The organism is Burkholderiales bacterium (assembly GCA_036262035.1).
GTDB lineage: Bacteria > Pseudomonadota > Gammaproteobacteria > Burkholderiales > SG8-41 > JAQGMV01.
Window position 1 is genome coordinate 284,453 of the sequence record DATAJS010000010.1, and the last position, 56,953, is coordinate 341,405.

At 67.1% G+C, this 56,953-nt stretch carries 56 protein-coding genes (2 of these 56 cut by a window edge); 22 read left to right on the forward strand and 34 right to left on the reverse strand.

Features of this window, described 5'->3' with window-relative positions; genetic code table 11:
• Positions 1-3,087: the 3' portion of a CheR family methyltransferase gene (locus VHP37_09325; protein ID HEX2826532.1), read on the forward strand. Its footprint begins 966 nt before the window's first position; only the last 3,087 of its 4,053 coding nucleotides appear in the window; its start codon lies off the left edge, out of view; the stop codon is at positions 3,085-3,087.
• On the opposite strand, the gene VHP37_09330 is transcribed toward VHP37_09325, so the two are convergent.
• Positions 3,084-3,563: a hypothetical protein gene (locus VHP37_09330; protein ID HEX2826533.1), complete on the reverse strand. Its 480-nt coding sequence runs from the start codon at positions 3,561-3,563 to the stop codon at positions 3,084-3,086. The genes VHP37_09325 and VHP37_09330 overlap by 4 nt on opposite strands.
• Positions 3,564-3,633: 70 nt before the next feature.
• Between VHP37_09330 and VHP37_09335 the strand changes: the two genes are divergently transcribed.
• From VHP37_09335 to VHP37_09350, 4 genes are all read left to right on the forward strand, one after another.
• A complete protein-coding gene (locus VHP37_09335; protein ID HEX2826534.1) occupies positions 3,634-4,821 on the forward strand; it encodes an aminomethyltransferase family protein in 1,188 nt (395 codons plus the stop codon).
• A 135-nt stretch (positions 4,822-4,956) separates the two neighbouring features.
• Positions 4,957-6,537 (forward strand): NAD(P)/FAD-dependent oxidoreductase, encoded by a 1,581-nt coding sequence (locus VHP37_09340; protein HEX2826535.1) that lies wholly within the window; start codon positions 4,957-4,959, stop codon positions 6,535-6,537.
• Positions 6,534-7,907 (forward strand): NAD(P)/FAD-dependent oxidoreductase, encoded by a 1,374-nt coding sequence (locus VHP37_09345; protein ID HEX2826536.1) that lies wholly within the window; start codon positions 6,534-6,536, stop codon positions 7,905-7,907. Before VHP37_09340 ends, VHP37_09345 begins: the two co-directional genes overlap by 4 nt.
• Positions 7,908-7,909: 2 nt before the next feature.
• Positions 7,910-9,091: a M20 aminoacylase family protein gene (locus VHP37_09350; GenBank protein ID HEX2826537.1), complete on the forward strand. Its 1,182-nt coding sequence runs from the start codon at positions 7,910-7,912 to the stop codon at positions 9,089-9,091.
• An 86-nt stretch (positions 9,092-9,177) separates the two neighbouring features.
• On the opposite strand, the gene VHP37_09355 is transcribed toward VHP37_09350, so the two are convergent.
• The 9 genes from VHP37_09355 to VHP37_09395 form a co-directional block, all read right to left on the reverse strand.
• Positions 9,178-9,735, reverse strand: coding sequence for a DUF2889 domain-containing protein (locus tag VHP37_09355; protein ID HEX2826538.1), 558 nt, complete (start codon positions 9,733-9,735; stop codon positions 9,178-9,180).
• A 94-nt stretch (positions 9,736-9,829) separates the two neighbouring features.
• The gene (locus VHP37_09360) at positions 9,830-10,738 is read right to left on the reverse strand and encodes a hydroxymethylglutaryl-CoA lyase (GenBank protein ID HEX2826539.1); all 909 of its coding nucleotides are present in this window, start codon (positions 10,736-10,738) and stop codon (positions 9,830-9,832) included.
• Positions 10,739-10,742: 4 nt separating this feature from the next.
• A complete protein-coding gene (locus tag VHP37_09365) occupies positions 10,743-12,938 on the reverse strand; it encodes a fused MFS/spermidine synthase (GenBank protein HEX2826540.1) in 2,196 nt (731 codons plus the stop codon).
• Positions 12,939-12,940: 2 nt separating this feature from the next.
• The gene (locus VHP37_09370; GenBank protein ID HEX2826541.1) at positions 12,941-13,786 is read right to left on the reverse strand and encodes an enoyl-CoA hydratase/isomerase family protein; all 846 of its coding nucleotides are present in this window, start codon (positions 13,784-13,786) and stop codon (positions 12,941-12,943) included.
• A gap of 52 nt (positions 13,787-13,838) precedes the next feature.
• A complete protein-coding gene (locus VHP37_09375) occupies positions 13,839-15,437 on the reverse strand; it encodes a carboxyl transferase domain-containing protein (GenBank protein ID HEX2826542.1) in 1,599 nt (532 codons plus the stop codon).
• Positions 15,438-15,539: 102 nt separating this feature from the next.
• A complete protein-coding gene (locus tag VHP37_09380; protein HEX2826543.1) occupies positions 15,540-16,049 on the reverse strand; it encodes an O-acetyl-ADP-ribose deacetylase in 510 nt (169 codons plus the stop codon).
• An 81-nt stretch (positions 16,050-16,130) separates the two neighbouring features.
• Entirely contained in the window at positions 16,131-16,733 is a 603-nt protein-coding gene (locus tag VHP37_09385) for a 2-hydroxychromene-2-carboxylate isomerase (GenBank protein ID HEX2826544.1), read from the reverse strand.
• Between the two features lie 58 nt (positions 16,734-16,791).
• On the reverse strand, positions 16,792-17,961 hold the full coding sequence (locus VHP37_09390; protein HEX2826545.1) for an acetyl-CoA C-acyltransferase: 1,170 nt from the start codon (positions 17,959-17,961) through the stop codon (positions 16,792-16,794).
• Between the two features lie 69 nt (positions 17,962-18,030).
• Positions 18,031-19,197 carry an isovaleryl-CoA dehydrogenase gene (locus VHP37_09395; GenBank protein HEX2826546.1) on the reverse strand — a complete coding sequence of 389 codons (1,167 nt, stop codon included), beginning with the start codon at positions 19,195-19,197 and terminating at the stop codon, positions 18,031-18,033.
• A gap of 102 nt (positions 19,198-19,299) precedes the next feature.
• Between VHP37_09395 and phaC the strand changes: the two genes are divergently transcribed.
• The 12 genes from phaC to VHP37_09455 all read left to right on the forward strand — a co-directional run bounded on the left by phaC (position 19,300) and on the right by VHP37_09455 (position 33,281).
• Positions 19,300-21,312, forward strand: coding sequence for a class I poly(R)-hydroxyalkanoic acid synthase (phaC, locus tag VHP37_09400; protein ID HEX2826547.1), 2,013 nt, complete (start codon positions 19,300-19,302; stop codon positions 21,310-21,312).
• A gap of 10 nt (positions 21,313-21,322) precedes the next feature.
• Complete coding sequence (locus VHP37_09405) at positions 21,323-22,090, forward strand: SDR family NAD(P)-dependent oxidoreductase (GenBank protein HEX2826548.1); 768 nt, start codon at positions 21,323-21,325, stop codon at positions 22,088-22,090.
• A 201-nt stretch (positions 22,091-22,291) separates the two neighbouring features.
• Positions 22,292-22,696 (forward strand): hypothetical protein, encoded by a 405-nt coding sequence (locus VHP37_09410; protein ID HEX2826549.1) that lies wholly within the window; start codon positions 22,292-22,294, stop codon positions 22,694-22,696.
• A 142-nt stretch (positions 22,697-22,838) separates the two neighbouring features.
• The gene (locus VHP37_09415; protein ID HEX2826550.1) at positions 22,839-23,624 is read left to right on the forward strand and encodes an enoyl-CoA hydratase-related protein; all 786 of its coding nucleotides are present in this window, start codon (positions 22,839-22,841) and stop codon (positions 23,622-23,624) included.
• A gap of 221 nt (positions 23,625-23,845) precedes the next feature.
• A complete protein-coding gene (gene aceE, locus VHP37_09420) occupies positions 23,846-26,518 on the forward strand; it encodes a pyruvate dehydrogenase (acetyl-transferring), homodimeric type (GenBank protein ID HEX2826551.1) in 2,673 nt (890 codons plus the stop codon).
• Positions 26,519-26,600: 82 nt separating this feature from the next.
• On the forward strand, positions 26,601-27,944 hold the full coding sequence (gene aceF / locus VHP37_09425) for a dihydrolipoyllysine-residue acetyltransferase (protein ID HEX2826552.1): 1,344 nt from the start codon (positions 26,601-26,603) through the stop codon (positions 27,942-27,944).
• Positions 27,945-27,954: 10 nt separating this feature from the next.
• Positions 27,955-28,614: a nicotinate-nucleotide adenylyltransferase gene (gene nadD / locus VHP37_09430; protein HEX2826553.1), complete on the forward strand. Its 660-nt coding sequence runs from the start codon at positions 27,955-27,957 to the stop codon at positions 28,612-28,614.
• A gap of 7 nt (positions 28,615-28,621) precedes the next feature.
• On the forward strand, positions 28,622-28,993 hold the full coding sequence (gene rsfS / locus VHP37_09435; protein HEX2826554.1) for a ribosome silencing factor: 372 nt from the start codon (positions 28,622-28,624) through the stop codon (positions 28,991-28,993).
• On the forward strand, positions 28,990-29,460 hold the full coding sequence (rlmH, locus tag VHP37_09440) for a 23S rRNA (pseudouridine(1915)-N(3))-methyltransferase RlmH (GenBank protein HEX2826555.1): 471 nt from the start codon (positions 28,990-28,992) through the stop codon (positions 29,458-29,460). The genes rsfS and rlmH overlap by 4 nt, the downstream gene beginning before the upstream one ends.
• A gap of 58 nt (positions 29,461-29,518) precedes the next feature.
• Positions 29,519-30,154: a Maf family protein gene (locus VHP37_09445; protein HEX2826556.1), complete on the forward strand. Its 636-nt coding sequence runs from the start codon at positions 29,519-29,521 to the stop codon at positions 30,152-30,154.
• A gap of 95 nt (positions 30,155-30,249) precedes the next feature.
• Positions 30,250-31,716 carry a ribonuclease G gene (gene rng / locus VHP37_09450; GenBank protein HEX2826557.1) on the forward strand — a complete coding sequence of 489 codons (1,467 nt, stop codon included), beginning with the start codon at positions 30,250-30,252 and terminating at the stop codon, positions 31,714-31,716.
• A gap of 86 nt (positions 31,717-31,802) precedes the next feature.
• On the forward strand, positions 31,803-33,281 hold the full coding sequence (locus VHP37_09455) for a phospholipase D-like domain-containing protein (GenBank protein ID HEX2826558.1): 1,479 nt from the start codon (positions 31,803-31,805) through the stop codon (positions 33,279-33,281).
• Between the two features lie 17 nt (positions 33,282-33,298).
• Here VHP37_09455 and VHP37_09460 read toward each other — a convergent pair whose 3' ends face one another.
• From VHP37_09460 to VHP37_09475, 4 genes are read right to left on the reverse strand one after another with little or no spacing between them, the layout of a single operon-like run.
• Entirely contained in the window at positions 33,299-33,622 is a 324-nt protein-coding gene (locus tag VHP37_09460) for a DUF167 domain-containing protein (protein HEX2826559.1), read from the reverse strand.
• Positions 33,619-34,200, reverse strand: coding sequence for a YggT family protein (locus VHP37_09465; protein ID HEX2826560.1), 582 nt, complete (start codon positions 34,198-34,200; stop codon positions 33,619-33,621). Before VHP37_09465 ends, VHP37_09460 begins: the two co-directional genes overlap by 4 nt.
• A gap of 18 nt (positions 34,201-34,218) precedes the next feature.
• A complete protein-coding gene (proC, locus tag VHP37_09470; protein ID HEX2826561.1) occupies positions 34,219-35,028 on the reverse strand; it encodes a pyrroline-5-carboxylate reductase in 810 nt (269 codons plus the stop codon).
• A gap of 27 nt (positions 35,029-35,055) precedes the next feature.
• On the reverse strand, positions 35,056-35,763 hold the full coding sequence (locus VHP37_09475; protein ID HEX2826562.1) for a YggS family pyridoxal phosphate-dependent enzyme: 708 nt from the start codon (positions 35,761-35,763) through the stop codon (positions 35,056-35,058).
• 107 nt (positions 35,764-35,870) lie between these two features.
• Here VHP37_09475 and VHP37_09480 point away from each other — a divergent pair, with 107 nt between their 5' ends.
• Entirely contained in the window at positions 35,871-36,911 is a 1,041-nt protein-coding gene (locus VHP37_09480; GenBank protein HEX2826563.1) for a type IV pilus twitching motility protein PilT, read from the forward strand.
• A 37-nt stretch (positions 36,912-36,948) separates the two neighbouring features.
• A complete protein-coding gene (locus VHP37_09485) occupies positions 36,949-38,085 on the forward strand; it encodes a PilT/PilU family type 4a pilus ATPase (protein HEX2826564.1) in 1,137 nt (378 codons plus the stop codon).
• A gap of 100 nt (positions 38,086-38,185) precedes the next feature.
• On the opposite strand, the gene VHP37_09490 is transcribed toward VHP37_09485, so the two are convergent.
• From VHP37_09490 to VHP37_09500, 3 genes are all read right to left on the reverse strand, one after another.
• Positions 38,186-38,596 (reverse strand): hypothetical protein, encoded by a 411-nt coding sequence (locus VHP37_09490; protein ID HEX2826565.1) that lies wholly within the window; start codon positions 38,594-38,596, stop codon positions 38,186-38,188.
• Positions 38,597-38,733: 137 nt separating this feature from the next.
• Positions 38,734-39,891, reverse strand: coding sequence for a THUMP domain-containing protein (locus VHP37_09495; protein HEX2826566.1), 1,158 nt, complete (start codon positions 39,889-39,891; stop codon positions 38,734-38,736).
• A 16-nt stretch (positions 39,892-39,907) separates the two neighbouring features.
• Positions 39,908-40,258: an HIRAN domain-containing protein gene (locus tag VHP37_09500; GenBank protein ID HEX2826567.1), complete on the reverse strand. Its 351-nt coding sequence runs from the start codon at positions 40,256-40,258 to the stop codon at positions 39,908-39,910.
• Positions 40,259-40,416: 158 nt separating this feature from the next.
• Between VHP37_09500 and VHP37_09505 the strand changes: the two genes are divergently transcribed.
• On the forward strand, positions 40,417-41,382 hold the full coding sequence (locus VHP37_09505; protein HEX2826568.1) for a hypothetical protein: 966 nt from the start codon (positions 40,417-40,419) through the stop codon (positions 41,380-41,382).
• Positions 41,383-41,452: 70 nt separating this feature from the next.
• Here the strand turns inward: VHP37_09505 and hemJ are convergent, their stop codons facing one another.
• From hemJ to VHP37_09535, 6 genes are read right to left on the reverse strand one after another with little or no spacing between them, the layout of a single operon-like run.
• The gene (gene hemJ / locus VHP37_09510; GenBank protein HEX2826569.1) at positions 41,453-41,866 is read right to left on the reverse strand and encodes a protoporphyrinogen oxidase HemJ; all 414 of its coding nucleotides are present in this window, start codon (positions 41,864-41,866) and stop codon (positions 41,453-41,455) included.
• Between the two features lie 12 nt (positions 41,867-41,878).
• Positions 41,879-42,664 (reverse strand): ABC transporter permease, encoded by a 786-nt coding sequence (locus VHP37_09515; GenBank protein ID HEX2826570.1) that lies wholly within the window; start codon positions 42,662-42,664, stop codon positions 41,879-41,881.
• On the reverse strand, positions 42,661-43,581 hold the full coding sequence (locus VHP37_09520; GenBank protein HEX2826571.1) for an ATP-binding cassette domain-containing protein: 921 nt from the start codon (positions 43,579-43,581) through the stop codon (positions 42,661-42,663). The genes VHP37_09515 and VHP37_09520 overlap by 4 nt, the downstream gene beginning before the upstream one ends.
• Entirely contained in the window at positions 43,572-44,204 is a 633-nt protein-coding gene (locus VHP37_09525; GenBank protein ID HEX2826572.1) for an alpha/beta fold hydrolase, read from the reverse strand. The genes VHP37_09520 and VHP37_09525 overlap by 10 nt, the downstream gene beginning before the upstream one ends.
• A 49-nt stretch (positions 44,205-44,253) precedes the next feature.
• Complete coding sequence (locus VHP37_09530) at positions 44,254-44,562, reverse strand: NAD(P)H-dependent oxidoreductase subunit E (protein ID HEX2826573.1); 309 nt, start codon at positions 44,560-44,562, stop codon at positions 44,254-44,256.
• 40 nt (positions 44,563-44,602) lie between these two features.
• Positions 44,603-45,697, reverse strand: a complete 1,095-nt coding sequence (locus VHP37_09535; GenBank protein HEX2826574.1) for a VanZ family protein — start codon at positions 45,695-45,697, stop codon at positions 44,603-44,605.
• On the opposite strand from VHP37_09535, the gene VHP37_09540 reads away from it, so the two are divergent.
• On the forward strand, positions 45,696-46,655 hold the full coding sequence (locus VHP37_09540; GenBank protein HEX2826575.1) for a DHH family phosphoesterase: 960 nt from the start codon (positions 45,696-45,698) through the stop codon (positions 46,653-46,655). The genes VHP37_09535 and VHP37_09540 overlap by 2 nt on opposite strands.
• 1 nt (position 46,656) lies before the next feature.
• On the opposite strand, the gene VHP37_09545 is transcribed toward VHP37_09540, so the two are convergent.
• The 11 genes from VHP37_09545 to VHP37_09595 form a co-directional block, all read right to left on the reverse strand.
• Positions 46,657-47,157, reverse strand: coding sequence for a hypothetical protein (locus tag VHP37_09545; GenBank protein ID HEX2826576.1), 501 nt, complete (start codon positions 47,155-47,157; stop codon positions 46,657-46,659).
• Positions 47,154-48,611, reverse strand: a complete 1,458-nt coding sequence (locus VHP37_09550; GenBank protein ID HEX2826577.1) for a sodium:solute symporter family protein — start codon at positions 48,609-48,611, stop codon at positions 47,154-47,156. The genes VHP37_09545 and VHP37_09550 overlap by 4 nt, the downstream gene beginning before the upstream one ends.
• A gap of 21 nt (positions 48,612-48,632) precedes the next feature.
• Positions 48,633-50,165 (reverse strand): ubiquinone biosynthesis regulatory protein kinase UbiB, encoded by a 1,533-nt coding sequence (ubiB, locus tag VHP37_09555; GenBank protein ID HEX2826578.1) that lies wholly within the window; start codon positions 50,163-50,165, stop codon positions 48,633-48,635.
• A complete protein-coding gene (locus VHP37_09560; protein ID HEX2826579.1) occupies positions 50,166-50,744 on the reverse strand; it encodes a sterol-binding protein in 579 nt (192 codons plus the stop codon).
• Positions 50,745-50,797: 53 nt separating this feature from the next.
• Complete coding sequence (locus tag VHP37_09565; GenBank protein HEX2826580.1) at positions 50,798-51,724, reverse strand: TIM44-like domain-containing protein; 927 nt, start codon at positions 51,722-51,724, stop codon at positions 50,798-50,800.
• A gap of 123 nt (positions 51,725-51,847) precedes the next feature.
• A complete protein-coding gene (locus VHP37_09570) occupies positions 51,848-52,564 on the reverse strand; it encodes a hypothetical protein (protein HEX2826581.1) in 717 nt (238 codons plus the stop codon).
• A gap of 32 nt (positions 52,565-52,596) precedes the next feature.
• Positions 52,597-53,334, reverse strand: coding sequence for a hypothetical protein (locus VHP37_09575; protein ID HEX2826582.1), 738 nt, complete (start codon positions 53,332-53,334; stop codon positions 52,597-52,599).
• A gap of 62 nt (positions 53,335-53,396) precedes the next feature.
• A complete protein-coding gene (ubiE, locus tag VHP37_09580; GenBank protein ID HEX2826583.1) occupies positions 53,397-54,137 on the reverse strand; it encodes a bifunctional demethylmenaquinone methyltransferase/2-methoxy-6-polyprenyl-1,4-benzoquinol methylase UbiE in 741 nt (246 codons plus the stop codon).
• Positions 54,134-54,496: a DUF971 domain-containing protein gene (locus VHP37_09585; GenBank protein ID HEX2826584.1), complete on the reverse strand. Its 363-nt coding sequence runs from the start codon at positions 54,494-54,496 to the stop codon at positions 54,134-54,136. Before VHP37_09585 ends, ubiE begins: the two co-directional genes overlap by 4 nt.
• Before the next feature lie 83 nt (positions 54,497-54,579).
• Positions 54,580-54,987, reverse strand: coding sequence for an HIT family protein (locus VHP37_09590; protein HEX2826585.1), 408 nt, complete (start codon positions 54,985-54,987; stop codon positions 54,580-54,582).
• A 111-nt stretch (positions 54,988-55,098) separates the two neighbouring features.
• On the reverse strand, positions 55,099-56,280 hold the full coding sequence (locus tag VHP37_09595) for a porin (GenBank protein ID HEX2826586.1): 1,182 nt from the start codon (positions 56,278-56,280) through the stop codon (positions 55,099-55,101).
• 205 nt (positions 56,281-56,485) lie between these two features.
• Between VHP37_09595 and VHP37_09600 the strand changes: the two genes are divergently transcribed.
• Positions 56,486-56,953 carry the 5' portion of a histidine kinase gene (locus tag VHP37_09600; GenBank protein ID HEX2826587.1) on the forward strand. The gene runs 1,263 nt beyond the window's last position, so 468 of the gene's 1,731 nt are visible here — the first part of the coding sequence; the start codon lies at positions 56,486-56,488; the stop codon falls past the right edge of the window.

Here is a 56,953-nt window from a genome sequence, read left to right on the forward strand (position 1 = left end):
CCGGTGCGCATCTGGACGCTCGGCTGCTCGACCGGGGAGGAAGCGTATTCGCTCGCCATGGCGTTCGCCGAGTTCGCGGAAGGGCTCGGCCGGTCGATACCGGTACAGGTCTTCGCGACCGACCTCAATGCCGCGAGCATCGAGAAGGCGCGCGCCGGCCTGTACTCGCGCAGCAGCGTGGGCGAGGTCAGCGCCGAACGCCTGCGGCGGTTCTTCGTAGAGACCGAAGGCGGCTACCGCATCGCCAAGCCCATCCGCGACGCGTGCATCTTCGCGCGACACAACGTGCTCGACGATCCGCCGTTCTCGCGCATCGACCTCGTGAGCTGCCGCAACATGCTGATCTACCTCGGCACCGAGCTGCAGCAGAAGGTGATACCGATACTGCACTACTCGCTGCGGCCCACCGGCTTTCTCTGGCTGGGCACGTCGGAGACCATCGGTTCGTATCGCGACCTGTTCGACCTGCGCAACACGCGCTACAAGATCTACGCGAAGAAGCCGGCGGCGGGCCACATCCCGCTGGTGACTGCGCAGTCGCCGCGCACCCCGGCCGTCGTCGGGACGCCGACCTACCTGCCGCAGCTCGAGTCGAAGGCGGTCGACCCCCAGCGCGAGATCGACCGGCTGCTCGTCGCGCGCTTCGCGCCGCCGTCGGTGCTCGTGCGCGGCGATCTCGAGATCGTTCACTATCGCGGCAACACCTCGCCTTATCTCGCGCCCGCGCCCGGCCGCGCGACGCTGAACCTGCTGAAGATGCTGCGCGAAGGCCTCGTGCTCGGCGTGCGCTCGGCGATACAGCGCGCCAAGATGGAAGAGGCGCCGGTGCGGCAGGAAGGCCTCACCGTCGGCGTCAACGGCGCCGAGCGCAAGGTCAACGTCGAAGTGATCCCGGTGAAATCGGGCGTCGAGCGCGCCGACCTTTTCATGGTGATCTTCCAGGAGGCGCCGAGGCGCGAGGCGGCGCCGGCTGCCCCCGCCGCCGCCGACGACGCCACGCAGAACGAGATCGGGCAGCTGAAGCAGGAGCTCGCCGCGACCCGCGAGTACCTGCAGTCGGTCATCGAACAGCAGGAAGCCGCCAACGAGGAGCTCCAGAGCGCCAACGAGGAAGTGCAGTCCGCGAACGAGGAGCTGCAGAGCATCAACGAGGAGCTCGAGACTTCCAAGGAGGAAGTGCAGTCGAGCAACGAGGAGCTCGCCACGGTCAACGACGAGCTCCACGGCCGCAACGCCGAGCTCGCGCAGACCAACAACGACCTGATCAACCTGCTCTCGAGCGTGCAGATGGCGATCGTCATGCTCGGCCCCAACCTGCGCATCCGCCGTTTCACGCCGATGGCGGAGAAGCTGCTGAACCTGATCCCGACCGACGTCGGTCGCCCGGTGTCCGACATCAAGATCAACCTGGACGTCCCCGATCTCGAGCAGCTCATCGCCGAAGCCGTCGACAGCGTCGCGGTCCGCGAGCGCGAGGTGCAGGACCGGCAGGGCCGCTGGTACCTGCTGCGCGTGAGGCCGTATCGCACGCTGGAGAACAAGATCGACGGCGCGGTCGTCGTGCTCGTCGACGTCGATTCGCTCAAGCGCAGCCAGGAGATGCTGCGCCAGCAGACCGAGCTCCTCAACCAGGCGCACGAGCCGATCGTCATGTGGGAGCTCGACGGCTACATCAACTACTGGAACAAGGCGGCGGAAGAGACGTACGGCTTCACGAGCGAGGCGGCGGTCGGCCGCAGGGCGCACGAGCTGCTGATCGCCACGCCTCCCTACGACGCCTACCGCGACGCGCTGGCGGCGCAGGCGCACTGGAGCGGCGAGCTCGTGCACACGCGGCGCGACGGGCAGAAGATCATCGTGGAATCGCGCATGGTGGTCGTCACCGATACCGAAGGGCGCAAGCTCGTCGTGCAGGCCGACCGCACGATCACCGCGCGCAAGGAGTCCGAGCGCATCCTGCGCACCCTCGCCGACGATCTGGTCGCCGCGGACCGGCACAAGGACGAGTTTCTCGTGATGCTCGCGCACGAGCTGCGCAATCCGCTCGCCCCGTTGCGCAACGTCGTGGCGGTGCTCGAGTCGGACAAGGCGCAGCCGCAGCAGAAGGCGCGGGCGGTGCGCATCATGGACCGGCAGATCGCCAACATGGCGCGGCTGATCGACGACCTCCTCGACGTCTCGCGCATCGCGGTGTCGCAGATCGAGCTCAGACGCGGGTCGCTGGACATGGGCGCGCTCGTCAGGCGCGTCGCCGAGCAGAACGAATCGGTGATTGCCGACAAGCGCCAGACGCTCGACGTCGACCTGCCGGCAACGCCGTGCTTCGTCGACGGAGACGCGGTGAGGCTCGAGCAGGTCGTCGGCAATCTGGTGCAGAACGCCTCGAGGTACACGCCCGCCGGGGGGCGCATCTGGCTGAGCGTCAGGTGCGGGGATGCCGCCCACGGCGAGCAGGTGGTCCTGCGCGTGCGCGACAACGGTATCGGCATCGACGCCGACAAGCTGCCGTACGTGTTCGACCTCTTCATGCGCGCCGACCGCGCGATCGAGCACTCCGGCAGCCTGGGCGTCGGCCTCACTCTCGTGCGGCGGCTCGTCGAAATGCACGGCGGCACGGTCGAAGCGCACAGCGCCGGCCAGGGCGAGGGCAGCGAGTTCGTCGTGCGCCTGCCGAAGGTCCCCGCGGACGCGGCGGCCGTTCCGGCGCCGGTCGAGCAGGCCGTTCCCAAAATCCGGCCGCGGCGCGTGCTCGTGGTCGACGACAGCCTCGACAGCGCCGAAGCGACCGCGATGTCGCTGCGGATCGCCGGCCACGCGGCGGAGATCGCTACGAGCGGCGCGCAGGCGCTCGAGACGATCCGCAGCTTCAGGGCAGACGTCGTGCTGATCGACATCGGCATGCCGGACATGGACGGTTACGAGTTGGCGAGGCGCCTGAAGGCCGCCGCGAGCGACGGCGTGCGGCTGATCGCGCTCAGCGGCTACAGCCATCCCGAAGCGCGCAAACAGGCCGAGGTCGCGGGATTCGACGGCTACGTCGTGAAGCCCGCGAGCGTGGAAGACATCGAGAGCGAGATCGCGCGCTAGCGCGACGGCTGCCGCGGGGCGGCGTACTTGATCGCGAGCGCTTTCAGCACGTAGGTGTAGCCGCCGCCGACCACGCGGTAGGGATAGGGAAACGGACCCCACGCCGGACCCCATGGCGAGCCGTAGAAGGGATAGGGCCGCCAGCGGTAATGCCCGAAGTAGAACGGGTCGTAGAACGGGTCGTAGACCGTCGTCGGCTCGTGGTAGATGCGCTCCACGTCCTGCCGCACGATCGCGTCGGCGCCCAGCGCTTTCGCTTTCTCGCGAGCGTCGTTGAGGAGGTCCGCTTCCGACGCGCCTTCGGACTCGATCAGCGCGATCTCGACGTAGGGGCGATCGGGCTTTTGCAGCAGGATCTCCACCGACTGCGTCGGCGGATAGACCTTGCCCGGATCGAGCTGGACGACGCGCGTGTTGACGGCGCAGGCGCCGAGCGCGAGCACGGCGGCGCAGGCGAGGAGGCAAAGAGCTTTCATCCTGGATTGGACCGCCCGGCGGTGCGACTGTTTCGTTGATAATAGCGGCGTTCCGCCATTCCCGACCCGGATGCTGAAGACCACGCCTTTTCACGCGCGGACGTCCGCGCTGTGCCTCTCCCATGCCTGGCGGCGCTGGGCGGGCTACGTGGTCGCCAGCGTCTACGAGTTCAACCACGAGCGCGAGTATCACGCGATCCGCAGCTCGGCCGCCTTGTTCGACATCTCGCCGCTCTACAAGTACCGCGTGACCGGCCACGACGCCGCGCGCCTGCTCGACCGTGTGGCGACGCGCAACGTCGCGAAGTCGGGCATCGGGCAGGTGCTCTACACCTGCTTCTGCGACCACCACGGCAAGGTGCTCGACGACGGCACCCTCGCGCGCTTCGGCCCGAGCGAGTTCAGGATGACGAGCGCCGACCCCAACCTGCGCTGGCTCGCGGACAACGCGTTCGGGCTCGACGTCGCGATCGAGGATGTCTCGGAGCGGATCGCGGCGCTCGCGCTGCAGGGGCCGAGCGCGCGCAGGATTCTCGAAGCCGCGACCGGCGATGACGTCGCGGCGCTGCGCTATTTCCGCATCGCATCGTTCACCATCGCGGGCGTCGACGTGACGATCTCGCGCACCGGCTACACCGGCGACCTCGGCTACGAGATCTGGCTCGATGCGCGCGACAGCTTACGCGTGTGGGATGCGCTGATCGAAGCCGGCACGCCGTACGGCATCGTCCCGGCCGGCATGCTTGCGCTCGATGTCGCGCGCATCGAAGCCGGCCTCATGCTGCTCGACGTCGATTACGTCTCGGCGAGAAAAGCGCTGATCGCGCGCCAGACCTCGTCGCCGTACGAGCTCGACCTCGCGTGGACGGTCGATCTCACCAAGCCGCACTTCGTCGGGCGCGAAGCCCTGTCGCGCGAGAGCGAGCGCGGACCGGAATGGCGCTTCGTCGGCATCGAGGTCGACTGGGACTCGCTCGAAGCGCTGTATCTCGAAGTCGGCCTCGCGCCGCAGCTGCCGTCGACCGCGTGGCGTACCAGCGTGCCGATTTATCACGACGACGAGCAGGCCGGCTACGCCACCAGCGGCGGCTGGTCGCCGCTGCTCAAAAAATACATCGCGCTCGCACACCTCAAATCCGACTACGCCGAGGTGGGCCGGACGCTCGAGATCGAAATGACCGTCGAGCACCACCGCCGCCGCGCCCTCGCGCGCGTGGCGAAGAAGCCGTTCTTCGACCCGGAGAGGAAACGGAAATGACAACGGTCATCGCGAGGCGCCGAAGACGCCGACGCGATCTCGTGGCGCACGCAACGGACGCTCCCGGATTGCTTCGTCCCCCGGATGCTGTTCCGGGGCTTCGGCATCGCGCTGCTCGCAATGACGAGTGTCGCCATGGCTGAGAAATACGACGCGATCGTCGTCGGCGGCGGGCACAACGGGCTGGTGTGCGCGGCGTATCTCGCTCGCGCGGGCAAGCGCGTGCTCGTGCTCGAGAAGAACGAGATCGTCGGTGGCGCCGCGCGCAGCGAGGAGGTGTTCCCGGGGTTTCGTTTCTCCGTCTTCTCGTACGTCGTGAGCCTGTTGCGGCCCGAGATCATCCGCGACCTCGACCTGCCGCGGCACGGCCTGCACATCCTGCCGCTGGAGAGCACGGTCACCCCGCTCCCCAACGGCGACTACCTCGGCCAATGGGGCGATCACGACCAGAACCGCCGCGAGCTCGCACGGCACTCGTTGCGGGACGCCGAGGCGTACGACGAGTTCGGCCGCCTCATGTACCAGATGGCGCGCGCGGTGAAACCGTTCATCGGCATGACGCCGCCCGATCCGACCTCGCTCGCGTGGCGCGACGTGCATGGCCTGTGGAAGCTCGCCAGGGAGCTGCGGGGACTCGGCCGCGAGCGCTTCTACGCCCTCCACAAGCTCCTCACCATGAGCTCGGCGGACTATCTCGACGAATGGTTCGAGACCGAAGCGCTGAAAGCCACCAAGTCCGCGAGCGGCATCATCGGCACCTTCCTCGGTCCACGCTCTCCCGGCACTGCGTACGTGCTGCTCCATCACTACATGGGGGAGATCGACGGGGTGTTCCGCGCGTGGGGTTTCGCCAAAGGCGGCAACGGCTCGGTCAGCGCCGCGATCGCGGCCGCGGCGCGCGACGCCGGCGCCGAGATCCGCACCGAGGCGCCGGTCGCGCGCGTGCTCCTCGAGAACGGCCGGACCACCGGCGTCGTACTGGACAACGGCGACGAGCTGCGCGCGGAGATCGTCGTCTCCAACGCCGATCCGCGGCGCACCTTCCTGCAGCTCGTGGGCGAGCAGCACCTGCCGGGCGATTTCGCCGGCGCGATCCGCAACTTCAAGTTCCGCGGCTCGTCGGGCAAGGTCAATCTCGCGCTGTCCGAGCTTCCGAATTTCACGTGCCTGCCCGGCGTCGGCCCGCACCTGCGCGGCGCCATCTCGATCTCGCCCAGCGTCGATTACCTCGAGCGCGCATACGACGACGCCAAGTACGGCGAAGTGTCGAAGCAGCCGTACATGGACATCGTCATCCCGTCGATGATCGATCCTTCGATGGCGCCGCCGGGCCGCCACGTGATGTCGATCTTCGTGCAGTACGTGCCGTACAACGTGAAGGGGGGATGGACGGACGAGAAACGCGAAGCGTTCGGAGACACGGTGATCGATACGCTCGCGCAGTACGCGCCGAACATCAAATCGGCGATCCTGCACCGGCAGGTCATCACCCCCGCCGACATCGAGCGCGTCGTCGGCATCACCGAAGGCAACATCTTCCACGGCGAGCTCGCGCTCGAGCAGATGTTCTTCCTGCGGCCGGTGCCGGGCTGGGCGAAGTACCGGACGCCGATCGACGGGCTGTATCAGTGCGGCTCGGGCACCCATCCCGGCGGCGGCGTCATGGGCGCGTCGGGGCGCAACGCGGCGATCACGATCCTCAAGGGGGCGCGATGAAAGCGATCGTGCTCGGGAGCGACATCGAGGCGGTGGTGGCGGCGCGCGAGCTGGCGAAGGGCGGGATGGACGTCGTGCTGGTCGGCGAAAACAACGTTCCCTCCCCCTCAGGGGGAGGGTCAGGGTGGGGGTGGGGTTCGAGCGATGTCTGGGCATCCGCGATCCTCCCCGACGCCACCCGCCTCGACTTCACCGCCGACATCGCGCGCACCGCCGAAGCGATCGGCAGGATCTCCGCGCGCGACGCCGAGCGCTGGCCGCGCTTCTGCGAGCGCCTGCATGCGCTCGCGGTGGTGCTCGAGGACATCTACTCGAAACCGCCGCCCGATCCGCTCACGCACCAGACCGGCGGTCTCGTCGATCTGCTGCGGACGGGCCTGCGGCTGCGCAAGCTCGGCGCCGCCGGCACGAACGAGCTCCTGCGCCTCCTGCCGATGTCCGCGGCGGACCTGCTGGATGCATGGTTCGAGAACGACGCCGTCAAAGGCGTGCTCGGCGCGGTGGCGGTGAGGCACCTCGCGCAGGGACCGCGCTCGGGCGGCACTGCGTTCAACCTGCTGCACCACCACGTCGGCTGCGCGCCCGGAGTGTTCGGGCGACCGCCGCGCGAGCGCTACGACGTGCCGGAAGCGCCGAACCGGATCGAAGCGAATGCGATGCGGATCGAAGTGGCCGACGGCCGCGCGCGCGGCGTGGTGCTCGACGACGGGCGGACGCTCGACGCCGACGTCGTCGTGTCCGCGCTCGATCCGAAGCGCACGCTGCTCGGGCTGGTCGATGCGGCCTGCCTCGATCCCGAGCTCGTGCGCGCCCTGCGCAACATCCGCAGCCGCGGCGTGGCGGCGCGGCTGACGTTCACGCTGAATGCGCCGCCCGATTTCGAGACGCTCGTGATCGCGCCGTCGCTCGACTACATCGAGCGCGCGCACGACGACTCGAAATACGGCCGCGTCTCGGCGGCGCCGGTGATCGAAGCGACGCACGACGGCGAGCACCGCGTTCACGCTCACGTACAGTACGTGCCGTACGCGCTGCGCGAAGGCACGTGGGACGGCGCGCGTTTCGAAGCGCTCGCCGATGCGGCGATCGCGAAGATCGACGCGGCGTCGCGCGGCTTTGCCGATCGCGTCGTCGAATCGAGAGTGCTGACCCCGGCGCATCTCGAAGCGCAGTACGGCTGGCCGCAGGGACAGGCATACCATGCCGAGATCGCGCTCGACCAGGTGCTGTGGATGCGGCCGCTGCCGCAGCTCGCCCGTTATCGCACGCCGATCGGCAGCCTTTATCTGTGCGGTGTCGCGATGCACCCGGGCGGTGTCTTGCCGGGCGCTGCGGGCGCCCACGCCGCTTCGACCGTTCTCAAGGACTGACCATGGAAACCACCTTCACCACGCTGCGGGACCTCGAGCCCGCGCAGGCCGATCTGACCGAGCTGCGCCGTCGCATCCATTCGAATCCCGAGATCGGCCACAAGGAGCTCCAGACGGCTGCGCTCGTCGCGGAGAAGCTGAAGGCATGGGGTTACGACGTCACGACCGGCGTCGGCGGCACCGGCGTCGTCGGCACGCTCGAGGCGGGGACCGGCACGCGCCGCATCGGCATTCGCGCCGACATGGATGCGCTGCCGATCGCCGAAGAGACCGGATTGCCGTATGCGAGCAGGAACGCGGGACTCATGCACGCTTGCGGACACGACGGCCACACCACGATGCTGCTCGGCGCGGCGCAGGCGCTCGCGGCGACGCGGCGGTTTTCGGGCACGGTGAACCTCATCTTCCAGCCGGCGGAAGAGGCGGGCATCGACTGCGGCGCCAAGCGCATGCTCGCCGACCGATTGTTCGAGCGCTTTCCGTGCGATGCGGTGTTCGCCCTGCACAACCATCCCGGCAGCCCCGAGCGCGCGTTCCGCTATCACGCCGGTCCGTTCATGTCGGCCTCCGATCGCGTGACGATCACGGTGAAAGGCCGCGGCGGCCATGCGGCGCGCCCGCACCTCACGGTCGATCCGATCGTCGCCGCGTCGGGCATCGTCATGGCGCTGCAGACCGTGGTCGCGCGCAACGTCGATCCGACCAAGACCGCGGTCGTCACGATCGGCACGATCAACGGCGGCAAGGCGATGAACGTCATCGCGACCGACGTGACGCTGGGCCTTTCGGTGCGCTCGTTCGACGCCGACGTGAGGAAGCTCCTACAGCAGAGGATCACCGGGCTCGCGGAGTCGCAGGCGGCGAGCTACGGCGCGGTGGCAGAGGTCGATTACCAGCTCGGCCATCCGGTGCTCGTCAACTCGGAGCGCGAGACCGATCTCGCGCGTCGGGTCGCCGAAGAGATCGTGGGGCCGGAGAACGTGAGCGAGATCGACCGCATCACCGGCAGCGAGGATTTCGCGTACATGATCGAGCAGCGGCCGGGCTGCCTGATCCGCATCGGCAACGGCGTCGGCGACGTGCCGATGCTGCACACGTCGAGGTACGATTTCAACGACGCGAACCTGTGCGTCGGCGCGGCGTTTTGGGTGAGGCTGGCGGAGCGGTTTCTGGCGGAGAAGTGATGAGGTGAAGGTGACGAGATGAAGGTGATGAGGTGAAGGAGGTACAACCTTTATCTCAGCACCTCTATCTCATCACCCCTATCTCCTCACCTCTTCGCGTCCTGGGCCCACTGCGGCCACCGCTGCTTCACCGCCGGCGAGTCTTCCTTGTAGATGTGGCACGAGCCGATCTGATACGGCTTCTTGGTGATCGGCTTACCCGCGCTGCGCGCTTCGCGTGCGCGCCCGGTTGCCTGGAATGCGGTGGTGCCGAGCGGGCCGAGCAGCTCGGCCATGTGGGTGCAGCCTTCGATGCCCCCGACGCGCGCGCGGATCTCCTTGCGCCAGCCGGGGCCGATCTTCAGGCCGATGAGCCGCTTGAAGTTGACCGTGATGTCGCCGCAGATCGCATACGGGCCGGAGTCGGTGCACGCTTCGACGTCGTGCACGATCATGTCCAGATCGACGGTCAGCCGCAGCCACATGTCGTGCACCGGCTCGCCGGGCTTGCGGTCGCGGCCGCCGTTGCGGCGCGAATGCGGCACGGCCTTGGTGTCGACGAGGTGCGCTTCGACGTCCCACAGACCGTCTTCACGCTCGAAGCCCTGCACTTCGATGCGGCGGGTGTGGATGAGCTTGCGTGCAGCCGATTGAGGTAGCGGCATGATTTTCGTCATGCTGGCGTACGCCAGCATTCATTCTCAAAATCGAAATTCAACAGGAGTCCTGGCGTTCGCCAGGACGGCGTGACACACGGCGTCACGTCGAACGACGCGCGGACAGCGCTTTCGCGACTCTGGAGTTGGTCGGTTTGCCGAGGGCTGTGCAGATGAAGTCGCCGGCTTTGACGAGCTTGTCCATGTCGATGCCGGTCTCGACGCCGAGACCGTTCAGCATGTAGAGCACGTCTTCGGTCGCGACGTTGCCGGTCGCGCCTTTGGCATAGGGACAGCCGCCGAGGCCTGCGACCGAGCTGTCGAACGTGGCGATGCCGCATTCGAGCGCCGCGTAGACGTTGGCGACCGCCTGTCCGTAGGTGTCGTGGAAATGCCCCGCGAGCCGCTCGACCGGGATGTGCCTGGCCACCGCCTCGACCACCGCGCGCGTGCTGCCGGCGGTGCCGGTGCCGATGGTGTCGGCGATCGTGATCTCGTAGCATCCCATGGCATCGAGCTCGCGCGCGACGCGCACCACCGCTTCTGGCGAGACGTCGCCTTCGTACGGGCAGCCGAGGCACACCGAGATGTCGCCGCGGACTTTCAATCCCTGCTTCAGCGCTTCCTCCGCGACTTCGGTGAAGCGCGCGAGGCCTTCGTCGATCGAGCAGTTGGTGTTCTTCTTGGAGAAGCTCTCGGTCGCCGCGCCGAAGACGACGATCTCGTCCGCGCCCGCCGCGATCGCGGCATCCAGGCCTTTGCGGTTCGGCACGAGCACGGGATAAGCGACGCCGGGCTTTTTCCTGATGCCCGCCATCACCTGTGCGTTGTCGGCCATCTGCGGCACCCACTTCGGCGACACGAACGCGGTGGCTTCGATGACCGGGAGGCCGGCGTCGCTCAGGCGATCGATGAGCTCGATCTTCACCGACGCGGGTACGGGATGGGGCTCGTTCTGAAGTCCGTCGCGCGGACCGACCTCTACGATGCGGACTTTGGAGGGGAGAGTCATCCGCTCATTTTAGCGCGCCGAGCACGTTGGAGTAGTCGTCGGTCCACGGCCTGCCCGCGACCGTCGGCAGCGGCTTCCACGACTCTTTCTCCATGAGCGCATCGAACCGGTGCGGATCGCGCGATATCGCGACCCAGCGCGAGGGCAGCGCGGCGAGGCGCTCGTCGAACTGGATTTCGAGTTGTGGACCCGGCATGACGCCGGTGACGCCGGCATCGGCGGCGAGACGCGAAAGGATCGGCACGAAATCCATGAACTGGTTGGTGACCTGGAACACCACGATGCCGTTCGGCGCGAGCTTGGACAGATAGATCGCCAGCGCTTCGCGGGTGATCATGTGCACCGGCACCGAGTCGGAGCTGAAGGTGTCGACGACGATGAGATCGTACGACCCGTCGGCGTCGCCGGCGATCGACAGCCGGCCGTCGCCGATCCCGATCTTCGCATGCGGCGCGCACTCCGAGAGATAGGTGAAGTAGCGCGTATCCCGCGCGAGCTGCACGACCACCGGGTCGATCTCGTAGAAGGTGAACGCGCGGCCCGGGGCGCGATAGCACGCGAGCGTTCCCGCCCCCATGCCGAGCACCGCCACGCGCTTCACGTCCGCGCCCAGCACCCGGAAGATCTGCGCGATGCCGCTGTCGGCGTGGAAGTAGGTGATGGGCGTCGTGCGCTTCTTCGGGTCCAGCCACTGCGCGCCGTGGATGGTGATGCCGTGCATCAGCACGTTGAACTTGGCCGACTCGTCGCGCACCACGGTGTGCACGCCGAAGAAGCTGCGGTGGCGCTCGAGAATTTTCTCCGACGAGTGGATGTGCGGCGTCAGCAGCACCGTCACGAGCACGGCACCCGCGAAGAGCGCCGGCCGCCCGCTCGTCACGTACAGCAGCACGCCGACCGCCTGCAGATAGAGCACGACGGCGAACGCGCCGTGCGCGAAAGGCTGCACGCCCGTGGCGAGCAGCGCCGCCAGTATCGCCGCGAGCGCGACCAGCGCGACGCCTTCGATAACCGGCTTGCGCGGCGAGCGCACGACGTTGCGCAGCGCGCACGCGACGGCCAGCGCGATCGGGTATTCGAGGATCGAGTGGAAGACGAGCGGTGCGACGATCGCGTTGAACACGCCGCCCGCCGCGCCGCCGATCGACAGGCACAGGTAGAACTCGGTGAGCTGCGCGACGGCCGGCCGGCGCCGCGCGAGCTCGGCGTGGCACATCATCGCGGTGATCGCGAAAACCGCGAGGTGCAGCCCGAGCACGCTCTTCTGGTTGTTGAGCGGCCACGCGAGCACGAGCACGATCACCGCGATCGGCTGGATGCGCTCGACGAGGCGCAGGGACACCACCTGCCGCCGCGCGAACGCGATGACGAAGGTGAGCACGTAGATCGTCAGCGGGATCAGCCACAGCAGCGGCGCCGCCGCGATCTCCGACGTGATGTGCTGCGTCACCCCCAGCATGAGGCTCGACGGCGCGAAGGCGAGCAGCATCCAGCGGATGCGGTCGCGCCAGCCGGCGACAAAGCCGGGGTCAGACCCTGCCGCTCGCGCGGGGTCAGACGCCGAACGGGGTCCGACCCCGGTTTGCTCTCCGGCATGCCGCCGCGCCGCCAGCCCGCACACGACCAGCACCGCCGCGAACGCGCCGTAGGCCACCGACCACGCGAGCGACTGCGTGCCCAGGCCCAGGAGGGGCTCGAGCGCCAGCGGATAGCCGACGAGCGCCGCGAGGCTGCCGGCGTTGCTCGCGCTGTACAGGAAATACGGGTCGCGCGCGTCGACGTGGCGGGTGCGCGAGAACCACTGCTGGAGCAGCGGCGCGGTGGCGCTGACGGCGAAGTACGGCAGGCCCACGCTGGACGCGAGCAGCGCGAGCAGCGAGACGACCGGCGCGGTCCCGGCGGGCATGACGCCGGCGGCGTGCAGCGGCAGCGTCGCGACCGCTGCCGCGATCAGCACCGCGTGCACCGCGAGCTGCGCGCGCAAGCGGTAGCGGGTGAGCACGTGCGCGTAGAGATAACCCGCGAGGAGGACGACCTGGAAGAACATCGCCGCGGTCGTCCAGACCGCGGGCGAGCCGCCGTAGCGCGGCAGCACGAGCTTGGTGAAGAGCGGCTGTATCCAGAACGCGAGCAGCGCGCTGGCGAAGAGCGCCGCGGCGTAGAGCGGGAGGAGAGCGGCGGCTTCGCCGCCGCGTCGCACGCTCAGCGCTTCCTCGCGGTCTTCACCTTCTTTTTCGCGGCGCGCGGTTTTTGCCGCTGCGGCTCGGACCACGCGGGCCGGCGCTTCTCGAGAAACGCCGACAGGCCTTCCTGCGCTTCGGGCGTGGCGCGGATGTCGGCGATGCGCCGCGAAGTCTCGGCGACGAGCGCCTCGTCGATCGTCGCCGCCGCGGCGAAGGGGATGAGCTCTTTCACCGCCGCCATCGCTTGCGGCCCGCTCGAATAGAGCGCGCCGAGCAGCGCGCCGATCTTGCCGCCGACTTCCTCTTCCTCGGCGATGTCGTGCACCAGGTGCATGCGGAACGCTTCGGCCGAATCGAACTCTTCGCCGGTCAGCATGTAGCGATGCGCCATGCGGCTGCCGATCGCTCTGATGACGTACGGGCTGATCATCGAGGGGATGATGCCGAGCTTCACTTCGGTCAGCCGGAACGTCGCGGTGCGCGAGGCGACCGCGATGTCGCACGCCGCGACGAGCCCGCAACCGCCGCCGCGGACCGCGCCCTTGACGCAGGCGATCGTCGGTTTGGGCAGCGTGTACAGCGTGTGCAGCATCTCCGCCGATTGCTGCGCCGCTTCGAAGTTCTGCTTCTTGGAGAACTTCGCGGATGCTTTCATGTGCCCGATGTCCGCGCCGGCGCAGAAGCTCTGGCCCGCGCCGACCAGCACCACCGCGCGGACGGCCTCGTCCCTGCCGAGCTTTTTCAACGCCGCGGTCAGCGCGTCGACCATCTCGGGATCGAACGCGTTGTGGACTTCGGGGCGGTTGAGCATGACGGTCGCATTGCCGTGCTCGTCGGTGCGGGTGACGATTTTCTGATTGGCCATCGTGGGTGCTTTTGAGTGGCGCAGGCGCCCTCGCCTGCAGCGTGCACGGATTCTACATTCGGAACACGCCGAACTTCGTGACCTGTGTCTCGGCGCCGGACGCGACGGCGAGCCCGAAAGCGAGCGTCTCGCGCGTGCGCCTGGGGTCGATGATGCCGTCGTCCCACAGCCGCGCCGTGGCGTAGTAGGCGCTCGACTGTTGCTCGTACTGGGCGAGGATCGGCGCCTTGTAGGCGTCCTCGTCGCGCTCGCTCCATGCCGCGCCGCTTTTCTCGAGCTGCTCGCGCTTCACCTGCGCGAGCACGTTCGCCGCCTGCTCGCCGCCCATCACCGAGATGCGCGCGTTGGGCCAGGTCCACAGGAAGCGCGGGCCGTAGGCGCGGCCGCACATGCCGTAATTGCCCGCGCCGAAGCTGCCGCCGACGATCACCGTGAGCTTGGGCACGCGGGCGCACGCGACCGCGGTCACCATCTTCGCGCCGTCCTTGGCGATGCCGCCCGCTTCGTATTTCCTGCCGACCATGAAGCCGGTGATGTTCTGGAGGAACACGAGCGGGATGTCGCGCTGGCAGCACAGCTCGATGAAGTGCGTCCCTTTGAGCGCGGACTCGGAGAAGAGGATGCCGTTGTTCGCGACGATGCCGACGAGGCGTCCTTCGATGCGCGCGTAACCGCAGACCAGCGTCGCGCCGTAGCGCGGCTTGAACTCGTCGAGCTCGCTCGCGTCGACGATGCGCGCGACGATCTCCCTCACGTCGAACGGCGTGCGGGTGCTCGCGGGCAGCACGCCGTAGATCTCTTCAGCGGCGTAGAGCGGCGCCGTTCCCGACGAGGTCTGCGCCGGCGTGCGGTTGAGGTGAGACACGATGCGCCGCACGCGCTGCAGCGCGTCTTCGTCGTTATCCGCGCGGTCGTCCGCGACCCCCGAGGTCTTGGTGTGCACGTCCGCGCCGCCGAGCTCTTCGGCGCTGACCACTTCGCCGGTCGCGGCTTTCACCAGCGGCGGCCCGGCGAGAAAGATCGTGCCCTGGTTCTTCACGATGACCGCTTCGTCCGACATCGCCGGCACGTACGCGCCGCCCGCGGTGCACGAGCCCATGACGCACGCGATCTGCGGTATGCCCGCGGCCGACATGTTCGCCTGGTTGTAGAAGATGCGGCCGAAGTGCTCGCGGTCGGGAAACACTTCGTCCTGGCTCGGCAGATGCGCGCCGCCCGAGTCGACGAGATAGATGCACGGCAGCCGGTTCTCCGCCGCGATCTCCTGCGCGCGCAGGTGCTTCTTCACCGTCAGGGGGTAGTAGGTGCCGCCTTTCACCGTCGCGTCGTTCGCGACGATCATGCAGCGCACGTCGTTGACCGTGCCGACGCCGGTAATGAGACCGGCCGCGGGTACCGCTTCGTCGTACGCGTCCCACGCCGCGAGCGCCGAGAGCTCGAAGAACTCGCTGCCGCCGTCGATGAGGCGCGCGATGCGCTCGCGCGGGAGCAGCTTGCCGCGAGACGTGTGCCGCTCGCGCGCCGCCGCGCCGCCGCCTTCGCGCACGAGCGCGACGCGCGCCTCGAGCTCGGCCACGCGCTGCTTCATGCGCTCCGCGGATTGTTTGAATTCGGGTGAGTCTGTTTTCAGCTTCGAACGGATGGCCGGCATTCGACACTCGTCATCCCCGCGAAGGCGGGGATCCATTTTGACTGTATCAGGTTTGAAAATGGATTCCCGATCCCTTCCGCTATCGCGGGTCGGGAATGACGATCACGTTCCGAGCCTCCCGCGATAGAGGTCGAGCATCGCATCGTCGAAGCACGCGAAGGTGATCTGCTCGATCTCCGGGTGGCGTTCCAGCCCGGCCTTGCATTCGCGCACCGCGATCTCGACCGCTTTCTCGAACGGGTAGCCGTACACGCCGCAACTGATCGCGGGGAACGCGAGGGTCCGCAGCCCGTGCTTCGCCGCGAGCGCGAGGCTCTCGCGATAGCAGGAGGCGAGAAGCTCGGGCTCGCCGTGCGCGCCGCCATGCCATACCGGACCCACGGTGTGGATCACGTGCTTCGCGGGCAGGCGGTAGCCGCGCGTGATCTTCGCCTGGCCGGTCGGGCAGCCTTTGAGCGTGCGGCATTCGGCGAGCAGATCGGGCCCGGCCGCGCGATGGATCGCGCCGTCGACCCCGCCGCCGCCGAGCAGCGATTCGTTCGCGGCGTTGACGATCGCGTCGACGTCGAGGGTGACGATGTTTGTGCGGATCGCGCCAAGCTTGGGAGTCATGGTGTTAGAGGAAGGGAGGTCCAAGGAGGGAAACCTTAGGTTTCCCTCCTTGGCGTAATCGGCGAGCGCGAGCGCAGCGAGCTACCAACCGCCGGTGGAAAGCCATTTTTCGACCTGATCCAAACGATCCGAACCCCAGAACGGCTCGCCGTCGATGACGATGTACGGCGAGCCGAAGACGCCGAGCGACACCGCCGCATCGACCTCCTGCCGCAGGCGGTCCTTCACCGCGGGATCGTTGAGCGCTTCCTTCATCTCGGCCTTGTCCACGCCCGCGTGACCCGCGATCTCGACCGTGTTCTCGGGCGTCGAGATGTCGACGTCGTCGGCGAAGTACGCGACGTACAGCGCGAGCGCGAGGCGCTTGGCGAGCGCCGGATCGCGATTGTTGAGGTGGTAGAACGCGCGCGCCGGCGCGGTCGTGCCGATCGGGAACTTGCTCGGCAGCTTGAAAGGGACGTTGAAGAGCCTCGACGTGCGCTCCAGGTCGCGCTTCATGTAGGCGCTCTTCAGCGGGTAGCTCGCGAGCGGCTGCATGCCGGTCACCTTGAACACCGCGCCGAGCAGGATCGGCCGCCACGTCGCCGTGCGGCCGTGGCGCGCGGCGATGTCCTCGATCTTCGCCGAGGCGAAATAGCCGTATGGCGAAGAGAAGTCGAAGTAGAAATCGATCGGGTTGCTCATTGTTGGCTCCGTTTTTAGACCAGGATCAGACCCCAACCGTCAGAATCGGGGTCTGACCCTACAACCGTTCGACTGCGATCGCGGTCGCTTCACCGCCGCCGATGCACAGCGCGGCGACGCCGCGCTGCAATCCGTGCTCGTGCAGCGCGCCGAGCAGCGTCACCATGATGCGCGCGCCCGAAGCGCCGAGCGGATGGCCGAGCGCGCACGCGCCGCCGTGCACGTTGACGCGATCGTGCGTAAGACCCAGATCGTCGATCGCCGCCATCGCCACGCACGCGAACGCTTCGTTGATCTCGAAGAGGTCGGTGCTCTTCGCGTCCCAGCCGGTCCTCTCGAAGAGCTTGCGGATCGCGCCGACCGGGGCAGTGGTGAACCACGCGGGCGCCTGCGAGTGGGTGGCGTGGCCGACGATGCGCGCGAGCGGCGTGAGGCCGCGGCGCTCGGCTTCTTCGAGCGTCATGATGACCATCGCCGCGCCGCCGTCGGCGATCGAGCTCGAGTTGGCCGCGGTGACGGTGCCGTCTTTTTTGAAGGCGGGTTTCAGCTGCGGGATGCGCTCGAGGTTCGCCTTCAGCGGCTGCTCGTCGTCTTCGACCGTGGCTTTGCCCGCGGCCACGGGAACGATCTCGCGCTTGAAGCGGCCCGACCTGATCGCGTCCTGCGCGCGCGTCAGCGACTCGATCGCGTAGCGGTCCTGCGCTTCGCGCGTGTAGCCGTATTTCGCCGCGGTCTCCTCGGCGTACGTGCCCATGAGGCGCCCCGGATCGTACGCGTCCTCGAGACCGTCGAGGAACATGTGGTCTTTCACTTCGGCGTGGCCGAGGCGAAGGCCTCCGCGCGCTTTCGGCAGCAGATAGGGCGCGTTGGTCATGCTCTCCATGCCGCCGGTCACCATGATGCGGTTGGTGCCGAGCGCGATCAGGTCGTGCGCGAGCATCGCCGCTTTCATGCCCGAGCCGCAGACCTTGTTGATCGTCGTGCAGCCGGTCGATTCGGGCAGGCCCGCGCCGAGCGACGCCTGCCGCGCCGGCGCTTGCCCGAGCCCCGCGGGCAGCACGTTGCCCATGATCACTTCGTCGACGTCGGCCGGTGCGATGCCGGCGCGCTCGATCGCCGCGCGGATCGCCGCCGCGCCGAGCTCGGGTGCGGCGAGCGATTTCAGCGCACCCTGGAAGCCGCCCATCGGGGTGCGTGCGGCGGAAGCGATGACGATTGACTTATCCATGACTCTCGCTCGTTCTGTCGCGCAGGCGCTTCGCCTGCTTTTACGGCGCTGCAGGCGGGGGCGCCTGCGCTACCGGGTCTCCTCGAACAGCTCTCTGCCGATCAGCCATCGCCGGATCTCCGACGTGCCCGCCCCGATCTCGTAGAGCTTGGCGTCGCGCAGGAGCCGGCCGGTCGGGCTGTCGTTGACGTAGCCCATGCCGCCGAGCGCCTGTATCGCTTCGAGCGCCATCCACGTCGCGCGCTCGGCCGAATAGAGTATGGCACCCGCGGCGTCCTTGCGCGTGATGCGCCCCGCGTCGCACGCGCGCGCGACCGCGTACACGTAGGCGCGCGCCGCCGAGAGCGTGGTGTACATGTCGGCGAGCTTGCCCTGCATGAGCTGGAAAGAGCCGATCGGCTCGCCGAACTGTTTCCTCTCGTGCACGTACGGCAGCACCGCGTCCATGCACGCCTGCATGATGCCCAGCGGCCCGCCCGCGAGCACCGCGCGCTCGTAATCGAGCCCGCTCATCAGCACGTTGACGCCGCCGCCTTCCCGGCCGAGCACGTTCTCCGCGGGCACTTCGCAATCCTGGAACACGAGCTCGCAGGTGTTCGAGCCGCGCATGCCGAGCTTGTCGAGCTTTTGCGAGGTCGAGAACCCCCTGAAGCCTCGCTCGATCAGGAACGCGGTGATGCCTTTCGGCCCCGCATTCGGATCGCTCTTCGCGTAGACGACGAGCACGTCGGCGTCGGGGCCGTTGGTGATCCACATCTTGGTGCCGTTCAGCACGTAGCGCTCGCCGCGCTTTTCCGCACGCAAGCGCATGCTGACCACGTCCGATCCCGAGCCCGCTTCGCTCATCGCGAGCGCGCCGACGTGCTCGCCGGAGATGAGCTTCGGCAGGTAGCGCTTCTTCTGCTCGTCGCTCGCGTTGCGCCGGATCTGGTTCACGCAGAGGTTGGAATGCGCGCCGTAGGAGAGCCCGACCGCGGCGCTCGCGCGCGAGATCTCCTCCATCGCGACGATGTGCTCGGCGTAGCCCATGCCGGCGCCGCCCCATTGCTCTTCGACCGTGATGCCGAGCAGCCCGAGCCGCCCGAGCTGCGGCCACAGGTCCCGCGGGAATTCGTTGTCGCGATCGATGTCGGCGGCGCGCGGGGCGATCTCCGCGTCGGCGAAGCTGCGGACGGTTTCCCGCAGGATGTCCGCGGTTTCGCCCAGGTCGAGGTCCAGAGAGGCGTAATCGGTCATGCAGATGTCGGCTTTTGTGTTGTTGCTGCGCAATAACTCGCGTAAAATCAATGGATTCTGCATCATAGGCCCGCGCGTTACACCCCGTCAACGAAAGCACCTATGAACCAACCACGGAACGCAACGATGGGCGACCAGAGCCAGCAGGTTGAATTGAAGTTCGACCCCGCGGAGGTGGCGCGGCTGTACGCCGACATCGCCGCCAGGAGCGGCGAGCTCCTCGGCAAGTTCATGGAACGCCAGGCCGAAGGCCAGGTGCGCCCGATGGGCGACGAGCTCGGCATCAGCAAGGCGTTCTTCGAAGCCTGGGCGCGCATGCTGACCGATCCGCTGCGCCTGGCCGAGACGGGCATGAAGATCTGGCAGGACTACGTCACGCTGTGGCAGGGCTCGTTCATGCGCATGCTCGGGCAGCAGCCCGCGCCCGTCGCCGAGCCCGCGCGGGGCGACCGGCGCTTCAAGGACGAAGCGTGGCAGAACAACTTCCTGTACGACTACATCAAGCAGTCGTACCTCATCGCCGCCAAGCACCTGCATTCGACGCTCGCGGGCGTTCAGGGCCTCGACGAGCAGACCGCGAAGAAGGTCGATTTCTATACGCGGCAGTACATCGACGCGCTCTCGCCGACCAACTTCGTCGGCACCAATCCCGAAGTGATGCGCGAGACCCTCGCCAGCGGCGGCCAGAACCTCGTGCGCGGCTTCGCCAACCTGCTCGAGGACCTCTCGCGCGGCAACGGCGAGCGGCTGAAGCTGCGCATGACCGACGAGGAAGCGTTCAAGGTCGGCGGCAACATCGCGACGACGCAGGGCAAGGTCGTGTTCCAGAACGACCTGATGCAGCTCATCCAGTACTCGCCGACGACCGAGACGGTGTACAAGCGGCCGCTGCTCATCGTGCCGCCGTGGATCAACAAGTACTACATCCTCGATCTGCGCGAGAAGAACTCGTTCGTCAAGTGGGCGGTCGGCGAAGGCCATACCGTCTTAATCGTCTCGTGGGTCAATCCCGATGCGCGCTTCGCCGGCAAGACGTTCGAGAACTATCTCAACGAGGGCCCGCTCGCCGCGCTCGACGCGATCGGGCGGGCGACCGGCGAGGACGAGATCGACATCGTCGGCTTCTGCCTCGGCGGCACGCTGGTCGCGACCACGCTCGGCTATCTGGCCGCGCAGGCGGACAAGCGCGTTAAGAGCGCGACTTTCTTCGCGACGCTGATCGACTTCACGCGTCCCGGCGAGCTCGAAGTGTTCGTCGACGAAGAGCAGGTCGCTTCGCTCGAGAAGAAGATGGAAGAGCGCGGCTATCTCGAAGGCTCCGAGATGGCGACGACCTTCAACATGCTGCGCGCCAACGACCTCATCTGGTCGTTCGTCGTGAACAACTATCTGCTCGGCCGCGATCCTTTCCCGTTCGACCTCCTGTACTGGAACTCGGACTCGACGCGCATGCCGGCGGCGATGCACAGCTTCTACCTGCGCAACATGTACCTCGAGAACAAGCTCGCGCGGGGCGGCATCGTGATGAACGAGACGCCGATCGACATGAAGGCGGTCGACGTGCCGACCTACTTCATCTCGACGGTCGAAGACCATATCGCGCCGTGGAAGTCGACCTACATCGGCGCGCGGCTCTTCAGGGGGTCGGTGCGCTTCGTGCTCGGCGGCTCGGGACACATCGCGGGCATCATCAACCCGCCCGCGGCGAACAAGTACGGATACTGGACCAACGACGGCTCGCTGCCCGAAGACCCGGAGGCGTGGCTCGCCGGCGCGTGCCAGCAGCCGGGCTCGTGGTGGACCGACTGGAGCCGGTGGATCGCCAGCCACGCCGGCCCGAAAGTGCCGGCGCGCGTCCCCGGCGATCACGAGCTGCCGGTGCTCGAAGACGCGCCGGGCTCGTATGTGACGCTGCGCGCCGACGCGCCCGGCGCCTCGTGTTTGCCCCTGGCGGTCGCGGCAGAGCCGGGGCCGGTCGCGGCCAAGCCTGACGGCGGGGAAGCGCCGGCGCCGCGCCAGCGCCGGCAGCGCCGCCCGGACGCTGCCGAAAAGCCCGCTGCCAAAGCGGTGAAGACGGCGCTGCGCGCGCCGCGCGCCAAATCGAAAAAAGCCTAAGGAGAAGAATATGGAGCTCAACGGCAAGGTCGTCCTGGTGACCGGCGGAGGCTCGGGTCTGGGCGCCGCCAGCGCGCGGCGTTTCGCCAGGGCCGGGGCGCGCATCGTGCTCGCGGACGTGAACGCCACGGGCGGCGAGGCGGTGGCGAAGGAGCTGGGCGCCGCGGCGGTCTTCGTGAAGACCGACGTCTGCGACGAGGCCGAGGCGCGCGCCACGGTCGACACCGCGAAGCAGCGCTTCGGCGCGCTGCACGGCGCGATCAACTGCGCCGGCATCGCGCCGGCCGAGCGCGTGCTCGGCAGGACCGGCCCGCACGGGCTCGCCATGTTCCAGCGCGTCATCAACGTCAACCTGATCGGCACGTTCAACGTCATCCGCCTCGCCGCCGAAGCGATGGCGCAGAACGAGCCCGGCGCCGACGGCGAGCGCGGCGTCATCGTGAACACCGCGTCGGTTGCGGCTTACGAGGGCCAGATCGGGCAGGCGGCGTACAGCGCGTCCAAGGCAGGGGTCGCCGGCATGACGCTGCCCATCGCGCGCGAGCTTGCGCGCTTCGGCATCCGCGTCCTGACCATCGCTCCCGGCATCATGGAGACGCCGATGGTCGCCGCGATGACCGCCGAAGTGCAGGCGTCGCTGGGGGCGCAGGTGCCTTTCCCGTCGCGTCTGGGCAAGCCCGACGAGTACGCCGCCCTCGCCGAGCACATTTTTTCGAACGTGATGCTGAACGGCGAGGTGATACGCCTTGACGGGGCCATCCGGATGGGTCCCAAATAGGAGAATCGAAATCGGGGTCTGTCCCCAATTTCTCGTATCGCGAAAATCGGGGTCAGACCCCGATCAAAGCGCCGCGGCCAAGCACCGCGGGGCGCATAAATAGACGCTGATAAACAGCCTTTTCGGCGGATGGTCGCCGTCAGGTTTCCGGTTAAATCGCCGTAATCCTGATTGAACATCCATCCAGCCCTGGGGAAGCTCGTGAAGCTCTGTAAGTGGCACACCCTCGTTTTCCGTTGCCCCTCGTGCGGGCACGAGGCCGACTACGCGGCCGAGATCGTCGAAGGCCCGAATAAAGGCAGCGCCTGGAACCCGTCGTACTGGTGCGAGAAGTGCAGCACTGCGCTGCGCGCCAAGGACAAGTGGCTCTTCGGCGCCGCTTTCGGTCCGCTCATGGCGATGGTCGGCACGTTCGCGATGCAGGCGGTGCCGCCGGCGTTCCAGCTCGCCGACGCTTTCGTCTTCGGTTTCGCCGCGATCTGCTGCGGCATCGTCGGCTGGCCGCTGTCGCGCCTGCTGTCGCGCCACCTCGTTTACTGGGAGCCGGTCGATCCGGCGAAGCAGCGGCTGGCGGAGATTCGCCGGTTGAGGGAAGACGACGAATAAGGCGAAGGTCGTGAACGCGTGAACGGGTAAAACCAGCAAAGGCCTCCAGTCGGAGGCCTTTTTTGTTTGGTGGTTATTCGCCGAGCCGCTGGGCTACCCTACGTTCTTACCCGTTCACTCGTTCACCTGTTCACGCCTTGATATGAGCTACAGCCACGTCACACTCGAAACTCCCGAACAAGGGATATACCTCCTCACTGTAAGCAGACCGAAATTTCTCAACGCTCTCAACAAGGCGACCCTGACCGACATCGCTGCGGCGCTCGAAGCGGTGAGGTCGGACGCGAGCGCGCGCGCGCTGCTGATCACCGGCGCAGGCGAGAAAGCATTCGTCGCCGGCGCGGACATCGCGGAGATGCAGGCGTATACCGTCGACGAGGCGCGCGCTTTTTCCGCGCAGGGAACCGCGGTCATGCAGGCGATCGAGGCGCTGCCGGTACCCGTGATCGCGCTGGTCAACGGCTATGCGCTCGGCGGCGGCTGCGAGCTCGCGATGAGCTGCGACTGGATCCTCGCGGCCGATAACGCGGTGTTCGGCCAGCCCGAGGTGAAGCTCGGCATCCCGCCGGGTTTCGGCGGCACTCAGCGCCTGACCCGGCTCGTCGGCCGGGCGATGGCGATCGAGCTCCTCGCCACCGCGCGTCAGGTAAAGGCTGACGAAGCCCGCGCCATCGGGCTCGCGAATCACGTCTATGCCGCTGCCGAGCTCCGGACGCGCGGGCTCGAGATGGCGCGGGCGATCGCGGCCAACGGCCCCATTGCGGTGCGTATCGCCAAGCAGTGCGCGCAGCGCGGCGCCGATCTCGATCTCGCCAACGCGTGCGTGCTCGAGACCAACTCGTTCGCATTGAGCTTTGCGACCGAAGATCAGAAGGAAGGCATGGCCGCATTCCTCGCGAAGCGCGCGGCGCAATTCGCCGGACGCTGAACGCGGCCGTTGCCGTCTGTCGAGCGCACGCGCGCTCATCCATTTTCCTAATGCGAGCGTCAAAATCGATTCGCGCTTTCGGGCGACGATCGAGGTGGCGCGCCGCAGCATGCGTTAGCGGCCTGGCATTTGCCTACCGGGAGGTATAATTTCTGCTCCCCGAACCGCACTCGCTACAGGCGCCGTGCGCGCGTTGAACGCTCCCCAAAGAAGGTGACGCCATGGACATGAAGGACATCCTGCCCGACGTAGACCCGCAGGAAACCCGGGAATGGCTGGAGGCGCTCGAGTCGGTGCTCGATCGCGAAGGTCCCGACCGTGCGCACTATCTGCTGGAACGTCTCGTAGAAAAGGCGCGGCGCTCCGGCGCTTACATTCCTTTCAACGCGACCACCGCCTACATCAACACGATCCCGCCTTCGCGCGAAGAGCGCTCGCCCGGCGACGCCGAGCTCGAGCACAGGATCCGCTCGCTCGTGCGCTGGAACGCGATGGCGATGGTCGTGCGAGCGAACAAGGAATCGTCCGAACTCGGCGGACACATCGCGAGCTTCGCGTCGGCCGCGACGCTGTATGACGTCGGGTTCAACCATTTCTTCCGTGCCGCGAACGAGAACTTCGGCGGCGACCTCGTGTACTTCCAGGGTCATTCGGCGCCCGGCATCTACTCGCGCGCTTTCCTGGAAGGGCGTATCACGCAGGACCAGCTCGACCACTTCCGGCAGGAAGTCGGCGGGAAGGGGCTGCCTTCCTATCCGCATCCGTGGCTCATGCCCGACTTCTGGCAGTTCCCGACGGTGTCCATGGGACTCGGGCCGCTGATGGCGATCTACCAGGCGCGTTTCATGCGCTACCTCAAGGACCGCAGCATCGTCGATACCTCCGGCCGCAAGGTCTGGGCGTTCATGGGCGACGGCGAGATGGACGAGCCCGAGTCCCTGGGGGCGATCTCGCTCGCCGGCCGCGAGCAGCTCGACAACCTCGTCTTCGTCATCAACTGCAACCTCCAGCGCCTGGACGGTCCGGTGCGCGGCAACGGCAAGATCATCCAGGAGCTCGAGGCGGGCTTTCGCGGCGCGGGCTGGAACGTGATCAAGGTGATCTGGGGCTCGTACTGGGACCCGCTGCTCGCGCGCGACAAGGACGGTCTGCTCCTCAAGCGCATGGAAGAGTGCGTCGACGGCGAGTACCAGGCGTTCAAGGCGAACGACGGTGCGTTCGTGCGCGAGCATTTCTTCGGCAAGTATCCGGAGCTTCGCGACATGGTCGCGAATATGTCGGACGACGACATCTGGCGCCTGAATCGCGGCGGCCACGATCCTCACAAGGTGTACGCGGCGTATGCGGCGGCGACCAAGCACAAGGGCCAGCCCACGCTGATCCTCGCCAAGACGATCAAGGGCTACGGCATGGGTGAATCGGGCGAAGCCCAGAACATCACCCACCAGCAGAAGAAGATGGGCACGAGCTCGATCCGGGCTTTCCGCGACCGCTTCAGCCTGCCGATTCCCGACGACAAGGTGGACGACGTTCCGTTCTACAAGCCGCCGGAAGATTCGCCCGAGATGAAGTACATGAGGAGCCGCATCGAAGCGATGGGCGGCTCGCTGCCGTCGCGCCGGCGCAAGGCGGCGCCGCTCGAAGTGCCCGCGCTCTCGGCGTTCGAAGCGCAGTTGAAAGGCACCGACAAAGGCCGCGAGATCTCGACGACGATGGCGTTCGTGCGCATCCTCAACACGATCATCCGCGACAAGAAGATCGGCAAGCTCGTGGTGCCCATCGTGCCGGACGAGTCGCGCACCTTCGGCATGGAAGGCATGTTCCGCCAGCTCGGCATCTACTCGCACGTCGGCCAGCTCTATCGCCCCCAGGACGCCGAGCAGCTCATGTACTACAAGGAAGACAAGAGCGGCCAGGTCCTCGAGGAAGGCATCAACGAGGCCGGCGCGATGTCGTCCTGGATCGCCGCCGCGACGTCGTACAGCACGAACGGGCAGGCGATGATCCCGTTCTACATCTACTACTCGATGTTCGGCTTCCAGCGCGTCGGCGACCTCGCATGGGCGGCCGGGGACATGCGCGCGCGCGGCTTCCTGCTCGGCGGCACCGCGGGACGCACGACGCTCAACGGCGAAGGACTGCAGCACGAGGATGGCCACAGCCACATCCTCGCGTCCACCATCCCGAACTGCATCTCGTACGATCCGACGTTCGCGTACGAAGTGGCCGTCATCGTGCAGGACGGACTGCGGCGGATGTATCAGGAACAGGAGGATGTGTACTACTACATCACCCTGATGAACGAGAACTACGAGCATCCGGCGCTGCCCGAAGGCGTGGAGAAAGGCATCCTCAAGGGGATGTACCTGCTCTCCGAAGGCAAGGCGAAGAAAGGACAGCCCAAGGTTCAGCTCCTCGGCAGCGGCACGATCCTGCGCGAAGTGCTCGCGGGCGCGAAGCTGCTCGAAGAGCAAGGCATCGCCGCCGACATCTGGAGCGCGACGAGCTTCAACCTGCTGCGCCGCGACGGACTGGAAGTCGAGCGCTGGAACATGCTGCACCCGGAAGCCGAGCGCCGCGCTTCCTATGTCGAGCAGTGCCTCAAGGATCGGCCGGGACCGGTCATCGCGGCGAGCGACTACATGAAAGTCTTCGTCGATCAGATCAGGCCTTTCGTACCGACCAAGAACTTCGTCGCGCTCGGCACCGACGGCTTCGGCCGCTCGGATACGCGCAAGGCCCTGCGCGGCTTCTTCGAAGTCGATCGGCACTACGTCGCGGTCGCGGCGATGAAAGCGCTCGCCGACGAGGAAGCGCTGCCGCGCAAGAAGGTCGCGGAGGCGATCAGGAAGTACGGCATCGATCCGGAGAAACCGGATCCGACGACGGTCTAGTGAACGCGTGAAGGGTGAAGGAAGACCTTTCCATCTCCGCACCCTTCACCCTTGACCCTTCACCCTTCACCAGCGAAGAACAATGAGCGAAACCATCGAAGTCAAAGTGCCCGATATCGGCGACTACAAGGACGTGCCGATCATCGAGGTTTTCGTCAAACCCGGGGACGAGGTGAAAGCCGAGGAGTCGCTGATCACCGTCGAGTCCGACAAGGCGACGATGGAAGTGCCCAGCCCGAGCGCGGGCACGGTGAAAGAGCTCAAGGTCAAGGTCGGCGACAAGGTGTCGCAAGGCTCGCTCGTGCTGTTGCTGGAGTCCGCCGGTGCGGCGAAGGCTGCGCCGGAGCAGAAAGCAGCGGAGCAGAAAGCAGCGGCCCAACCAGCGCCGGCGCCGAAAGCGGAAGCGCCCCGGCAGGAAGCCGCGCCTGCGCCGAAGGAGCAACCGGCCGCCGCGCCTGCGCCGCAGCGCGCACCTGCGGCGCCTGCCGCCGCGGTCGACGAAGCCGGCTTTGCGAAAGCGCACGCGAGCCCCGCGATCCGCCGGCTTGCGCGCGAGTTCGGCGTCGACCTCGCGCGCGTCAAGGGCAGCGGCCCGAAAGAGCGCATCACCCGGGAAGACGTGCAGGGGTACGTCAAGCAGCAGCTCGCGCAGCCGTCCGGCGCGCCGGGCGCCGCGGGCGGCATCGGCATCAACCTCATACCGCTGCCGCAGGTCGACTTCTCCAAGTTCGGCGAGATCAAAGTCGAGGCGCTGTCGCGCATCAAGAAGCTCTCGGGCGCGAACCTGCACCGCAACTGGGTCACGATCCCGCACATCACACAGAACGACGAAGCGGACATCACCGAGCTCGAGGCTTTCCGCAAAGCGCAGGCCGACGATGCGAAGAAGGAAGGCGTGCGGCTCACCCTGCTCGCGTTCCTCATCAAGGCTTCGGTTGCGGCGCTCAGGAAATTCCCCGAGTTCAACGCTTCGCTCACGCCCGACGGCGAGAGCCTCGTGCTGAAGCAGTACTACAACATCGGCGTCGCGGTCGACACGCCGAACGGGCTCGTCGTGCCGGTGCTGCGCGACGCGGACAAGAAAGGCCTGTTCCAGCTCGCGCGCGAGCTCGGCGAGGTGTCCGAGCGCATGCGCACGGGCAAGATCGCGCCCACCGACATGCAGGGCGGCTGTTTCTCGATCTCGAGCCTGGGCGGCATCGGCGGCGGGCACTTCACGCCGATCATCAACGCCCCCGAGGTCGCGATCCTCGGCGTCGGCAGGTCGGCGATGAAGCCGCACTGGACGGGCAAGGAGTTCGCGCCGCGTCTCATGCTGCCGTTGTCGCTGTCCTACGATCACCGCGTCATCGACGGCGCGCTGGGCGCCCGGTTCATCACGTACCTGACCAGCGTGCTCGCTGACATCCGGCGGCTCGTGCTGTAAGCCCACGTCGATGCAATCGGCGGGACCCATCGGGGTCTTCGGCGGCACCTTCGACCCGATCCATTACGGCCACCTGCGCCTCGCGCAGGAGATCCTCGAGACCGCGAAGCTCGGCGAAGTGCGCTTCGTCCCGAGCGGCACGCCGCCGCATCGCACGCGGCCCGGCGCCGACCCGGCGGACCGCGTGGAGATGGTGAAGCTCGCGATCGCCGGCAACGAACGCTTCGCCTGCGACGACCGGGAGACTCGCCGCGCCGGCAAGGGCTATACGGTCGACACCCTGTCGGAGATCCGGCACGAGATCGGCAAGCAGCGCCCGCTCGCGATGCTGGTCGGCGCGGACGCCTTTCTCGATCTCGCGACGTGGCATCGGTGGCGCGAGCTGTTCGCTCTCGCGCACATCATCGTCGCGTATCGGCCCGGGTATCCGATCGACACGTGGCAGGCGCGCATGCCCGAGCCGCTGGCGCACGAGTATGCGGTACGCTACATGCAACAACCGCTGGCCGTGCACCTGGCGGCAGCGGGCGGAATCGCCGCGGTGTCGATGACGGGCCTCGACATCTCCGCGACGTTCGTGCGCACCGCCGTGCAGCAGGGGACGAGCCCGCGTTACCTTACGCCCGACGCGGTTCTCGACTATATTCGAGCGCACGGCTTATACCGCTAAGGATTTGATGACACTGACCAAATTGACGAAGACCGCGGTCGCGGCGCTGGAGGACATCAAGGGCCGCGACATCGTGTCGCTCGACGTGAGGAAGCTCACCGCGCTGTTCGACAAGGTCGTCATCGCGACCGCCGACAACAACCGTCAGGCCGCGGCGATGGCGAGAAATCTGCAGGAGAAGGTCAAGGCCGCGGGCGGCCGCGTCCACGGCGTCGAGGGCGAGCAGGGCGGCGAGTGGGTGCTCGTCGATCTCGGCGACGTGATCGTGCACATCATGCAGCCCGCGGTGCGCCAGCATTACAACCTCGAAGAGCTCTGGACGCCCCCGAAGCCGGCGCGCAAGCGCGCGGCCAAGTCCGTCACCACCGCCGAGACTTGAAACTGCTCATCGTCGCCGTCGGTCATCGCATGCCGGCGTGGGTCGACGCGGGATTTCAGGAATACGTGAAGCGCATGCCGCGTGAGGCGGCGATTGCGCTGATCGAGGTCAAGGCCGAGCCCCGAAGCGAGGAGACGAGCTCGACGCGCATCATGGACGCCGAGGCGAAGCGCATTTCGGCGGCGATCCCTAAAGGTGCGATCAAGGTCGTGCTCGACGAGCGCGGCAGGATGATGACCACCCGCGACGTCGCTGCGCGCTTTTCCGGGTGGCAGATGGAAGGGCGCGACGTCGCATTCGTCATCGGCGGCGCCGACGGCCTGGCCCCCTCGGTCAAGCGCGATGCGGACGTCATGTGGTCGCTGTCCGCGCTGACGCTGCCGCACGGCCTGGTGCGGGTGGTCCTCGCCGAGCAGCTCTACCGGACGTTCAGCCTCCTCAGGAACCACCCCTACCACCGCGAATGAGCGCTCCCACGGTCAATAGTGAATGGAATTTGGGCGGCGCCCTGCTTATGATGCGTCCATGGCACCCGCGATGAAATCGATGAAGCAGACGATCTATCTCGCGTCGCGCAGCCCGCGCCGGCGCGAGCTCCTGAAGCAGATCGGCGTCGCGTTCCAGCTCTTCCAGCTCCGCGAGGAGCCCGGCCGCGATCCCGACGTCGACGAGACGCCCGCCAGGGACGAGTCGGCCAGCGCATACGCGCTGCGCATCGCCCGCACCAAGGCCGAGGTCGCCTCGCATTACATGCAGCGCCGTGCGCTGTCGCAGCGCTGGCCCGTCCTCGCGGCCGATACCACGGTCGTCTGCGCCGGCCGCATCATCGGCAAGCCCGCGACCAACGACGAGGCGGCGCGCATGCTCAAGGAGCTCGCGGGCACCCAGCACGAGGTCGTCACCGCGATCGCTCTGGCGTTCAACGACCGCGTCGAGACCGCGGTGTCCGAATCGAAAGTGTGGTTTCGCGATCTCGCGCAGGACGAGATCCGTCGCTACGTCGCGGCCGGAGAATCGCTCGACAAGGCGGGGGGATACGCGGTGCAGGGCCGTGCCGCGGCTTTCATCACGCGCATCGAAGGCAGCTATTCGGGCATAGTCGGCCTGCCGCTCGCGGAGACCGCGAGCCTGCTGGCGAAGGCGGGGATAGAGACGCTGTGAGACTGAACGACAGCGGAGGAGTGGACGGCGAGCTGCGCGGCGAGCGGGCGGCGGCGCCCGCGTTCACCCGCGCCGACACGCCGTCGCGCTTCGCGATGCCGGAAGAGATCCTCATCAACGTGACGCCGCAGGAGACGCGCGTCGCGGTGATCGAGCACGGCGTCACCCACGAGCTGCACATCGAGCGCATTTCGGCGCGCGGTCTCGTCGGCAATATCTACATGGGCCGCGTCGTCCGCGTGCTGCCGGGCATGCAGTCGGCGTTCATCGACGTGGGCGGCGAGCGTGCGGCGTTCCTCCACGTCGCCGACATCTGGGGCAGCCGCGGCAACGGCCATCACGGCGGCGCCGGCGGCGTGCCGATCGAGCGGCTGCTCGCCGAAGGCCAGAGCCTCGTCGTGCAGGTGGTGAAAGATCCGATCGGCACCAAAGGCGCTCGCCTGTCGACGCAGATCAGCATCGCCGGACGCTTCCTCGTGTACCTGCCGCAGGAATCGCACATCGGCATCTCTCAGCGCATCGACGACGAGGAGGAGCGGCAGCACCTGCGGGAGAAGCTCCAGCACATCCTGCCGCCGGACGAGAAAGGCGGCTTCATCATCCGCACGATGGCGGAGACGGCGTCCGACAACGAGCTCGCCTCCGACGTCGAGTACTTGCGCAAGCTGTGGCACGGCATACAGGAACGCGCGCAGACCGCGCCTACGCTCACGGTGTTGTATCAAGACCTCAACCTGTCGCTGCGCGTGCTGCGCGACTTCGTGCACGAGGACACCGCGCGCATCCTGATCGATTCGCGCGAGACGTTCCAGGCGATGCAGAAGTTCGCGCAGGAGTTCACGCCGAACGTCTGCGAGCGCCTCGATCATTACCAGGGCGAGCGGCCGCTGTTCGACCTCTACGGCGTCGAGGACGAGATCGAGAAGGCGCTCGCGCGCCGCGTCGATCTGAAGTCGGGCGGCTACCTCATCATCGACCAGACCGAGGCGTTGACGACGGTCGACGTGAACACCGGCGGTTTCGTCGGCGGGCGCAGCTTCGACGACACCATCTTCAAGACCAACCTCGAAGCGGCGCAGGTCATCGCGCGCCAGCTGCGCATGCGCAACCTCGGCGGCATCATCATCATCGACTTCATCGACATGGATTCGGAGGAGCACCGGCACGCCGTGCTCACCGAGTTCCGCAAGGCGCTCGCGCGCGACCGCACGCGCATGACGGTGAACGGCTTCACGCAGCTCGGTCTGGTCGAGATGACCAGGAAGCGCACGCGCGAATCGCTCGCGCACGTGCTGTGCGAGCCGTGCCCGGTATGCGAAGGCCGCGGCGAGCTCAAGACCGCGCAGACGGTCTGTTATCAAATCCTGCGCGAGCTGCTGCGCGAAGCGCGGCAGTTCAACGCCCGCGAGTACCGCATCCTCGCCTCGCAGCAGGTGATCGACATGTTCCTGGACGAGGAATCGCAGAGCCTCGCGATGCTTTCGGACTTCATCGGCAAGCCGGTTTCGCTGCAGGTGGAAAGCGCGTACAACCAGGAACAGTTCGATATCGTCCTGATGTAGAGAGGAGAGAGGAGAGAAGAGATAGGAGAAGGACTGTGGCAAGCTCCTCTCCTGTCTCCTTTATCCTCTCTCCTTTCCGCCCCGCATTGAACCACCCAGCCTCCACCACGCACCACAAGCGCGCCGCGACCACACCGCTGCGCATCCTCGCCGAGCAGGCTTTTTCGCGCGCGGCGGGCGCCCCGCTCGTCGGCGGCAACAGCGTGCGCGTGCTGAAGGACGCGGAGGAGAACTTCCCGGCGTGGCTCGACGCGATCGCCGGCGCGAAGCGCTCGGTGTTCTTCGAGCACTACATGATCGCCGACGATCACGTCGGGCGCGATTTCGCCGCCGCGCTCGTCGAGCGCGCGCGGGCCGGCGTCAAGGTGCGCGTGATCTACGACTGGTTCGGCAGCTTCGGGCTCGGCATGTCGAAGCTCGCCCGGCAGATCGTGCAGGCGGGCGGTGAGGTGCGCTGCTTCAACGCGCCGCGGCTCGACAGTCCGTTCGGCTGGCTCACGCGCGATCATCGCAAGCTCGTCTGCGTCGACGGCGAAGTCGCGTTCGTGAGCGGCCTGTGCGTGACGCGAAAGTGGGTGGGCGACCCGGCGCGCGGCATCGACCCCTGGCGAGACACCGGCGTGGAGCTGCGCGGGCCCGCGGTCGCCGACCTCGAGGATGCGTTCGCGCAGGTGTGGGCGGCGACCGGCGATCCGCTCGCGCCCGACGACCTGACCCGGCCGTCACGGATCGAAGCCGCCGGCGACGTGACGCTGCGCGTGCTCGCGACCGCCCCCAACATCGCGGGCCTGTACCGGCTGGACCAGCTCATCGCCGCGATGGCGACGCGCACGCTGTGGCTGACCGACGCCTATTTCGTGGGCGTCGCGCCGTATGTCCAGGCGCTGCGCGCGGCGGCGCTCGACGGCGTCGACGTGCGCCTGCTCGTCCCCGGCTCGAGCGACGTGCCGTGGGTGTCGCGCGTGTCGCGCGCGGGCTACCGCTCGCTGCTCGAGGCCGGCATACGCGTCTACGAATGGAACGGCCCGATGCTGCACGCCAAGACGGCGGTGGCCGACGGCCGCTGGGCGCGCGTCGGCTCGACCAATCTCAACCTCGCGAGCTGGATCGGGAACTACGAGCTCGACCTGGCGGTCGAGGACGCCCGGATCGCCGAGCACATGGCCGAGATGTACGAGCTCGACCTCGAGCATGCGACCGAGATCGTGCTCGACCAGCGCAGCCGGCCCCGTGCGGCCGGGCGGCCTGCGCATCGCGGCCGCAGCCGGCGCGGCGCCCGGGGCAGCGCCGCGCGCGCGGCCGCCGGCGCGCTGCGGATCTCGCATACCGTCGGGGCGGCGATCACCAACCGGCGCGTGCTCGGCCGGACCGAGGCGGGCGTGATGATGGGCGTCGGAGCGGGGCTGCTCTCCCTCACCGCGGTCGGCATCCTGTGGCCGCTCGTCCTCGCGGTGCCGATCGTGCTCATCGGCGGCTGGATGGGCATCGCGCTCGTCATCCGCGCGCTCGAGCTCTACACCCACCGCGAACCGGACGAGGATCGTCCTCCGGACGATGCCCGGTAAACGCCTCGGAGGGAAACCTACGGCTCCCCTCCGAGACCTCCCTTCCCTCGAAACTCTGCGAGGACCTCGATTCCGACGGCGCGGATTTCGATCGTCTTTCGCCGTCCCTGCGCGCCGCGCCTGATCGTCACCCTGCTCGGCGGCACCTGCAGCGTCTCGGCGATGAACGCCACGATCGCTGCATTCGCCTTGTTCTCGATGGCCGGCGCGGCGATGCGAATCTTCAGTGCGCCGCCGTGCTCGCCCGCGATACCGCTGGACCGGGCGCCGGGTTGGGCGTGTACGAGGAGCGTCAGAGTCCGGCTGGACGCGTCGTAACGCGCCCATCCCGGGAGGGTCACGGCGCGAGCAGCTTCGACGCCGCGCTCGAGAGGTAAGCCACCGGCAGCATCAGCAGGAGCTGGCAGACGATGATGACGAAGAGCGGGGAGAGATCGACGTTCGCCACCGGCGGGATCAGGCGCTGGAAGGGCCGCACGAAAGGCCGCGTCAGCGCGTTGATCATGGGCGCGATCGGGCTGTAGGGGTTCACCCACGACAGCACCGCCTGGATGATGAGCGCGACGATCAGGATGTACAGGCTCATCCGCACCAGGGCGATGACGGCGAGCAAAGCCATGCCGAGGATCGCCTGGCCGCCGACGAGGCTGACGTCGTAGCCGCGGATCGAGAGCACGAGGAAGACCTCGGCGAACTGGACCAGCCACGCGAGGAAGAGGGTCGCCAGGTCGAGGCCGCCCCAGCCGGGAACGATGCGGCGTGCCGGCCGCACCGCCCAGTTGGTGAGCGCATTGAGGAAATCGGTGATCTGGTTGCGCTGCGCGGCGCGCGCCCACTGCAGCAGGAAGCGCAACAGGAACGCGATGGTGAGGAAATCGAGGACGGTTTCGATCAGGAAGATCAGGGCTTGCGCGACCATCGGTTTTCGCTTTTTCGGTTAGTCGGCGCCGAGCGCATCCCCGAGCTCGCGCGAGCGTTCGGCCGCCGCGCGCGCGGCGCGCACGATCGCGGCCTTGAGACCGTCGGCGTCGAATTGCGCGATCGCGCGCTCGGTGGTGCCGCCCTTGGAGGTCACCTTGGCGCGCAAGGTGGCGACGTCGTCCGGACTTTCGGAAGCGAGTTTGACCGCGCCCGCGAAAGTCTGGAAGGCAAGCTCGCGCGCGGTCGCGGGGGAAAAGCCGAGCTCCACCGCGGCCTGCTGCAGCGCTTCGACGAAATAGAACACGTAGGCGGGGCCGCTGCCCGAGATCGCGGTGACCGCGTCGATCTCGCCTTCGTCCTTCACCCAGACCGTTCGCCCCGCCGCGCCCAGGACCGCTTCCGCCTGCTTGCGGTCTTCGGGCCCGACGCCGGACGCGGCGTAGAGGCCGGTCATGCCCGCGAGCACCAGCGCGGGGGTGTTGGGCATGGCGCGGACGAGCCTCGCGTGGCCGCCCAGCCAGCGCGCGAGGTCCGATGCGCGCACTCCGGCGGCGATCGAGATCACCAGCGCATCGCCGATCGCGCCGGCGAGGCCACGGGCGACTTCGCGCAACTGCTGCGGCTTGACCGCCAGCACGATGCAATCGGAACCCGCCGCGGTGCCGGGGTCGGCGGCGGTGCTTATCCCGAAATCGCGCTCGAGCCGGGCCCGCGCGGCCGCGTCGATCTCGACGGCGCCGATGGAGTCGGGCGTCCAGCCCTGCTTGAGCAGGCCGCCGATGAGCGCGGAGGCCATGTTGCCGCCGCCGATGAAGGTGATTCGCATGCGAGAGTGGGGAAGGTAGCGCGGCGCCTATTCTACCGTCGGCTTTTCGCCCGCTTTCTGCCGCACCCCGAAGATTGCCGTTCCGACCCGGACGATGGTCGCCCCTTCGGCGATCGCCGCCTCGAGGTCGTCCGACATCCCCATGGAGAGGGTGTCGAGCGCGTGTCCCTCGGCGCACAGCGCCTCTTTCAGCCGCCGCAGTGCCGCGAAGCGGCTGCGCTGCAGCGCAAGGTCGTCGGTGGGCTCGGGGATCGCCATCAGGCCGCGCAGCCGCAGCCGCGGCAGCCCGGCAATGGCACGCGCGAGCGCCCGCTCTTCACCCGGGACGATGCCGCTCTTGCTGGATTCTCCGCTGACGTTTACCTGTATACACACATCGAGAGGCGGAAGGTTCGACGGCCGCGCGGCATTCAGGCGCACCGCGATCTTCTCGCGCTCGATGCTGTGGACCCAGCTAAAGCAATCCGCGATCTGCGCCGTTTTATTGCTCTGGATCGGCCCGATGAAATGCCACTCGGCCGCTCGGCGTATCTGCGTGATTTTTTTAACGGCTTCCTGAACGTAGCTCTCGCCGAAAGCCGTCTGGCCCGCTTCAATGGCGTCTTCGATATATGATGCCGGGAACGTTTTGCTCACCGCGAGCAGCGATACTTCCGAAGGCCGCCTTCCCGCGGCGATGGCCGCGCGCTCGATACGGCCCTTAACGGCTTGCAAGGTGTGAGCGATTGTTGTCATACTTCAAACGGTTGCCGACGCCGAGCGTACACATCGTAAATTCAAAGCGTTACCTCCGATTCTTCACGTCTCAAGGGCTTGAGGCCTGCGCGGCGGGGAAATTATAAATGGACATCTCCGAACTGCTCGCTTTCACGGTCAAGAACAAGGCTTCCGACCTCCACCTCTCCGCGGGCCTCCCGCCCATGATCCGCGTCCACGGCGATGTGCGGCGCATCAACCTGCCGCCGCTCGAGCACACCGAAGTGCACGCCATGGTGTACGACATCATGAACGACGGGCAGCGCAAGTTCTACGAAGAAAACCTGGAGTGCGACTTCTCGTTCGCGATCCCCAACCTCGCGCGCTTCCGCGTCAACGCGTTCGTGCAGCAGCGCGGCGCGGGGGCGGTGTTCCGGATCATCCCGTCGACGGTGTTGTCGCTGGAGGACCTGAAAGCGCCCAAGATCTTCCAGGAAATCTCCGACCAGCCGCGGGGCCTGGTGCTCGTCACCGGCCCGACCGGCTCGGGCAAGTCGACCACGCTCGCCGCGATGGTCAACTACATCAACGAAGTCGAGCACGGACACATCCTCACCGTCGAGGATCCGATCGAGTTCGTGCACGAAGCCAAGAAGTGCCTGATCAATCAGCGCGAAGTCGGCCCGCATACGCTGTCTTTCGCCAACGCACTGCGCGCCGCCCTGCGTGAAGACCCGGACGTGATCCTGGTCGGCGAGATGCGCGACCTCGAGACGATCCGGCTTGCGATGACCGCGGCCGAGACCGGCCACCTGGTGTTCGGCACCCTGCACACGAGCTCGGCGGCCAAGACCATCGACCGGATCATCGACGTTTTCCCGGCCGAAGAGAAAGAGATGGTACGCGCCATGCTTTCGGAATCGCTGCGCGCGGTCATCTCGCAGGCGCTGATCAAGACCAAGGACGGGCAGGGGCGCGTCGCCGCGCACGAGATCATGATCGGCACGCCGGCGATCCGTAACCTGATCCGCGAGGCCAAGGTCGCGCAGATGTATTCGGCGATTCAGACGGGACAGCAGTTCGGCATGCAGACGCTCGACCAGTGCATGGTCGAGCTGGTCAAGCGCAACGTGATCTCGGTCGACGAGGCGCGCGCGCGCGCGGCAAACAAGGACGTGTTCCGTTAACGCCTCGGTGTAAGCAACCGGCAGTCAGGGAGAGAAAGTGGAAAGAGATCAGGCACTCAAGTTCATGCAGGACTTGTTGCGCGCCATGGTGGCCAAGAAGGCCTCGGATCTCTTCATCACGGCGGGCTTCCCGCCCGCGATCAAGGTCGACGGGCGCATCACCCCGGTCGCGAACCAGCCGCTCACGCCGCAGCACACCGCCGAGATCGCGCGCGCGATGATGAACGACAAGCAGGCGGCGGAGTTCGAGTCGACCAAGGAGTGCAACTTCGCGGTGAGCCCCGGCGGCATCGGGCGCTTTCGCGTGAGCGCGCTGATGCAGCAGGGCCGGGTCGCCATGGTCCTGCGCACCATCAACACGACGATTCCGAGATTCGAGGATCTCAACCTGCCGGCGGTGCTGAAGGACATCGTGATGATGAAGCGGGGCCTGGTCATCATGATCGGCGGCACGGGGCAGGGCAAATCGACCTCGCTCGCGGCGATGGTCGGCTATCGCAACGAGAACAGCTACGGTCACATCATCACGATCGAGGACCCGGTCGAATACGTGCACGAGCACAAGAACTGCGTCGTCACCCAGCGCGATGTGGGCGTCGACACCGACTCGTGGTTCGCCGCGCTGAAGAACGCGCTGCGTCAGGCGCCCGACGTGATCCTGATCGGCGAGATCCGCGACCGCGAGACCATGGAGCACGCGATCGAGTTCTCCGAGACCGGCCACCTGTGCATGGCGACCCTGCACGCCAACAGCTCGAACCAGGCGCTCGACCGGATCATCAATTTCTTCCCCGAGGAGCGGAAACAACAGCTCCTCATGGACCTCTCGCTCAACATCCGCGCGTTCATCTCGCAACGCCTCATTCCGCACAAGGACGGCAAGGGACGCGTGGCGGCGGTCGAGATCATGCTGAACACCCCGCTCATCTCCGATCTCATCTTCAAGGGCGAGGTCCATGAGATCAAGCAGATCATGGCGAAGTCGCGCGAGCTCGGCATGCAGACGTTCGACCAGCACCTCTTCGATCTCTACGACGGCGGCCAGATCGGCTACGAGGACGCGCTGCGCAACGCCGACTCGGTGAACGAGCTGCGGCTGATGATCAAACTGAATTCTCAAGAGGCGAAGAAGAAAGACGTCCTCGGCGGGATTTCCCACCTGAACATCGTCTGACGTCATTCCCGACCGCGCGAGCGGGGTCGGGAATCCATTTTCAAGTCTCGAGCCTCAAATGGATTCCCGCTTCCGCGGGAGTGACGTCCTCCTCGGTCCCTCACTCCCTCGCGTCCCCGCTCTCCGTCCCCTTCGGCTTGTAGTGCAGCCGCACCGTCAGCGCGGCCACGTCGATCTTGCCCAGCTTGAGCAGCCGCGCCTCGATCGCCGCGAGCGAGCGGTTGTGCAACTGCGCGAGCTCCGCCGGCGTCTTGCCCCCGTCGAAGCCGGCGGCGAGGCGCTCTTCTTCTTCGCTGCTCCAGCGCAGGAAGTTGTTGGCGGGGAGGCTGCCGCGGCGCTCGGCGGCCGCGCGCTCGCGGGGAGAGCCTTCCATCACGCGCACCGCTTCGACGAGCGCGCGTACCGTATCGGGATGCTGGTAAGGACTGTCCGCGCCGAACAGCTCGCCGGTCGCGGGATGAACGCCGTTCGCCAGGGCGTTCAGGATCTTCAATGCCTGCTCGCGTTCCATGTGCCCTCCGTCTGTCGTTTAGCGTGTCGTCGACGCTTCCTCGATGAAGCGTAGGAAACAGCAACGGAGGGATTACGTCACAGTTGACGGCGCGCGCTTAGCTCTCACGGCTGTACGCGAAGGCGCCATCCGGCGCGTTACGTGCCGGTTTTCTTCTTTCGCATGCTGCCCGCCACGAGCTTGAACTCGAACAGCCGGCATTCGAGCGCTCCGTTGTACAGCGGTGTGCGCTTCGAGGCCGCGAGCCCGATGAGCTTGGGCAGCCGCATGTCCGCGGTGAAGATGTAGGCGGTCCAGCCGGAGAATTTTTTCTTGAGCGCATCGCCGAGCTTCGGATAGAGCTCGGCGACCTTGTCCTGGTCCGACAGGCGAACGCCGTACGGCGGATTGGTCACGATGACGCCCGCCTCCGCGGGCGCCGGCATCTCGGTCACGTCCGCCTGCTTGAGCGGCACCGCGTCGCTCGCGCCGAGCGCTTCGAGATTCTCGCGCGCGACCTTGAGCGCGTCGCCGTAGCGGTCGCTGCCGTAGATGCGAAGATCGCGCGCCGGACGCGCTCGCGCGCGCGCCTCGTCGCGCATGCGCTTCCAGATTGGCGCCTCGAACATCGACAGCTTCTCGAAACCGAACTCGCGGTCGAGCCCCGGTGCGCGATCCATCGCGATCAGCGCCGCCTCGCAGAGAAACGTGCCGCTGCCGCACATCGGATCGAGCAGCGCGGTGCCCGGCTGCCATCCCGAGAGCTCGAGGATTCCCGCGGCGAGATTTTCTCGCAGCGGCGCTTCGCCCGTGGTCTTGCGATAGCCGCGCTTGAAGAGCGCTTCGCCGGACGTGTCCAGATAGACCGTGTAATCGCTCGCGGTGAGGAAGGCGTGGATGCGCGCATCCGGCGCGCGCGTGTCGACGCTCGGGCGTGCGCCGCTCTTCGCACGGAACGCGTCGCACACCGCGTCTTTTACGCGCAGCGTGACGAAGTCGAGACTCTTCACCGGCGCGCGTATGCCGGCGACGTCGACGCGTATCGTGTGATCGACGGTGAACCAGTCGTGCCACGGGAGCGCGCGCACCGCTTCGTAGATGTCTTTCTCCGAGCGATACGAGCCGTGTCCCACCTGCCACATCACGCGGCTGGCGACGCGGCTTTCGAGGTTGACGCGATAGCACAGATCGAACGGGCCTTCGAAGCGCGCGCCGCCGTCGACGCTCGCGACCTCGGCGGCGCCGAGCGCCGTCAGCTCGTCGCGAAGGACGCTTTCCAGCCCGCGCGGACATGTCACGAAAAATTGTTGCACCAACCGTTCACCCGTTCACTCATTGGAGCGGCACCGAGATCTCGTACGAGATCAGGTGCCTTCCGTTCGCCGCCTTGTCCAGCCCGGTCACGCGTGCCGCCACGCGCGCGCCGTGATCCATCTGCCGCGCCAGATCGCCGTTGTCCTTGCGCGGCACGTACCCGAGCATGCGCCCCTGCCATTCGATGCGGACTGCGTTCGCATCGTGGGGATTCGACGGCTCGCGGACCAGGGTGAGGGCGTCGCCGCGCCTGATGCGGTCCCACACCTCTTTCCCGTCGTAGTACACGAAACCGGCAAGCGGCGCATTCTGCACGACGATGCGCGCGGAAGCGCCGTCCGCGGCGCCGGGCACGGAAATAAAAGCCAAGGCCAGCGCCGCGAGCCGCGCTGTTCGCATCGGTTTCGAGACTTTTTTACCTAAAACGTGCATTTTAGGTAATCGGATCGAATTGCCATGGAAAGGGGCCGGCGTTAGCATCCGCCGGTTCGTCCGTAGTCCGCTTCACCTACCAAGGGGGTACTACCATGAGCAAGAGACTTTCTGCCCTGCTGGCGGTCGGCAGCGCCATGACCGCCCTGTTTCTGTATGCCGCGCCGGCCCAAGCCCAAGCCACGCGCACCTGGGTCTCCGGTGTAGGCGATGACGTGAACCCCTGCAGTCGGACGGCCCCGTGCAAGACGTTCGCCGGCGCGATCTCGAAGACGGCGTTGAACGGCGAGATCAACTGTCTGGACCCCGCCGGCTACGGGACCGTGACCATCACCAAGTCGATCACCATCGACTGCAAGAACACTCACGGCAGCATTCTCAATGCCAGTGTTAACGGCATCAACATTCCATTCGACAACTTCACTGCGGTCGGCGAGACACGCAAGTCGGTGCGCATCCGTGGTTTGGCGCTGAATGGAGCGGATACCGGGACCAACGGCATTCGCATCACGGGCAATAATACAGCGGGCACCGAAGTCTTCGTCGAGGACACTGTCATGGACGGAAATTTCGGAGGTACGGCGCGCGGCATTTCAGATGAGCGCAGCGGCGGAGGAAAGCTCTACGTCACAAATACCACCATCAGAAACATGGGCGGCAGGGGCATTTCGGTCTTTCCGACATTGGGAGCAGCGGCTACGGGCGTCGTCCAAGTGATCATCAGCGACTCGCGTATCCAAAGTACACTGGCGGGCGTGCTTCTGTCGTTTAAGACGAGCGCCATCGTCTCGCGCTCGGTTATTTCCGGTAACGACTTCGGCGTTTTCGTCGAAGGCGACGGTACCGCTAACAGCGGTTCGGTGAACGTTTCCGACTCGGTGATCACGCACAACGGCGTGGGTATCCAAGCTAATTCGGGCGTGGCGCGTCTTTCGAGCAGCGACATTGTCTACAATGCGACCGGCTTCTCGGGTGCTACCACATCCCACGGTAACAACAGGATTTTGGGCAACACCGCCGTGGGCACCACACCCACTATCGCGTCTCCTGCTTTGCAGTAATCGCGGGACGCCTCGTTGACTCGCGCGGCGGATCCGTCTGCCGCGCGAATCCAGCCCCCGACAACCATGCTCAGAACGGCTTTATCATGACGAGCACGACGATCGCTATCAATAATAGCACCGGCGCCTCGTTGAACCAGCGGAACCAGACGTGGCTCCGGAGATTCCGGTCCTCCCGAAAGTCTTTCAGCAGCTTTCCGCACCACAGGTGATACGCGATCAGCAGCGCGACCAGCGCGAGCTTCGCGTGCAGCCATCCGCCGCTGATCCCGTAGTACAGCCATAGCGTCAGCCCGCTCGCGATCGTCAGTGCCGCTCCGGGCGTCATGATGCCGTAGTAGAGCTTGCGCTCCATCACTTTGAAGCGCTCGCTGCCGGTCGTGTCGGTCGTCATCGCGTGATAGACGAATAGCCGCGGGAGGTAGAAGAGCCCCGCGAACCACGTGACCATGAACACGACGTGAAACGCTTTCACCCAGAGCACACGTATTCCTCTCTATTTGAGCAGCCGGCGCCGCGCGAGCACGAGCGCGGCGTAGCAGGCGGCCAGCGCATACGCGAGCAGCACGCCGACGTGAAGAACAGCCGACGCGGGCGCCTCCGCGTTCATGAGCGGCCGCACCAGCGCGACCGCGTGGGTGAGCGGGAGCACCTGCGCCACGGTCTGCAGCCACGCCGGGAGCTGCTGCAGCGGAAAGAATACGCCCGAAGCGAGCATCATCGGCGTCACTGCGAGCGTGAAGTAGTACATGAAGAAATCGTAGCTCGGCGAGAGCGAGGTCATGATGAGGCCGAGCCCCGCGAAAGCGAGCCCCGTCAGAAACACCACCGGCAGGACCCACAGCGCGAGGGGCGAGGCGACGAGCCCGAGCACCGAAGCGACGAGCAGGACCGCGGCGCCGGAGAGGAACGCCTTGCTCGCCGACCACACCGCTTCGCCGAGCACCACGTCGTCGAGCTGCACCGGCGCGTTCATGATCGCGTCCCAGGTGCGCTGCACGTGCATCCGCGAGAAGCTCGAGTACATCGATTCGAACGACGCGCTCATCATCGTGCTCGAGCACACCGTGCCGGCCGCCAGGAACGCGATATACGGCATGCCGATCACGTCCGGCATCATCGCGCCGAGGCCGTAACCCAGCCCCAGCATGTACAGCATGGGATCGGCAAGGTTGCCGAGCATCGACGGAATCGCGAGCTTGGTCCAGACGAGCCGGTTGCGGCGCCAGATGTGGACGAAGCGCCAGCTCACGCGCGGGCGGAGTGCGGCCGCGAGCTTCAATCGCGCAGCTCGCGGCCGGTCAGTTTGAGGAACACGTCCTCGAGATTGGCGGGGCGGTGCAGGTAACGCAAGCCCTGCTCGCGCTCGAGCGAGTGCGTAAGCTCGTCAGCGTTCTGCGTGTAGCAGAACACCGTCTCGCCGGTGCGCTCGCACCGTTGCGCAGCATGGCGCCCGCAGCGCTCGGCCCAGCTTTCGGCGCCGTCGCCGTACACCTCGACCACCTGAGGCTCGATGTGACGTGCGATGAGCTCGCGCGGCGCGCCTTCGGCGATCTTGCGCCCGCGGTCGAGGATCGCGACGCGGTCGCACAGCCGCTCCGCCTCGTCCATGAAGTGTGTCGTGAGCAGGATCGTGCGGCCTTCGTTCGTCAGCTTGCGCAGCCGCTCCCAGATGAGATGCCGCGCCTGCGGATCCAGCCCGGTCGTCGGCTCGTCGAGGAAGATGAGCCGAGGATCGTTGACGAGCGCCCGCGCGAGCGTCAGCCTGCGCTTCATGCCTCCGGAGAGCGCCTGTATGCGCGAGCCCTCACGTCCGGTGAGCCCCGCGAACTCGAGCAGCGACGGGATGCGCGCTTCGAGGTCGGCGCGCGCGATGCCGAAGTAGCGGCCGAAAACCACGAGGTTCTCGCGCACGGTGAAATCGGGATCCAGGTTGTCGAGCTGCGGCACCACGCCGATGCGGGCCCGCGCTTCGCGCGCGTGCGCAGGCACGTCGTGACCGAGCATCGCGATTTCGCCCGAATCGGGCTCGGTGAGCCCGAGACAAAGCCGCAGCGTCGTCGTCTTTCCCGCGCCGTTGGGCCCGAGGAGGCCGAAGCATTCGCCGGCTTCTATCGTGAGGTCGAGCCCGTCGACGACGTTGGTGCCGTCGTACGATTTGACGAGCTTCGCGACGTGCAGGTGAGCGGTCACCTGCAATGATGGACGACGATCTGCGCGAGCTGGTTCAGGCGGCCGTGGAAGAAATGTTCGCCGCCGGGGATGACGACGATCGGCAGTTGCTGCGGACGCGCCCAGTCGAGGACGTTCTGCAAAGGCACGACTTCGTCGTGCTCGCCATGGATGACGAGGGTGTTCGCGGGGACCGTCTCCGCCGGAAAGCGTATGACCGCCGGCCCGACGAGCACCATGCGCTCGCACTCGATGCGCTTCGCGACTCGTGTCTGCACGAAGCTGCCGAAGGAGAAGCCGGCCAGCAGCAGCGGGATGTCCCCGTAACGCTCTTTCGCGTAGGCCGCGACGCGCAGCAGGTCTTCGGTCTCGCCGATGCCTTTGTCGTGCGCCCCTTCGCTCTTGCCCACGCCGCGGAAGTTGGGGCGTAACGCGACATAGCCCAGGTTGTAGAACGCCTTGGCGAGCGTGGTGACGACCTTGTTGTCCTTGGTCCCGCCCTGCACCGGATTGGGATGGGCGATGAGCGCGATGCCGCGGCGGCGATCGCCGGGATCGTTGATATCGGTCTCGATGGCGCCCGCGGCGCCGTCGATGCTGACGCGCTGCAGGCTCGAAGGCGGCATCGGCCGGATTTCGACTTCTGACATGATGGCGTGACGCGGGAAGGCCGCAGCGCGGCCGACGCTCGGGATCGTTCTAGATGCGCAGGCGCTCGACGATGCGCCCGTGCTCGATGTGCTCGCTGATGATCTCGTCGATGTCTTCCTTGTCGACGTAGGTGTACCAGACGGCTTCGGGATAGATGACGATGACCGGACCTTCGTCGCAGCGGTCGAGGCAGCCCGCGTTGTTGATGCGGACCTTGCCGGCGCCGGAGAGCTTCAGATCCTTCACCCGCTTCTTCGCGTAGTCGCGCATGTCCTGCGCGCCGCCGCACGCGCAGCATCGAGCGGGATCCTCGCGCCGGTTGCAGCAGAAGAAGACGTGCCGCTGGTAATAGCTCATGCCTCGATTATAGACGAGGCAGGAGCGGGCCGGCCCCGGCTCAGGCCGCCGGCAGCTCGCGCGCGACGGTCGCGGTATAGATGATGGCGAGGAACGGCCAGAGCTCCGACAGCGCGCGCACGATCGCGGAAAAGCTCAGCATGTGGGTCGGACCGGTGAGAAGCTGGGGCGGCACGGTCTGGTAGGGGTTCTCCGGGGCGATGTTGATCACCGCCACCGCTGCAGCGAAGGCGAAGCCCGCGACGATCCACTGGGTGCGCCGGCGCACGCGCGTGAGACCGTACAGCACGACCGCGCTGACGAGCACCCCGATCAGCACGCCCGGCGTCATCCACGCGAACGGGGCGGCGCCCTTGGCGAAGGCGAACGCGGAGAGCGTCTTGCCCGCGAGGCCCGTCGCCAGCACCGCGGTGACCGCGAAGCCGCGGGGCACGCTCCGGCGGCCGAGGGCGTACAAGACGAGCCCGACGCCGATCAGGTTGAGGCCCGCGACCGCGGCTTCGGTCGCGACGAGGAGCTGCGGCGTGTGGATGCCCCACGCCGGCAGGTCGAAGGTATCGCGCAGGTTGCCCGTGCCGAAGAGCTGGGCGTTGGGATGGAGCTGCGTGACGAGCCAGATGCTGACCAGCACGATGCCGACGTCCGCCGAGAGGCCGTACGCGAACCACTGGTCGCGCAATCGCCCCAGCCGGATGCCCAGGCCGCGCGTGGGCGCGAAGAACGGCGAAGCCAGCGCGCCGATCAGCCCTCCCAGGCCGTTCGTGAGCACGTCGACGTTGGAGGCGATGCGCGACGGCATGAACATCTGCACGCACTCCATCGCGACGCTCGTCGCGACCGCGGCGCCTGCCGCGGCGAACACCGCGCGGCGTATGCCGAGCCTCGCCATGAGCGCGCGGGCGAGCAGAAAGCCGAGCGGCACGTACGCCGCGATATTGACGACGACGTCTTCGACGGTGATGTAGCGCGGCCACGGCGCCCACAGGAATCCGCGGATCTCCTCGGGCGGTATCCACCAGCCGCCGAAGGGCTGCAGGCTGGTGTACGCGATGACCACCAAGTAAGCTACCGCCAGTATTCGCGCAAGCAGCCCTCGCGGAGCGCGCGGGTTGGTGCGCGCATTCGACTCAGACATGCCCAAATCCTACGATATTTTCAACGGTGACGCGGACGGCCTCTGCGCGCTGCACCAGCTGCGGCTCAATGAGCCGCGCGACGCCGAGCTCGTCACCGGCGTGAAGCGCGACATCCGGCTCCTCGATCGCATACGCGCCGAACCCGGCGATGTGCTCACCGTGCTGGACGTTTCGATGAAGTCGAATGCGTCGGCGCTCTCTCGAGTGCTCGATGCGGGGGCGCGCGTCACCTGGTTCGACCATCACGCGACCGGAGAGATTCCGCGGCACGACGCGCTCACGGCGCACATCGATACCGCGCCGGACGTGTGCACCAGCCTCATCGTCGATCGCGAGCTCGAGGGCGCGCATCGCCTGTGGGCCGTCGTCGCGGCCTTCGGAGACAATCTCGTGAACGCCGCGGTCGGCGCCGCCCAGCCGCTCGCGCTCGATCACACCGAGCTCGCGCGGCTGCACGAGCTCGGCGACTGTCTCAATTACAACGCGTATGGCGAGACGGTCGACGACCTGCACTATCACCCCGCCGATCTCTACGAGACCGTGAAGCCGTACAAAGACCCGCGCCACTTCATCTTCGACGAGCCGGTGTTCAACGTGCTGCGCAGTGCGCTCGCGGAAGACTATTACCGCGCCGGGGAGATCGAGGCCGAGCGCGCCACCGAGGCGGCGGCGGTGTACGTGCTGCCGAACGCTTCATGGAGCCGCCGTATCAACGGTCTCTATGGCAACCGCCTCGCGCAGCAGCACCCGAAGCGCGCCCACGCGGTGCTCGTCGCTCGCGAAGGCGGTTACGTGGTGAGCGTGCGCGCGCCGGTGGAAAACCCGCACGGGGCGGCCGCGGTGTGCGAGCAGTTCGAGACCGGCGGCGGCCGCGAAGGCGCGGCCGGCATCAACCTTCTGCCGCCGAGCGAGCTGCCGCGATTCGTCGACGTTTTCGAAAAGGCCTACGCGCCGTAGCTCAGGCTTTCACGGCGTCCATCTCGATCGTCGCGAACGCGATCAGCCACAGCGCCGCGTCGTACGCGTCGAACCACTCGCCGCGCCACGCCCAGATCGCCACCAGAGCGGCGAGCCCGCCGTACAGCGCGACGGCGACGCTGCCGAAAGCGACGCGCGCCCGCGCAACCAGCGAGGGATAGCGGAACTCGACTTCGAGCAGGATCACCACCGCGATCCACACCCCGCTGTTCACCGTGTCGAGCACGTTGTCCTCGAAGAGATAGCCCGCGGTCGCCGCGACCACCCCCGCGGCGGCGATCAAGCGCGCGAAGCGCAAAGCCGAGCGATAGCCCTCTGGCGTGTCGGCACGAACGCAGCGGGCTTCGATCTCGAAGAGCACGAGCAGGACGAGCCACGCGGCGGCGTCGACCGCCTTGCTCGGCGTGCCGGCGAGCGCGTAGTACACGGCGTCGGCCGCGAGCAGCGCGACGAGCAGCGCCTTCCAGGCGTGACGTTTCAAGCCGCGCGCGAAGCGGCGTGGACGTGACCGCGCCGCCGGGCGTGTCCGTACCACTGGGGCAGGAGCGATCCGGCGACCATGCCGCAGATGCTTGCGAGGAGCCCCGCGAACTGCGGCGGCAGCAGGGCGTCGGGATTCATGAACTCGAGCGTGAGCCACGTGCCCAGCCCGGCGATCATCGCCGCGGCCGCGCCCTGCGTCGTGGCGCGCCTCCAGTACAGGCCGAAAGCGAGCGGCGTGAACGCCGCGGCGAGCGTGATCTTGTAGGCGTTCTCGACCATGCCGTAGATCGATGCATTCGAGACGAGCGCGAAGGTCAGCACCGCGCACGCGAACAGGAAGACCACGACGCGCAGCATGCGCAGGAACTGGCTGTCCGTGAGGTTGGGGATCAGCGGCCGCAGGATGTTCTCGGCGACGGTCACCGAAGGCGCGAGCAGCGTCGCGGCCGAGCACGAGAGGATCGCCGAGATCAGCGCGCCGAAGAAGAACACCTGCGCGACGAACGGCGCGTGCGCGAGGATGAGCCGCGGCAGGATCTGCTGCGAATCGCTGGCGAGATAGCGCTCGACCAGCGTCGGGTCGAGCAGCGTCGCCGAGTACGCGAGGAACATCGGGACGAACGCGAAGCAGAAATACAGGCAGCCGCCGATCACCGAGCCGCTGCCGGCGATCGTTTCGGTCTTGGCCGACGCTACGCGCTGGAAGACGTCCTGCTGCGGGATCGAGCCGAGCGCCATCGTCGCCCACGCCGCGACGAATGCGATCGTGTCGCGAGGCTCGAGCTTGGGCCAGAACTCGAACTTGCCCGCGGCCTGGGCGTGATCGAGCACCGCCCCGGCGCCGCCGACCATGCCCGAGATGACGAACGCGATGTAGATCATGCCGCCCATGATCACCGTCATCTGGAAGAGGTCGGTGAACGCGACCGACAGCATGCCGCCCGACAGCGTCCACACCAGCACGATCGCGACGCCGAGCACCATGCCCTGCCACGGCTGGATCGCGCCGTTGGTGAGCACCGAGAACACGAGACCGAGCGCGGTGATCTGCGCCGACACCCAGCCCAGGTAGGAGATGACGATGCAGATCGACGCCGTCACTTCGACGTGGCGGTTGTAGCGGCCCCGATAGTAGTCGCCGATCGTCAGCAGCCCGAGCCGGTACAGCGGCCGCGCGAAAAACAGACCCACGAGGATGAGGCACATGCTCGATCCGAACGGATCGGCGACCACGCCCTTCAGGCCTTCGTTCAGGAATTTCGCGGGGATGCCGAGCACCGTCTCCGAGCCGAACCACGTCGCGAACACCGTGGCGATGATGAAAGGCAGCGGCAGGTGGCGGCCGGCGACGACGAAGTCGGTGGAGCTCTTGACCTTGGTCGCGGCGTAGAGCCCGATACAGATCGAGACGATCAGGTAGAGCGTGACGAACCAGATGAGATCGGAAGCCATCGGGGCGTGAGTGTCCGTCAATCAGGTCACGTTGTACAGCAACAGCGCGACGAGGGTGCCGAGCATGGCGGCGAGCAGCACGGCGATGATCGCCAGCAGGCGGTTGGCCTGCCTGCGCTCGGCGAGCTCGAGCAGCGGCGTGATATCGGGCTCGCGGGCCGACTGTTGCTTCAGAGCCTGGTGCATGAGGCGCGGGAGCTGCGGCAGCGCCACCGCCCATGTCGGTGCTTCTTCCTTGAGGCGCCGGAGCAGGCCGCGCCAGCCGATCTGCTCCGACATCCAGCGCTCGAGGAAAGGCTTCGCCGTGGTCCAGAGATCGAGATCGGGATCGAGCTGCCGGCCCAGACCCTCGACGTTGAGCAGGGTCTTCTGGAGCAGGACGAGCTGAGGCTGGACTTCGACGTTGAAGCGGCGCGAAGTCTGGAAGAGCCGGAGCAACACGCGCCCGAACGAGATGTCCTTGAGCGGCCGGTCGAACACCGGTTCGCACACCGCGCGGATCGCCGCTTCGAACTCGTCCACGCGCGTATCCGACGGCGCCCACCCCGATTCGATGTGCGCGACGGCCACGCGGTGATAGTCGCGGCGGAAGAAGCCGAGGAAGTTCTGCGCGAGGTAATGCTTGTCGAGCTCGGTCAGCGTGCCCATGATGCCGAAGTCGAGCGCGATGTAGCGGCCTTGCGGCGACACCAGGATGTTGCCGGGGTGCATGTCGGCGTGGAAGAAGCCGTCGCGGAAAACCTGCGTGAAGAAGATCTCGACGCCCGCGCGCGCGAGCCGCGAGATGTCGACGCCCTGCTCGCGCAGCGTCGCGATCTGGTTGACCGGCGTGCCGTGCATGCGCTGCATCACCATCACTTCTTCGGCGCAGTAATCCCAGTGCACCTCGGGCACCATCAGCAGCGGCGAGCCTTCGAAGTTGCGCCGTAGCTGGCTCGCGTTCGCCGCTTCGCGGATGAGGTCGAGCTCGTTCTCGAGGTGCTTGGCGAACTCGGCGACGACCGCCTGGGGCTTGAGACGCCGTCCTTCCTTCCATTGCCGTTCGACGAAAGCCGCGGCGGCGCCGAGCAGCCCGAGGTCGTTCGCGATGACGGTCGCGATGCCGGGCCTCAACACTTTGACCGCGACCTCGGTGCCGTCAGGCAGCTCGGCGAGATGGACCTGCGCGACCGAGGCGCTGGCGATCGGCACGCGATCGAAGCGCCGAAAGACTTCGTCGACCGGCCTGCCGTACACGCGCCGCAGCGTCGCGAGCACGGCCTCGACCGGGAAAGGCGGCACCTGGTCCTGCAGCATCGCCAGCTCGTCCGCGATGTCGGTCGGCAGCAGGTCGCGGCGTGTGGAAAGCACCTGCCCGAACTTGACGAAGATCGGTCCCAGCGCTTCGAGCGCCTGGCGCAGGCGCACCGCACGCGGCGTCTTGTAGCGGCGGCGTAGCGACAGCGCGTCGAGCATCGAGCGCAGCGGGCGCGCGCGGTCGTGCTCGAGCGCGAACTCGTAGAGGCCGAAGCGCACGCCGACCGAAAAGATCTTGAGAAGACGGAACAGCCGCATTCAGGCCAAGGTGCGCGAGAGGCGCTGGATACGCTTTTCGAGCCGCGCGACGTCGTCGCGGATCGCGTCGACCTCGCGGCTGAAGCGCTGGAGCTCGTTCGTGCTGGCGAGCACCGGATTCTCGTACGTGGCGTACTCGGCGGCGGCGTGCGCCAGGTTGAGCAGGGTGCCGCGGGCGAAGGCGTCCAGCCCGCGCGCGGCCGACGCCATGCGGTGGGCGGCGACGTCGCCGAAGACGCGCGACAGCGCTTCTTCGTAATCCCAGGTGAGGTTGCGCCTCACGTAGTCGACCGCGGCGGCGAGCTCGACGTCGCCGGTCACTCGAGCTTCCCGCCACGCCGTCTCGTCGCGCGCCGCGAAGCGCATGAGAACGCCGGGCGTGAGCGCGATCGTGACGTCGGCGACCGCTTCGGGGATCGCCGGCGCGAGATCGCCCTCGAGGGTGATCGTCGCCGCGACGCGCGCCGGCGGGCAGGTCATGAGCACCGTCTTGCCGGCATGCGGCCTGAGCTTCTCCAGCGCCCAGGCGTTAGCCCTGAGCAGCCGGTTGATCGCGGGAAAGGTGAGCGTCTCGAACATAAAAAAACCCGGGCGCAAGGCCCGGGCCTGGAAGTGTACTGCGCCTGGCGGTCTTACGCCTGCTGGATGCCTGCGACGACCCAGCCGGAGCGGCCGCTGAGCGGTTTCTGCAGGTGCCAGACCTCGCTGAACGGCTGCGGCTCGGTGCCGGGCGTCTCGCGGATCAGGCCCGAGAAGCGCACGCTGACGATGTACGCGCCGTTCTCGGTCGCGACGTCGAGGACCTGCGCGTCGAGCGTGATCACCTCGGTCTTCTGCGGGTCGTTGCCGCTCGCGCGGATGTCGGCTTCGATCTCGCGCGCCATCTCGGGCGTCAGGAATTCGCGCAGCGCAGCGACGTCTTTGCGATCGTTGGCTTCCTGCAGCTTGAGGAAGTTCGCCTTGGCGTTGGCCGCGAACCCTTCCGCGTCGAAATCCGCGGGCCAGCGGTTCGGCGCCGCGGCGGGCGCCGCACCGGACATCGTCGCCGCCACCGAGTGCGGCGCGGCGCCACCGCCGTAGGAGGGCGCGGGAGCGGCAGCCGGCTGCGGGGCGGGCGCGGCCACCGGCTCGGAGCGGCCGTACGGGTCGGCGCCGGCGTAGCGCAGCGGCGCGTTCTGCGCGGGACGGGCGCCGCGGAACAGCCGGAACAGCATCACGATGCCGAAGACGATGGCTGCGAGCAGGAGGATGCCCATGAGGGCGCCGCCGAGACCGTTGTTGAAGAACAGCGCCGCAAGGCCGGCGCCGATGGCGAGGCCGGCCAGGGGTCCCAGCCAGCGGCTCATGCCGGACGGCTGCTGCGCCGGCGGCGCGGTCGGCTGAGTCTGCTGGGGCTGGGTCGCCTGCTGCTGGGCCGGCGCCTTGGCCGGCGGCTGCTGCGGCGTGGCCTGGCGCTGCATGCCGCTGCTGCGGCCGCCGCCGACGCGCTTGGCTTCGACATCGACCGCGACCATCGAAAATCCGATCAACGTCATCAAAACGGCGAACAATTTACGCATGTCCGGTCTCCTTCCTTGGAGGGCCTCGATTATAACGGCTGGGCTCGACGAGCCTTGCCGACGCGGAGTGCAGCTTACGCGCCCGCGGCCGGGAACGCCATTACGGTTCGTGAAGTCCGCCGCTCACTTCGAATAGCCGACGAGCTCGGCGATGAGGTAGTCGCCGCGGATGCGCAGCGGATACTCGCCGCCGCCGTCGCCACCTCCCTGTGACGTGTCGAAATGCTGCGAGTTCGCGCTGGTCCGCACCGCGCGGCGCACGCTCGGCACGTACCAGTCGATCTCGGCGATCTCTTCCTGGGTGCGGTAGCCCTCCATGTTGCCGGCGAACACCGAGCGCTCGATCTTCAGCGCGTCGAACTCGCCGGCCGGGACGCGCACGCGCTCCCAGCCGATGACGCGGCCGCTGACATGCGTGTTGAAGGTGCGGCCCGTCACCACGTCGGTCGAGCGCAGCACGCTGTGCCAGCGCTTGCCGGGCTCGAGCGGATAGTCGTATGCGGTGTAGGTCGGGTCGTAGCGGAAGCGCTGGGTGTTGGTGAGCGGCAGCTCGCGGCCGTTCCAGCCCGGCGCGTAGACGAGGGTATCGAGCAGCTTGCCGTCGTTCGAGAGCTGAACGACGACGCCCGCGGGATCGACGCGTACGACCTGGTAGCGGTAGATGCCGCGGGGCAGCTTCGTCCAGCCGTCATGGACGGCGTAATCCCAGTAGTCGCCGACCTTCACCTGTGGCGAGACAGCCGCGGGCGCCGAGGCGGCGGTGCCGGGTGGGGAGGCGATCGGGGCGGCGCACGCTGCGAGCGCCGCGACCACGAACACGAGGGCGAAGCGAGTTTTCATGACGGTCTCCCGCAAGAAAACGGTTGAGTTGCTCAGTGCCCGCCGTGCTGCACGAGCTCCGCGATCAGCCAGTCGCCGTAGACGCGCAGCGGCCGAAACCGGCCGCCGCTGCGCGAAGTGTCGAGATGGCTCGAGCGTCCTTCCTTCACCACGACGTAACCCAACTGCGGCACGTACCAGTCGACTTCGACGATCTCTTCCTGCAGCTTGAACGATTCCATGTTGCCGGCGTACACCGTGCGTACGACCTGCAGCGCATCGAAGTCGCCCGCAGGCACCCGTATCCGGTGCCATCCGCCGACGTTGACGTGCACGTGCGTGTGGTAGGTCTGACCCGTCTCGGGATCGGTCGATCTCACGATACGCTTCCACGCCTTGCCCGGATACAGCGGAAAATCGAACGCGGGAAACGGCGGCTCGTAGCGGAACCGCTGGAGGTTGGTCAGCGGCGCCTGGAGCGCGTTCCATCCGGGCGCGTAAACACGTGTGTCGAGAAGCTGGCCGTCCTGCGTGAGATCGACGATGAACGACGCCGGATCGACCCGCGACACGGTGTAGCGCACGAGCGCACGCGGCAGTCCGGTGTACGCGTCGCGCACCGCGTATTCCCAGAACTCGCCGACCTTGGGCGTCGGCGCCGGCACCGTGGCGACGCCGGGCGGCGGCGCGACCTCAGGCGGGGTGGTCATCGCGCAGCCCGCGAGCAAGCCGCAGGCGAGGGCGCCTGCGGTGAGCCAGCCGCGGAACTTCGTCACCGCTCTACCCGTCACCGCTTGATCCGTCACCGTATCACCCGTCACGCTTTATCCGTCACGGGTCGCCCGTCACGAACTCAGTACTTAACACCCCGGTGCAGCGCCACTATTCCCGCCGCGAGGTTGTGGAAATCGACTTTGTCGAAACCGGCGTCGTACATCATGGCTTTCAGGGTTTCCTGGTCCGGGTGCACGCGGATCGATTCGGCGAGATAGCGGTAGCTGTCGGCGTCTCCCGCCACCGCCTTGCCGAGCCGCGGCAGCACCTGGAAGGAGTACGTGTCGTAGAGCGGCGCCAGCGGTTTCCACACGCGCGAGAACTCGAGCACGAGAAGCCGCCCGCCGGGCCGGAGCACGCGGCGCATCTCCGCGAGCGCCAGGTCCTTGTGCGTCATGTTGCGCAGCCCGAAAGCGACCGTGACGCAGTCGAACGTGTCCGGGCGAAACGGCAGCCGCTCGGCGTCGCACTGCGCGGCCGGTACGACGGCGCCGGCGTCGAGCAGGCGATCGCGTCCTATCCCGAGCATCGCGCCGTTGATGTCGGTGAACACGACGGTGCCTTCGTCGCCGACGCGCTTCGCGAACTCGCGCGACAGATCGCCGGTGCCGCCCGCGACGTCGAGCACGCGGTCGCCCGGGCGCACGCCGCTCTTCTCGATGGTGAAGCGCTTCCACAGCCGATGCAGGCCGAGCGACATGAGGTCGTTCATCACGTCGTAGCTCTTCGCGACTGAGGTGAAGACGCCGCCGACGCGTTTCGCCTTCTCGTCTTCCGGCACTTCCTGGAAGCCGAAATGGGTGGTGTTCGGCTCCTTCATGCCGCGTCCCTGCTCGCGCCGGCTTCAGCCAGTCGCGCGAGATACTGCGCCCACATCGCGTCCTGGCGCTCGCCGTAGGCATACAGCAGGTCCCACGAATAGATGCCGGTATCGTGACCGTCGGAAAACCTGAGCTGGATCGCGTAGTGGCCGACCGGGTCGATGGCGACGATCTTCACGTCCTTCTTGCCGGCCTGAAGCACTTCCTGTCCCGGCCCATGGCCGCGCACTTCGGCCGACGGCGAGTGCACGCGCAGGAATTCGGACGGCAGGCGGAAGCGCTTGCCGTCGGCGTAAGCGATCTCGAGGACCTGCGACTTGTCGTGCAGGATGATTTCGGTGGGTGTGGGAGTCGACATCGGAAAGCGGGGAGAAGGGTTCTCGTCACGGTCATCCGTCACGGCTCACCCGTCACGCTGCATCCGTCACGCGGCAAATGATATCAGTCCAGCGCCGCCGCCAGCGCCCCCGCGAGCGCGGCGGTATTGACCTCGCGCTGCACCGCGAGCGGCGAGCGCTGCGCGCTCGACCAGATCGGCTGCGGAAAATGCGGATCGTCCGCGAAGCGCGGCACGACGTGCCAGTGGATGTGCGGCACCAGGTTGCCGAGGCTCGCGAGGTTGATCTTGTCCGGCTGGAGAAGCTCGCGCAGCACCGATTCGACCGCGAACACGACTTCCATGAGATGGATGCAGTCGGCGTCGGAGAGATCGGTCATCTCTTTCACGTGCGCTTCCCAGATCACGCGGCAAAAGCCCGGGTAGCCCGGCTCGGCGACGTGCACGACCCGGCAGCGCTCATCGCGCCAGAGCAGCTCGCCGCCGGTGCGGCTGCAAAGCTCACATTCCATGCCCTCTCCCGAAGCTTGCGGGAGCTTATCGCGCCCGGCGGCTACGGCAAAGCACACAAGAGCAAAAAGGCCCGCCGAAGCGGGCCAAGGAGATTGTCGCAGGACGCGACGTCAGAAAGTGTGGCGAACCGCGAACGCGACAGCGTCTTCGTCCTGGCCGCCCGCGATCGCAGCGCCGAGGCCACCGAGGCGATAGGCGGCGCCCGAGTCGTTGTTCAGGCGAACGTAACCGACGGTGAACTCGGTCCGTTTGCTGAACGTGTACACGTAGCGGACCTGCCACAGGGTCGCGCCGGTGTCGAGGATTGCCGACGGAGCCGGACGGTAGCCTGCGCCGGTCGCGGTCCCGACCACGACGCCGGCCGCCCCGCGCATGTCACGCGCCTGGGTGAACGCGGCGCGCAGGCCGTGGGGTCCGACGATTTTCCAGTCCACGCCGACGTGCCAGGCGCGCGCTTTCACGTCTCCGCCCGCAACACCGACCGGAACGTCGAAGCGCTGCTCGGTGTACTGACCGCCGAAGCGCACCGGACCCCACGTGTAGGCCGCACCGATTTGCCAGCCGTTGTCCTTGCTGCTGTCCGGGCCGCCCGCGCCCGCGTAGTCGCGATGCTGCTCGAAACCGGCCGAGACGTACAGCGGGCCGGCCGAATACTGGGCGCCGATCGAGAGGATACGCGGCTTGTTGTTGGTCGCCGCTTCGAGCGTGCCGGTCGAGGGCTGCGACGTCGTGAAGCCCGCCATCACCTGGAAGCCGGCGAACGTCGGGCTGTCGTAGGTGATCAGGTTCTGCTGGCGTTTCTTGAAGTTTGCGCGATTCGCACCGACGGCGTCGGTCGTCGAATCCGCGGTCAGCAGGAACGCGGTACCGAAGATGCCCGTGTCGTTGCCGCCGACGACCGTCGGGCTGATGCTGCGCTTGAACGGCGTGTCCCAGTTGCCGACGAACACGTTACCGAAGCCGCCCTTGAAGCCGAGCGCGCTGTTACGGCCGCACCAGCCGTTCTGGCTCTGGCCGCGGGGATCGGCGGTGCTCGCGCACTGGAACCACACCGACAGACCGCCGCCGAGCTTCTCTTCGCCTTTGAAGCCGATTTCGCTGCCGGGGGTCTGGATGAAGTCCGCGTTCGAGCGCGAGGGGTTACCCGCAGCGCTCGAGTTGCCCTGATCGGCGCGCACGGTGTATTCGACGTACATGGTGCCGAACACCTGAACCGTGCTCGACTGGGCCAGGGCGACCGTGGATGTCCCGAAGGCACCGGCCAGCGCAACAGCCAGCATTGTCTTTTTCAACTGGTTTTCCTCCCTTGATCGGTGTGCATTGCTCTGTGAACAGGCGCAAAGGCCGAGGGCGATTGTGTCGTCGGGAGGCGGCGCACCACCATGGGAATCTTGTCCCGTGCGGCATGGAGCGGATGACTCGACCGCCGCGCGGGCGGTCGTGGTATCTATGTACCGTGAGCAATGCGCGCGGGGGCGCGCCTCCGGGAAAGACGCGATGTCCGACACCACTGCAGTGAAGCAGACGTCGTTGCGCGGTTCGGCGAGCGATCGCCCAGCCTCTCAGTCGCAGTCCGCGCGCCTGCGCAGCGATACCGGCGATGCGAAGCTCTTCGCGGCGATGCGCCTCATACTCGCGATCACCGGCCTCGCGATCATCTACGTCGATCCGATGGAGCCCAAGGCGCGAGAGGCCGTGACCTATGGCGTGCTCGTCACGTACTGTCTCTATGCGGCGGGCGTGATCGCCTACGGCCTGCGGGGCGGGTGGCATACCGACCAGCGCCTGCTGTGCGCTCTGGACGTGGCGTTCGCGTTCGTCCTCATCCTCTGGACCAAGGGCACCCACAGCATCTTCTTTTATGTCCTGTTGTTTCCGATCCTGGTGGTGTCGTTCTCCCATGGATACAGGGACGGTCTGCTCTTCACGGCGGCGAGCCTGGCGGCGTTCGTCGCAGCCGGCGTC

Coding starts and splice junctions, on each gene's coding strand:
- VHP37_09445 (HEX2826556.1), top strand. CDS start 29,519: ATGGCACCCGCGATGAAATCGATGAAGCAGACGATCTATCTCGCGTCG.
- VHP37_09340 (HEX2826535.1), top strand. CDS start 4,957: ATGGCTGAGAAATACGACGCGATCGTCGTCGGCGGCGGGCACAACGGG.
- VHP37_09475 (HEX2826562.1), bottom strand. CDS start 35,763: ATGACAACAATCGCTCACACCTTGCAAGCCGTTAAGGGCCGTATCGAG.
- VHP37_09395 (HEX2826546.1), bottom strand. CDS start 19,197: ATGACCGATTACGCCTCTCTGGACCTCGACCTGGGCGAAACCGCGGAC.
- VHP37_09350 (HEX2826537.1), top strand. CDS start 7,910: ATGGAAACCACCTTCACCACGCTGCGGGACCTCGAGCCCGCGCAGGCC.
- VHP37_09465 (HEX2826560.1), bottom strand. CDS start 34,200: ATGGTCGCGCAAGCCCTGATCTTCCTGATCGAAACCGTCCTCGATTTC.
- VHP37_09345 (HEX2826536.1), top strand. CDS start 6,534: ATGAAAGCGATCGTGCTCGGGAGCGACATCGAGGCGGTGGTGGCGGCG.
- VHP37_09560 (HEX2826579.1), bottom strand. CDS start 50,744: ATGTTCGAGACGCTCACCTTTCCCGCGATCAACCGGCTGCTCAGGGCT.
- VHP37_09355 (HEX2826538.1), bottom strand. CDS start 9,735: ATGCCGCTACCTCAATCGGCTGCACGCAAGCTCATCCACACCCGCCGC.
- ubiE (HEX2826583.1), bottom strand. CDS start 54,137: ATGAAGGAGCCGAACACCACCCATTTCGGCTTCCAGGAAGTGCCGGAA.
- rsfS (HEX2826554.1), top strand. CDS start 28,622: ATGACACTGACCAAATTGACGAAGACCGCGGTCGCGGCGCTGGAGGAC.
- VHP37_09380 (HEX2826543.1), bottom strand. CDS start 16,049: ATGACTCCCAAGCTTGGCGCGATCCGCACAAACATCGTCACCCTCGAC.
- aceE (HEX2826551.1), top strand. CDS start 23,846: ATGGACATGAAGGACATCCTGCCCGACGTAGACCCGCAGGAAACCCGG.
- rng (HEX2826557.1), top strand. CDS start 30,250: ATGCCGGAAGAGATCCTCATCAACGTGACGCCGCAGGAGACGCGCGTC.
- VHP37_09335 (HEX2826534.1), top strand. CDS start 3,634: ATGCTGAAGACCACGCCTTTTCACGCGCGGACGTCCGCGCTGTGCCTC.
- aceF (HEX2826552.1), top strand. CDS start 26,601: ATGAGCGAAACCATCGAAGTCAAAGTGCCCGATATCGGCGACTACAAG.
- VHP37_09590 (HEX2826585.1), bottom strand. CDS start 54,987: ATGGAATGTGAGCTTTGCAGCCGCACCGGCGGCGAGCTGCTCTGGCGC.
- VHP37_09390 (HEX2826545.1), bottom strand. CDS start 17,961: ATGGATAAGTCAATCGTCATCGCTTCCGCCGCACGCACCCCGATGGGC.
- VHP37_09570 (HEX2826581.1), bottom strand. CDS start 52,564: ATGAAAACTCGCTTCGCCCTCGTGTTCGTGGTCGCGGCGCTCGCAGCG.
- VHP37_09375 (HEX2826542.1), bottom strand. CDS start 15,437: ATGCCGGCCATCCGTTCGAAGCTGAAAACAGACTCACCCGAATTCAAA.
- VHP37_09535 (HEX2826574.1), bottom strand. CDS start 45,697: ATGTCTGAGTCGAATGCGCGCACCAACCCGCGCGCTCCGCGAGGGCTG.
- VHP37_09540 (HEX2826575.1), top strand. CDS start 45,696: ATGCCCAAATCCTACGATATTTTCAACGGTGACGCGGACGGCCTCTGC.
- VHP37_09415 (HEX2826550.1), top strand. CDS start 22,839: ATGAGCTACAGCCACGTCACACTCGAAACTCCCGAACAAGGGATATAC.
- VHP37_09530 (HEX2826573.1), bottom strand. CDS start 44,562: ATGAGCTATTACCAGCGGCACGTCTTCTTCTGCTGCAACCGGCGCGAG.
- proC (HEX2826561.1), bottom strand. CDS start 35,028: ATGCGAATCACCTTCATCGGCGGCGGCAACATGGCCTCCGCGCTCATC.
- VHP37_09405 (HEX2826548.1), top strand. CDS start 21,323: ATGGAGCTCAACGGCAAGGTCGTCCTGGTGACCGGCGGAGGCTCGGGT.
- VHP37_09490 (HEX2826565.1), bottom strand. CDS start 38,596: ATGGAACGCGAGCAGGCATTGAAGATCCTGAACGCCCTGGCGAACGGC.
- ubiB (HEX2826578.1), bottom strand. CDS start 50,165: ATGCGGCTGTTCCGTCTTCTCAAGATCTTTTCGGTCGGCGTGCGCTTC.
- VHP37_09330 (HEX2826533.1), bottom strand. CDS start 3,563: ATGAAAGCTCTTTGCCTCCTCGCCTGCGCCGCCGTGCTCGCGCTCGGC.
- VHP37_09585 (HEX2826584.1), bottom strand. CDS start 54,496: ATGTCGACTCCCACACCCACCGAAATCATCCTGCACGACAAGTCGCAG.
- VHP37_09370 (HEX2826541.1), bottom strand. CDS start 13,786: ATGGCCAATCAGAAAATCGTCACCCGCACCGACGAGCACGGCAATGCG.
- VHP37_09525 (HEX2826572.1), bottom strand. CDS start 44,204: ATGTCAGAAGTCGAAATCCGGCCGATGCCGCCTTCGAGCCTGCAGCGC.
- VHP37_09480 (HEX2826563.1), top strand. CDS start 35,871: ATGGACATCTCCGAACTGCTCGCTTTCACGGTCAAGAACAAGGCTTCC.
- phaC (HEX2826547.1), top strand. CDS start 19,300: ATGAACCAACCACGGAACGCAACGATGGGCGACCAGAGCCAGCAGGTT.
- VHP37_09505 (HEX2826568.1), top strand. CDS start 40,417: ATGAGCAAGAGACTTTCTGCCCTGCTGGCGGTCGGCAGCGCCATGACC.
- VHP37_09550 (HEX2826577.1), bottom strand. CDS start 48,611: ATGGCTTCCGATCTCATCTGGTTCGTCACGCTCTACCTGATCGTCTCG.
- VHP37_09385 (HEX2826544.1), bottom strand. CDS start 16,733: ATGAGCAACCCGATCGATTTCTACTTCGACTTCTCTTCGCCATACGGC.
- VHP37_09565 (HEX2826580.1), bottom strand. CDS start 51,724: ATGCGTAAATTGTTCGCCGTTTTGATGACGTTGATCGGATTTTCGATG.
- VHP37_09360 (HEX2826539.1), bottom strand. CDS start 10,738: ATGACTCTCCCCTCCAAAGTCCGCATCGTAGAGGTCGGTCCGCGCGAC.
- nadD (HEX2826553.1), top strand. CDS start 27,955: ATGCAATCGGCGGGACCCATCGGGGTCTTCGGCGGCACCTTCGACCCG.